This window comes from Pantoea sp. USHLN256 (assembly GCF_037149875.1).
GTDB lineage: Bacteria > Pseudomonadota > Gammaproteobacteria > Enterobacterales > Enterobacteriaceae > Pantoea > Pantoea nemavictus.
In genome coordinates, this window is record NZ_JBBCQO010000016.1 from 1 (window position 1) to 57,671 (window position 57,671).

Annotated in this window: 53 protein-coding genes and 3 pseudogenes (1 of these 56 running past the window's edge); 25 read left to right on the forward strand and 31 right to left on the reverse strand. The window is 49.2% G+C overall.

The window, feature by feature from the left end; genetic code table 11:
- Positions 1-225 precede the first annotated feature (225 nt).
- The 3 genes from WFL93_RS22630 to WFL93_RS22640 form a co-directional block, all read right to left on the reverse strand.
- Positions 226-1,089 (reverse strand): alpha/beta fold hydrolase, encoded by an 864-nt coding sequence (locus WFL93_RS22630; RefSeq protein WP_323169472.1) that lies wholly within the window; start codon positions 1,087-1,089, stop codon positions 226-228.
- Between the two features lie 258 nt (positions 1,090-1,347).
- On the reverse strand, positions 1,348-2,256 hold the full coding sequence (locus WFL93_RS22635) for a pyridoxal-phosphate dependent enzyme (protein ID WP_336779078.1): 909 nt from the start codon (positions 2,254-2,256) through the stop codon (positions 1,348-1,350).
- Positions 2,257-2,539: 283 nt separating this feature from the next.
- Positions 2,540-2,830 carry a hypothetical protein gene (locus WFL93_RS22640; protein ID WP_049852697.1) on the reverse strand — a complete coding sequence of 97 codons (291 nt, stop codon included), beginning with the start codon at positions 2,828-2,830 and terminating at the stop codon, positions 2,540-2,542.
- 231 nt (positions 2,831-3,061) lie between these two features.
- On the opposite strand from WFL93_RS22640, the gene WFL93_RS22645 reads away from it, so the two are divergent.
- From WFL93_RS22645 to WFL93_RS22655, 3 genes are all read left to right on the forward strand, one after another.
- Positions 3,062-3,310: a hypothetical protein gene (locus WFL93_RS22645; protein WP_049852804.1), complete on the forward strand. Its 249-nt coding sequence runs from the start codon at positions 3,062-3,064 to the stop codon at positions 3,308-3,310.
- 256 nt (positions 3,311-3,566) lie between these two features.
- Positions 3,567-5,114, forward strand: a complete 1,548-nt coding sequence (locus WFL93_RS22650) for a methyl-accepting chemotaxis protein (RefSeq protein WP_336779079.1) — start codon at positions 3,567-3,569, stop codon at positions 5,112-5,114.
- 379 nt (positions 5,115-5,493) lie between these two features.
- The gene (locus WFL93_RS22655) at positions 5,494-5,808 is read left to right on the forward strand and encodes a hypothetical protein (RefSeq protein WP_049852695.1); all 315 of its coding nucleotides are present in this window, start codon (positions 5,494-5,496) and stop codon (positions 5,806-5,808) included.
- On the opposite strand, the gene WFL93_RS22660 is transcribed toward WFL93_RS22655, so the two are convergent.
- Positions 5,798-6,037: a hypothetical protein gene (locus WFL93_RS22660; protein ID WP_336769020.1), complete on the reverse strand. Its 240-nt coding sequence runs from the start codon at positions 6,035-6,037 to the stop codon at positions 5,798-5,800. The two genes, WFL93_RS22655 and WFL93_RS22660, sit on opposite strands and share 11 nt — an antisense overlap.
- Before the next feature lie 404 nt (positions 6,038-6,441).
- Here WFL93_RS22660 and WFL93_RS22665 point away from each other — a divergent pair, with 404 nt between their 5' ends.
- The 6 genes and pseudogenes from WFL93_RS22665 (at position 6,442) to WFL93_RS22690 (ending at position 9,313) form a co-directional block, all read left to right on the forward strand.
- Positions 6,442-6,846 (forward strand): hypothetical protein, encoded by a 405-nt coding sequence (locus WFL93_RS22665; protein WP_312464207.1) that lies wholly within the window; start codon positions 6,442-6,444, stop codon positions 6,844-6,846.
- Positions 6,847-7,110: 264 nt separating this feature from the next.
- Positions 7,111-7,294 (forward strand): annotated as a pseudogene (locus WFL93_RS22670) (general stress protein).
- Between the two features lie 463 nt (positions 7,295-7,757).
- On the forward strand, positions 7,758-8,012 hold the full coding sequence (locus WFL93_RS22675; RefSeq protein ID WP_049852692.1) for a hypothetical protein: 255 nt from the start codon (positions 7,758-7,760) through the stop codon (positions 8,010-8,012).
- A 284-nt stretch (positions 8,013-8,296) separates the two neighbouring features.
- A complete protein-coding gene (gene ycgZ / locus WFL93_RS22680; protein WP_336779080.1) occupies positions 8,297-8,539 on the forward strand; it encodes a regulatory protein YcgZ in 243 nt (80 codons plus the stop codon).
- Between the two features lie 102 nt (positions 8,540-8,641).
- Positions 8,642-8,914, forward strand: coding sequence for a hypothetical protein (locus WFL93_RS22685; protein ID WP_312464204.1), 273 nt, complete (start codon positions 8,642-8,644; stop codon positions 8,912-8,914).
- A 132-nt stretch (positions 8,915-9,046) separates the two neighbouring features.
- Positions 9,047-9,313, forward strand: a complete 267-nt coding sequence (locus tag WFL93_RS22690; protein WP_049852689.1) for a biofilm development regulator YmgB/AriR family protein — start codon at positions 9,047-9,049, stop codon at positions 9,311-9,313.
- Between the two features lie 218 nt (positions 9,314-9,531).
- Here WFL93_RS22690 and WFL93_RS22695 read toward each other — a convergent pair whose 3' ends face one another.
- From WFL93_RS22695 to WFL93_RS22705, 3 genes are all read right to left on the reverse strand, one after another.
- On the reverse strand, positions 9,532-9,729 hold the full coding sequence (locus WFL93_RS22695; RefSeq protein WP_049852688.1) for a hypothetical protein: 198 nt from the start codon (positions 9,727-9,729) through the stop codon (positions 9,532-9,534).
- Between the two features lie 81 nt (positions 9,730-9,810).
- Entirely contained in the window at positions 9,811-10,071 is a 261-nt protein-coding gene (locus WFL93_RS22700; protein ID WP_049852687.1) for a hypothetical protein, read from the reverse strand.
- A 231-nt stretch (positions 10,072-10,302) separates the two neighbouring features.
- On the reverse strand, positions 10,303-10,467 hold the full coding sequence (locus WFL93_RS22705) for a hypothetical protein (RefSeq protein ID WP_161804883.1): 165 nt from the start codon (positions 10,465-10,467) through the stop codon (positions 10,303-10,305).
- Positions 10,468-10,782: 315 nt separating this feature from the next.
- Here WFL93_RS22705 and WFL93_RS22710 point away from each other — a divergent pair, with 315 nt between their 5' ends.
- Positions 10,783-11,067, forward strand: coding sequence for a hypothetical protein (locus WFL93_RS22710; protein ID WP_152929144.1), 285 nt, complete (start codon positions 10,783-10,785; stop codon positions 11,065-11,067).
- A 38-nt stretch (positions 11,068-11,105) separates the two neighbouring features.
- Here the strand turns inward: WFL93_RS22710 and WFL93_RS22715 are convergent, their stop codons facing one another.
- A complete protein-coding gene (locus WFL93_RS22715) occupies positions 11,106-12,266 on the reverse strand; it encodes a diguanylate phosphodiesterase (protein ID WP_336779081.1) in 1,161 nt (386 codons plus the stop codon).
- 673 nt (positions 12,267-12,939) lie between these two features.
- Here WFL93_RS22715 and WFL93_RS22720 point away from each other — a divergent pair.
- Positions 12,940-13,217: pseudogene (locus WFL93_RS22720) on the forward strand (methyl-accepting chemotaxis protein); the annotation flags it as partial.
- A 443-nt stretch (positions 13,218-13,660) separates the two neighbouring features.
- On the opposite strand, the gene WFL93_RS22725 reads toward WFL93_RS22720, so the two are convergent.
- The 4 genes and pseudogenes from WFL93_RS22725 to WFL93_RS22740 all read right to left on the reverse strand — a co-directional run.
- Complete coding sequence (locus WFL93_RS22725; RefSeq protein WP_072093446.1) at positions 13,661-13,849, reverse strand: general stress protein; 189 nt, start codon at positions 13,847-13,849, stop codon at positions 13,661-13,663.
- Positions 13,850-14,453: 604 nt separating this feature from the next.
- Entirely contained in the window at positions 14,454-16,112 is a 1,659-nt protein-coding gene (locus WFL93_RS22730; RefSeq protein WP_336779082.1) for a methyl-accepting chemotaxis protein, read from the reverse strand.
- 1,746 nt (positions 16,113-17,858) lie between these two features.
- Positions 17,859-19,040 (reverse strand): methyl-accepting chemotaxis protein, encoded by a 1,182-nt coding sequence (locus WFL93_RS22735; RefSeq protein WP_336779083.1) that lies wholly within the window; start codon positions 19,038-19,040, stop codon positions 17,859-17,861.
- A 475-nt stretch (positions 19,041-19,515) separates the two neighbouring features.
- Positions 19,516-20,718: pseudogene (locus WFL93_RS22740) on the reverse strand (ISNCY family transposase); the annotation flags it as partial.
- Positions 20,719-20,778: 60 nt separating this feature from the next.
- Between WFL93_RS22740 and WFL93_RS22745 the strand changes: the two are divergent.
- Positions 20,779-21,474, forward strand: coding sequence for an FAD binding domain-containing protein (locus WFL93_RS22745; RefSeq protein WP_336779084.1), 696 nt, complete (start codon positions 20,779-20,781; stop codon positions 21,472-21,474).
- Between the two features lie 59 nt (positions 21,475-21,533).
- Here WFL93_RS22745 and WFL93_RS22750 read toward each other — a convergent pair whose 3' ends face one another.
- The 4 genes from WFL93_RS22750 to WFL93_RS22765 form a co-directional block, all read right to left on the reverse strand.
- Positions 21,534-22,142 carry an isochorismatase family protein gene (locus tag WFL93_RS22750; protein ID WP_336779085.1) on the reverse strand — a complete coding sequence of 203 codons (609 nt, stop codon included), beginning with the start codon at positions 22,140-22,142 and terminating at the stop codon, positions 21,534-21,536.
- Between the two features lie 23 nt (positions 22,143-22,165).
- Entirely contained in the window at positions 22,166-22,939 is a 774-nt protein-coding gene (locus WFL93_RS22755) for a pirin family protein (protein ID WP_336779086.1), read from the reverse strand.
- Positions 22,940-23,158: 219 nt separating this feature from the next.
- On the reverse strand, positions 23,159-23,872 hold the full coding sequence (locus WFL93_RS22760; RefSeq protein WP_336779087.1) for an SDR family NAD(P)-dependent oxidoreductase: 714 nt from the start codon (positions 23,870-23,872) through the stop codon (positions 23,159-23,161).
- 655 nt (positions 23,873-24,527) lie between these two features.
- Positions 24,528-25,385: a LysR family transcriptional regulator gene (locus WFL93_RS22765; protein WP_336779088.1), complete on the reverse strand. Its 858-nt coding sequence runs from the start codon at positions 25,383-25,385 to the stop codon at positions 24,528-24,530.
- A gap of 180 nt (positions 25,386-25,565) precedes the next feature.
- Here WFL93_RS22765 and WFL93_RS22770 point away from each other — a divergent pair, with 180 nt between their 5' ends.
- From WFL93_RS22770 to WFL93_RS22785, 4 genes are all read left to right on the forward strand, one after another.
- Positions 25,566-26,147, forward strand: coding sequence for an isochorismatase family protein (locus WFL93_RS22770; protein ID WP_336779089.1), 582 nt, complete (start codon positions 25,566-25,568; stop codon positions 26,145-26,147).
- 93 nt (positions 26,148-26,240) lie between these two features.
- A complete protein-coding gene (locus tag WFL93_RS22775; protein WP_336779090.1) occupies positions 26,241-26,993 on the forward strand; it encodes a pirin family protein in 753 nt (250 codons plus the stop codon).
- Between the two features lie 94 nt (positions 26,994-27,087).
- A complete protein-coding gene (locus WFL93_RS22780; protein ID WP_336779091.1) occupies positions 27,088-27,960 on the forward strand; it encodes an alpha/beta fold hydrolase in 873 nt (290 codons plus the stop codon).
- Between the two features lie 21 nt (positions 27,961-27,981).
- Entirely contained in the window at positions 27,982-28,458 is a 477-nt protein-coding gene (locus WFL93_RS22785; protein WP_336779092.1) for a cupin domain-containing protein, read from the forward strand.
- 87 nt (positions 28,459-28,545) lie between these two features.
- On the opposite strand, the gene WFL93_RS22790 is transcribed toward WFL93_RS22785, so the two are convergent.
- Both WFL93_RS22790 and WFL93_RS22795 read right to left on the reverse strand, forming a co-directional pair.
- Positions 28,546-29,604 (reverse strand): alkene reductase, encoded by a 1,059-nt coding sequence (locus WFL93_RS22790; protein WP_336779093.1) that lies wholly within the window; start codon positions 29,602-29,604, stop codon positions 28,546-28,548.
- Positions 29,605-30,006: 402 nt separating this feature from the next.
- Positions 30,007-30,813 (reverse strand): SDR family NAD(P)-dependent oxidoreductase, encoded by an 807-nt coding sequence (locus WFL93_RS22795; RefSeq protein ID WP_336779094.1) that lies wholly within the window; start codon positions 30,811-30,813, stop codon positions 30,007-30,009.
- 506 nt (positions 30,814-31,319) lie between these two features.
- Here WFL93_RS22795 and WFL93_RS22800 point away from each other — a divergent pair.
- Positions 31,320-31,901, forward strand: a complete 582-nt coding sequence (locus WFL93_RS22800) for a TetR/AcrR family transcriptional regulator (RefSeq protein ID WP_336779095.1) — start codon at positions 31,320-31,322, stop codon at positions 31,899-31,901.
- Between the two features lie 114 nt (positions 31,902-32,015).
- Here WFL93_RS22800 and WFL93_RS22805 read toward each other — a convergent pair whose 3' ends face one another.
- Positions 32,016-32,438, reverse strand: a complete 423-nt coding sequence (locus WFL93_RS22805) for an Lrp/AsnC family transcriptional regulator (protein WP_336779096.1) — start codon at positions 32,436-32,438, stop codon at positions 32,016-32,018.
- A gap of 123 nt (positions 32,439-32,561) precedes the next feature.
- Between WFL93_RS22805 and WFL93_RS22810 the strand changes: the two genes are divergently transcribed.
- From WFL93_RS22810 to WFL93_RS22820, 3 genes are all read left to right on the forward strand, one after another.
- Entirely contained in the window at positions 32,562-33,584 is a 1,023-nt protein-coding gene (locus WFL93_RS22810) for an ornithine cyclodeaminase (protein ID WP_336779097.1), read from the forward strand.
- A gap of 7 nt (positions 33,585-33,591) precedes the next feature.
- Complete coding sequence (gene ctlX / locus WFL93_RS22815; protein ID WP_336779098.1) at positions 33,592-34,518, forward strand: citrulline utilization hydrolase CtlX; 927 nt, start codon at positions 33,592-33,594, stop codon at positions 34,516-34,518.
- Between the two features lie 93 nt (positions 34,519-34,611).
- Positions 34,612-36,042, forward strand: a complete 1,431-nt coding sequence (locus WFL93_RS22820) for an amino acid permease (RefSeq protein WP_442955906.1) — start codon at positions 34,612-34,614, stop codon at positions 36,040-36,042.
- Between the two features lie 1,448 nt (positions 36,043-37,490).
- Here WFL93_RS22820 and WFL93_RS22825 read toward each other — a convergent pair.
- A complete protein-coding gene (locus WFL93_RS22825; protein ID WP_336779100.1) occupies positions 37,491-39,011 on the reverse strand; it encodes a recombinase family protein in 1,521 nt (506 codons plus the stop codon).
- A gap of 749 nt (positions 39,012-39,760) precedes the next feature.
- On the opposite strand from WFL93_RS22825, the gene WFL93_RS22830 reads away from it, so the two are divergent.
- Entirely contained in the window at positions 39,761-40,132 is a 372-nt protein-coding gene (locus tag WFL93_RS22830; RefSeq protein WP_049852802.1) for a helix-turn-helix domain-containing protein, read from the forward strand.
- Positions 40,133-40,403: 271 nt separating this feature from the next.
- Here WFL93_RS22830 and WFL93_RS22835 read toward each other — a convergent pair whose 3' ends face one another.
- Positions 40,404-42,926 (reverse strand): hypothetical protein, encoded by a 2,523-nt coding sequence (locus tag WFL93_RS22835; RefSeq protein WP_336779101.1) that lies wholly within the window; start codon positions 42,924-42,926, stop codon positions 40,404-40,406.
- Positions 42,927-43,640: 714 nt separating this feature from the next.
- On the opposite strand from WFL93_RS22835, the gene WFL93_RS22840 reads away from it, so the two are divergent.
- On the forward strand, positions 43,641-44,672 hold the full coding sequence (locus WFL93_RS22840) for a tyrosine-type recombinase/integrase (RefSeq protein ID WP_049852800.1): 1,032 nt from the start codon (positions 43,641-43,643) through the stop codon (positions 44,670-44,672).
- Between the two features lie 29 nt (positions 44,673-44,701).
- Here the strand turns inward: WFL93_RS22840 and WFL93_RS22845 are convergent, their stop codons facing one another.
- Positions 44,702-45,394 (reverse strand): DUF2913 family protein, encoded by a 693-nt coding sequence (locus WFL93_RS22845; RefSeq protein ID WP_336779102.1) that lies wholly within the window; start codon positions 45,392-45,394, stop codon positions 44,702-44,704.
- Between the two features lie 141 nt (positions 45,395-45,535).
- The gene (locus WFL93_RS22850) at positions 45,536-46,180 is read right to left on the reverse strand and encodes an Abi family protein (RefSeq protein ID WP_049852799.1); all 645 of its coding nucleotides are present in this window, start codon (positions 46,178-46,180) and stop codon (positions 45,536-45,538) included.
- A 429-nt stretch (positions 46,181-46,609) separates the two neighbouring features.
- On the opposite strand from WFL93_RS22850, the gene WFL93_RS22855 reads away from it, so the two are divergent.
- Both WFL93_RS22855 and WFL93_RS22860 read left to right on the forward strand, forming a co-directional pair.
- On the forward strand, positions 46,610-47,179 hold the full coding sequence (locus WFL93_RS22855; protein WP_200902276.1) for a hypothetical protein: 570 nt from the start codon (positions 46,610-46,612) through the stop codon (positions 47,177-47,179).
- Between the two features lie 424 nt (positions 47,180-47,603).
- On the forward strand, positions 47,604-48,011 hold the full coding sequence (locus tag WFL93_RS22860) for a hypothetical protein (protein WP_152929147.1): 408 nt from the start codon (positions 47,604-47,606) through the stop codon (positions 48,009-48,011).
- A 27-nt stretch (positions 48,012-48,038) separates the two neighbouring features.
- Here WFL93_RS22860 and WFL93_RS22865 read toward each other — a convergent pair whose 3' ends face one another.
- From WFL93_RS22865 to WFL93_RS22885, 5 genes are read right to left on the reverse strand one after another with little or no spacing between them, the layout of a single operon-like run.
- Entirely contained in the window at positions 48,039-49,547 is a 1,509-nt protein-coding gene (locus WFL93_RS22865) for a conjugal transfer protein TraG N-terminal domain-containing protein (protein ID WP_049852798.1), read from the reverse strand.
- The gene (locus tag WFL93_RS22870; protein WP_336779103.1) at positions 49,547-49,927 is read right to left on the reverse strand and encodes a hypothetical protein; all 381 of its coding nucleotides are present in this window, start codon (positions 49,925-49,927) and stop codon (positions 49,547-49,549) included. The genes WFL93_RS22865 and WFL93_RS22870 overlap by 1 nt, the downstream gene beginning before the upstream one ends.
- Positions 49,927-51,381 (reverse strand): integrating conjugative element protein, encoded by a 1,455-nt coding sequence (locus WFL93_RS22875; RefSeq protein WP_049852796.1) that lies wholly within the window; start codon positions 51,379-51,381, stop codon positions 49,927-49,929. The genes WFL93_RS22870 and WFL93_RS22875 overlap by 1 nt, the downstream gene beginning before the upstream one ends.
- A gap of 8 nt (positions 51,382-51,389) precedes the next feature.
- Complete coding sequence (locus tag WFL93_RS22880) at positions 51,390-52,367, reverse strand: TIGR03756 family integrating conjugative element protein (RefSeq protein WP_072093452.1); 978 nt, start codon at positions 52,365-52,367, stop codon at positions 51,390-51,392.
- Positions 52,364-52,759, reverse strand: a complete 396-nt coding sequence (locus tag WFL93_RS22885; protein WP_049852795.1) for a TIGR03757 family integrating conjugative element protein — start codon at positions 52,757-52,759, stop codon at positions 52,364-52,366. Before WFL93_RS22885 ends, WFL93_RS22880 begins: the two co-directional genes overlap by 4 nt.
- A 192-nt stretch (positions 52,760-52,951) precedes the next feature.
- Here WFL93_RS22885 and WFL93_RS22890 point away from each other — a divergent pair, with 192 nt between their 5' ends.
- Positions 52,952-53,986: a hypothetical protein gene (locus tag WFL93_RS22890; protein ID WP_336779104.1), complete on the forward strand. Its 1,035-nt coding sequence runs from the start codon at positions 52,952-52,954 to the stop codon at positions 53,984-53,986.
- Positions 53,987-54,038: 52 nt separating this feature from the next.
- Here WFL93_RS22890 and WFL93_RS22895 read toward each other — a convergent pair whose 3' ends face one another.
- The 3 genes in view from WFL93_RS22895 to WFL93_RS22905 are tightly spaced (at most 53 nt apart) and all read right to left on the reverse strand, a layout consistent with a single transcriptional unit that may run on beyond the window.
- On the reverse strand, positions 54,039-54,440 hold the full coding sequence (locus WFL93_RS22895) for a hypothetical protein (RefSeq protein WP_049852793.1): 402 nt from the start codon (positions 54,438-54,440) through the stop codon (positions 54,039-54,041).
- A 53-nt stretch (positions 54,441-54,493) separates the two neighbouring features.
- Positions 54,494-54,889 carry a hypothetical protein gene (locus WFL93_RS22900; RefSeq protein WP_049852792.1) on the reverse strand — a complete coding sequence of 132 codons (396 nt, stop codon included), beginning with the start codon at positions 54,887-54,889 and terminating at the stop codon, positions 54,494-54,496.
- Positions 54,886-57,671, reverse strand: partial view of a conjugative transfer ATPase gene (locus WFL93_RS22905; RefSeq protein ID WP_336779105.1) — the 3' portion only. Its footprint extends 79 nt past the window's final position; 2,786 of the gene's 2,865 nt are visible here — the last part of the coding sequence; the start codon falls outside the window, past its right edge — the gene reads right to left on this strand; it ends in the stop codon at positions 54,886-54,888. Before WFL93_RS22905 ends, WFL93_RS22900 begins: the two co-directional genes overlap by 4 nt.

Sequence of the window (57,671 nt, forward strand, 5' to 3'; positions counted from 1 at the left end):
AAAATGTCTCCTGAGCTTTTGATGGATTCTATGAGTTATCTTTCTTTTTTATAGCCAGAATTCTTCAGGTTCACAATGGGGGTTGTTTTTAAGGTGGAAGACTACCCATGCTATCATTATTTTAACGTCCGCATCTTGCTCAAGCGGACTTCCTCACGTTCAGCTGTCCGCTACGTGCCAGAAGCGGACGTTGCCATTTCACTATAAGTATATATCTGTATGCTGCTAGCAAAGTTGCAACAGAAAACGCTGTAATTCAGCCGTGACTTCTTTTGGATTCTCCTCGGCCATATGGTGACCGCTGGCTATCGCCTTGCCCCGAACATCATGTGCCCAAGTTTTCCAGATACCTAATACATCGCCATATATATCTTCCAGATCATCATATTTCGACCATAAACAAAGCGTTGGGCACATAATCAGGTTTCCTTTCTGGCGATCCTGGAGCTCATGTTCTTTATCGATACTAAGGCCGGCACGATAGTCTTCGAGCATCCCATGTACAGTTTCCGGATCATGAATAGCTTTTCTGAACTCAAAGTACTCTTCATTTCCCATTGTTTCAGGCTGCCCTCCATACCACTTGTCAGGATCAGCGAGTATTGCCCGCTCCGGCTTTTCTGGTTGAGCAAAGAAGAACCAGTGATACCACTGCCGTGCAAACTTCTCATTACACCGGTTGAGGGCTTCTAGTATTGGAATGCAATCAAGTACGGCAAGCCGTGTGATTCGCTCTGGATAGTCAAGAGCGGCTCTGTAAGCTGTGTAACTCCCTCTGTCATGCCCAACAAGCGCAAATTGCTCAAAACCAAGCTGACTCATCAACTCAATACAATCTTTTGCTTTAGCTCTTTTAGAAGAACCAGCATGATCACACTGATCAGCCGGCTTTGACGATTGGCCAAACCCCCGTAAATCAGGACATACGACGGTAAATGATTTAGCCAGTTCGGGAGCGACTTTTGACCAGGTTACATGTGTACGAGGGTGTCCATGCAATAACAGAACAGGTGGTCCATTCCCCCCATAGCGCACATTGAGCTCTGCTTCTGAAAGGCTGACTCGTGTATGTGTAAATCCTTCAAACATATGCTGACTCCCACGGCAGTAGTGTGGGGATAATTATAGGCTGCTGTTTAGTCGGACACTTTGCTATGCAAGGGGCCGAGCATATTCACCCCTCATGGCAAAACTGTTAATGCAACGCAAGAATACATTATGGGAAAAATTTAAAATGAATGTCCGCTTCTCGCTCAAAGCAGACTTAACTTACTTAAAAGGTTAACTAACCGGCAGTTGGCAAAACCTTTTGTGCATAACCGCTGGCACAATCAATTTGCTTTTCTGTCAGCCCGCTATAACTTCCAGCGTGACCGATGCCCCGCCGCAAACAATAACCAGTACATTATCTGCAGCGTTAAACCTGATTTTGCGATCGTACAAAAGTGAGAGTGACACCCCGCACGCTGGCTCCGTGAGCACGCGATGGTCATCAAGAAAGCGCCGGCAGGCTTGCAACGCTTCCTGGTCGGAAACCAGCATGCCTCTGACATCCAGCCGTCTGGCCACATTAAAAACATTTTCGCACACCTGGCTTGCGGCCAGCGTCGTGGCTATGCCGCTGACCTTGTCAAGACGCACCAGCTTACCGGCATTAAGCGAGGCGTGAAGAGAGGCCGTGCCGTGGGTTTCCACGGCGTAAACCGGAATATGGCCAAGCTGATGTTTCTCCAGCCCCTGAGCGATGCCGGACAGCATGCTTCCGCCGCCTACGGAAAGAATCACCGCATCAGGCTTTACCCCTTCGCTGATGACCTCATCCACGATTGTGCTGATGCCCTCCCACAAAAGCAGATGATCAAAGGGATGCACACAGATGATGTCATCTGTCGCCAGTGACAGGGCGTAGTCGTTCGCCTCACTCCATACTTTCCCGTGCACAATAAGCCTGGCGCCTTCCTGCTCAATAAGCTGCTTTGCCCTGGCAGACGTGCTTTCTGGCACCACGACAGTGACCGGCAACCCCAGTTTGCGACCGCAATGTGCCACCGCTATGCCTGTGCCTGCATTGCCGCCGGATGAACTGATGAAGGCTGTTACGCCCTTTTCCGCGTAGTGGCGACAAATATTCTCTGCGCTCCTGAGCTTGAACGATCCCGTCGGCTGGGAAGATTCCATTTTAAGCCAGACATGGCATCCGCAATGCTGACTTAATGGCAGTGAATGTATAAGAGGAGTCCGGATACTTATTCCCATGCGTGTGATCCTTATGATTTCTTTTTCTGATAAACGGGAAGCGTTTCAGTCTGAGAGACAGATTTATCATAAGGGGGACGAGCGTAAAGGGATGGATACAAAGGCTAATGAAAGTGCCGGTTACAGTTCCATCATGACAAAGTAACGGTGCGTCCGCTTTTCGCTCAAAGCAGCCGGTCAGAGAAAGGCACTTTTTCGATACTCTGGTTATTTTGACTGCAGCCGTGAAATGGTCAGTCAGCAGGATTCACCCTCGCTGTCGCTGTTTAAAACTTCATTCAGACTAATCCCGTACCTCAATGTGAATAACAGTTACCGGCTCACCGTGGCTGCCGGTGGTGTAGTGGCGCTCCGCTGTACGGATTAAGGTGCTGCGTTGCTCCAGCAAATCAGCGATTTCACGGAGCTTTTCTGCCAGGCAGGGAGGTGAAAACGGGAGGTAGGTCGGGGGAAGGGCTCTGGCCATTTGTTGTGTTCCGCAATTATCGGGTGTGTACATCATATCTTCGGCTGCCGGCAGCGTTTCATGAGCGCCGTCATAAAGGGTGCCTGATTGCTCCCTTAAAAAGTGCATGCAACCTCCCTCCCTGCCGTCGGGCGGCGCCGTGACTTCACCTTAGCCGGGCCGCTTCGTCCGAAAGGTAGGCTTCGCCTCGTAACTCACCCGTTCCCCGCCGGTCGCGGGACATTCAGTCCGCTCCGGCGGCGCGTGCGGCTTCGTCCCTCGACCCTGCGTACTGCGCACTGGCCCGGCTGGCGTGACGTCACGGCGCTGATGCCGTGCAACCTGCAAACCGGAGTGACCATGAATCAACCTCATACAACTGGCCAGCTGGCCGAACAGCTGCAGCGCTTTGCGCCAGATACGCCCTGCGTGGTGCACCTGTGGGTATCCGATGACTTCGACGACGTGGCGCCGGAGCTGACGCACGGGGAGGTGCTGGCCACGATCGCGCTGGCCGACGCCACGCTCGATGCAGACGTCAGTCTCAGCTGGTATTTCCTGCGACACTGCGCCGACACCATTCTGGCCGCAAGGGAGGAACGCTGCTGAAGGGAGCCGCCCCCGTGCGGCCTTTCCCGTGCTGACGCACGTAATAAGGCTGTCGCTGCGCTCCGCATTATGGCCGTCTCCTCTACTGCGCGCCGGCAACGGCGGGCATAAGCGCCGTGCCCTCACGGTAGCCGGGCGGCCTCGCAAACAAGCAACTGTGCTGAGAGAGGTAGTAACAGTTCGTAACTCATCAAAGCTACTAGTATCTGGCTCCATGCCGATAAAGAAGTTGTTCTCCCGCCCACAAGGAAAAAAAATGAAAATATCGGTTCGTCTTTTCTCAGGCTACGGTTTTTTGGTTGTCTGCTTTTTAATCTGTACCGGCCTGTCTCTGCACGCGCTCAGGGAATCCCGGCAAGGCATGGACGATACGGTAAATTACAAAATGAGGCGCCTTACGCTTGTCCTGAACATGCGTGCTGCAGTTAATAACATGGCAGTTTCAGTCAGAGACATCGTTCTTCTCAGAGACCCTAAGCAGGAGAAAAATGAATGGCAAAAGGTCAGTGATTTACATGAAAAGTATCTTCAGGAACGCGAACAACTGGTTGCCAGCATGATGCATAACGATTCCCCTGAAGGAAAATCAGCGTTAGACCGTATTCTGTCCTCAGACAGTGTCGCTCTGAATACACTGACAGTTGCAGGAAAAATGGGGATGGACAATGGCCAGTCAGAAATAGCCGCTGACTATCTGCTGAATACGGCGCGCCCGGCTCAGAAGGCTCTGTCCGATGCCCTGGATGGGCTTACCGATGTACAGAATAAGCTTAGCCGGGATACGGTAGCAGTTAATAGCGCATCTGTACGTGAGGCTTCCGTTTTACTTCTCTCACTCACGACTCTTTCAGTCCTGTTCTCTCTTCTGACCATTTTTATGATAGTCAGGACGTTGATGCGCCAGTTAGGCGGGGAACCAAAAGATGCTGAGATACTCGCAGCAGCAATTGCTTCTGGCGACTTGACGAGTCAGGTAATTCTGCGAGGTAATGATAAAACAAGCCTGTTGGCTTCACTGGATGGTATGCAGGCAAACCTGCGGAGGCTTATTTCTCAGATAAAGGATTCCGCCAGCTCCGTGGCGCTTGCTGCGGATGAAATTTCGCAGGGTAATACCGAACTCTCTTCCCGCACCGAGCAGCAGGCGGCCGCGCTGCAGGAAACGGCCGCCAGCATGGAGCAGCTTACCGCTACAGTGAAAAGTAATACTGCGGGTGCACAGCAGACAGCGGGTTCAGCCCGTGAAGCAGCGCAAGTTGCCCGTTCAGGCGGTACAGATGTACAGCGCGTGTCAGACACAATGAATGCCATATCTGTTAGCGCTGCGAAGGTGCGAGATATCACATCCGTAATTGAAAGTATCGCCTTCCAGACAAACATTCTGGCCTTAAACGCTGCAGTGGAGGCCGCCCGGGCAGGTGAAGAAGGGCGGGGATTTGCCGTGGTGGCGGGTGAAGTCAGGACGCTTGCACAGCGCAGTGCGAATGCCGCGCATGACATCAAACAACTGATGGCGGAGGCAGTAAGTGTTGTTGACAGCGGCGTGGTCGCAGCCGCAGATGCAGGGCACAGTATAATGAAAATTGTCGGTATGGTGGGCGAGCTGGCTGAGGCCATGGATAACATTTCACTGGCTTCATCCGAACAGATGCAGGGTATATCCCAGGTCAGCATTGCCGTCAGTCAGATGGATGGTGTAACCCAGAATAACGCCGCGCTGGTTGAGGAATCCTCGTCTGCCTCACAGTCACTGTCTGAGCAGGCACACGCGCTGCGCGGAATGGTTGAGGCCTTCAGGGTATAAGGTCAGTGGCAATAGGGTGTGAGGATAATTATAGGCTGCTGTTTAATCGGACACTTTGCTACGCTACATAAGGGAAGGGGCTCAGCAGAATTCAACTCTTATGACAAGACTGGTGATGCAACGCAAAATGAAATTGAATACAAAATCTTAAAATGAATGTCCGCTGTTCGCAAGTAGTGGACATTAGCCTGACGTTAGTAAATAAAAGCTGACTAGCAGTTATGCTCTTAATATGGTGAATCCCTTTATACGACAGGGCCAGGCTACACAGGTATAGCAGAAACAAAGGCGCAATTCAGATGATAGCCCTCCTGAATCACCGGGAGGTACCCGGCGCCGTACTTTTACAGAAGAATGAAGATGCGCTGCGGAGGTGGCCATGCTGTGGATGGAAGAGGGTATGTATCTCAGGGTAGAAGAGCTGCCGGGCGGCCCGCGGCCATTGCCGCTGCTGAGCGGGTTCAGCCTAACGACGGCCTACCGGGCGCTGGGGTGCTTTAACCCGTCGGAAACGTCTGACGCCTATTTCATTCTTTCCAACGACCGCGACGAAGTCTGGTTTATCTGTAACCGCCATCTGCGGACGGTGTATTTACAGCGGGACAGCACGGCATTCCGTTTGCCGCTCTCTTCTTTCGACGGACAATCCTTAACCGGTGCCGCGCCGGCACTCCGCTCCGGATTCAGCGATTAAACAGCATCCGGAGCAGCGCCGTAAGGTGTGCCGCCTCGGCCTCATCGCCGGTACAGTCCAGGCGCGCAATCAGCTTAAGGCAAAGCGCTGTGCGCGTCAGACGCCGTTCCTGACGCAGGATATCGACGGTGATTCGTCCCAGCAGCGCAATCTGGCCGGGGTGGGTGACCTGGCTGAAGTAGCCAGTCAGCCCGGCATCTTTTTCCGGCGGTAGTCCGTCCTGTCGCATGAAATACCCGTGCATAAAGAATGAGGTCGGGCGCAAAGTAACCGATGTACCGGCGCGTGTACAGCAGTAATCCACCGGTGCACCATCCTTTAAACAGCGCCACCAGTTATTGCAGACAATTCAGCGATAAAATTAACGCTCCGGTTATAAGGGGAGGCTCAGTGAACAGAAAAATACCGGCGGACGACAGCATGCCCATTACCCTGCCCGATACCTGCTTCAGTTAGGTACTGAATCCGGAAGACACCAACCGGGCCGACACCCGCGCATTTCTTTCCCGCGACGTGGAGCCGTTTACGCTGCCCGGGTTTGTGACGCCGTTCGGCTACACCCTATGGCAGAACAGAGCAGAGCGACAGTTCAGGCTTATAACGCAGGAGCCAGAGCCGGAGACCGCATATGCAGTGAGGCTGGAAGAAGCCGAAGACTTTACCTCGCCGGAGCGCGCCTGCATACAGGTCATGGTATGGCGCACCCGCCAGCCGCAGCACGAGGTGGCGGTGCACGGCCTGGCGCGCCGGTTTTTCTGCCATTTTCTTCATCGCTGGTCGATCATCATTACCGACAGCGCGCAGACCAACGCGGCAAAAGTGATGTGGGAAGGGATGGTTGCCTGGGCGCTGCGCGACCCGGAGCACTACGTATACGTGTGGGACGGCACAGGCGAATCGGGCTGCCTGCACCCGGTGCGCAGCTGGCTGGCGTTCTGCGGCCACTGGGCCGCCTTCTGCTGGGGCGCCGAGCCAGGAAGCCACCTGAGACGACGGGTTGTCATCAGTACGCACCCCCTTAACGCTGCGCAGAAATAATACGGATGCGGAACGACGCGGCTGCAGAACAACTCTCCACCGGAGGGATGTCACGCGCCGTTCAGCCCACACAACCTGCGTATATCGCCGGAGTAGCAAGCCGGGGGGCTCATAACGCCCGCATTTCAGATTAAGGCGTCCTGCAGCACGTGTCCACCGTCGTATCTACGAAAAAATGTGCGCGGCGGACAGTGAGTATCAGCCAGACCTGCAGGATTTCACTGCCTGATACAAAGGACATTTTTTTATCTGGAGAAAGATATCATGACAACAGTAAGGCGCAGTGGTGCCGGAAACTTCGCGGCCGACCCGGCACGCGCCTCTCCGGACGGGCAACAAAGGCGGTACAGCCAGCGGAGGCAACTTCAAACACCGCCCCGGTCGCGCACGCGTGGCTGGCCGTAAGGGCGGACTTATCAGCCGCCGGGGCCCTAAACCTGAAATTTAATTAAGGCAAACAGATTCGCACCGGCGGTGAAATTTTATCCCGGCGATCTCAATTAGGAAATTAATATTACCTAATTTCCCTGGGGTCGGCGGAGATTAATTATAACGAATTATCGCATGATTTTTTCTAGCCCGCTGCGCATTGCTACAGGCAATATCTCTCTAAGAAGGCCTGCAATATTTTCAAATCGTGTTAAATCCATTCCTGAGATTAAATCCCATATGACTTTAACTTTTAAAGATGAAAACGATTTCAGGGACCACATAAGGTTTATTCAGTGTTTTCTGAGTTTTATCCCTGATAATCTGTCAGTATTATGAATTTAAGGCGTTTTTTTCTTAACGGGACTGAATTTATTTCGCATTAAGGAAGCGCTACGCTGAAAATAACCATTCCGGACCGTACTTCAGCTCATTAAACCGCTACACTGAAATACCGTAATAAGGCTGATGGAGAGTGGAGCATGCCTGATTATTATCACAACGAAAATCAGCTGATTATTGGCGAAGCTGTGATTCATCTGGCGCTAAATAATGCGGATATTACTGTTGACTCGCTTGTAAGGGCGCTGGCTGAGATGGCTGCCATCGAGGAAAATCCTGCGCGCTGCGTGCAGATAAGAGAGGCGAAACACTGGCTCCGCGGGTTCATGCCAGCTTCAGGTAACCGTGACGAGCTCAGATGGGTTACCGGAGCGGGTCAGGGCTCAGTTCACTGAAGGGTTTACGCCCGTTCGGGACAAAAACCGGGCGGACCTCTTTCCAGCGTCTCTCGCAACACGCAGGCCAGCCATAGCTTTCTTAATGCTGTACAACCCTTTTATTATCGCACTCATCATTCGCGCGCTGATACTCACGTAAGCTACTGTTTAGTAACGGCTAGCACTTTTTGCAAAAAAAAGATAACTTGTACAGCATCACAATTGCTGTACAAGTTTGATTTGATTGTATAACTTTATGGACAGACAGAGTCGACTACATTTTAACCATTGAGGGGTTCACCATGCGTCAGAATGTCACGAAATTACCGGATGCCGCGAGCGACATTGCACACTACTTCAGCAAGGCGTCGGCGCCGACCCAACAGGAAACCCTTGGGCAGATTGTCGGCGAAATCCTGCGCTCGGGCAAGAACCTCAACCGTAAGGCCATCTGCACCAAGCTGTTACACCGCCTTGAAGCGGCATCAAGTCAGGAAGAAGAGCGTCATTATCAGACGCTTATCGGTATGTTGTTCGAGCGTTAAGTTTTAATTTCCAGGTGAAACGCCCCGCAGCATGCATACAAGGGCCGTCCGGACTGGGCGACCGGCACTTTGTCCGGAGGACAGGCACCATAAGGCGCGGGTATGCAAAGAAGTAAACCAGAAAGACTCGTTGACGCTGTTTTAGGAGATGCTGTCATAGCTATGCTTGATGGCGACGATGACATCAGCACTGTAAGGCTGATTGGCGTGCTTAAGTCCATGACTCAAACTGAACAGGATGCTGAGCGACGGGAAGCAGTAATGATGGCTATTCAGGAAGTTGAAGCTACTCTTCCACGATTAAGTAACACTCGTGATGCAGCAATACTGGCTTTTAATGATGAGCTCTCACCTGACAGTGGTCGTAAGCACTGAGCCTCAGCTGAGATTTCCGTTTATAGCGGATAGTGGCAGGACGCCCGCAGGACGCGGCTACCGGAGGGTGGCCGTTTTTATTTCAGGCATTTGCCTGGCCACATTAGCCCGCAGGGCCTGACGGATAACATCATGCAAGTTAATGAGAAACTTAACACTTCTGAAGCATACATCATCCAGCACTTCCGCAGCGGCGGCGACGCATTGGCCGCTGAAACCGCCGTGCTGGACGCTGTCATCCGCGATATCGTTATCCACGGTAAAAAGGTGACCAGCAAAGCGATCATCCTTTACCTGATTGCCGAGCTCGAAAGCACCTCAGACATGGACGAGCTTGACGTGCTGCGCAGCGCGCTGGAAATCGTGGTGGGTAAAACGCCCGACGATGAAGCCTTATGAGATTAATTGTGCTGCGCAGCCTGCGCGGCATTCAGCGCAGGCGGAGAGTCGAATCCTCCCTGCGAAGCCCACAAGGGGCAGGTGACTGCGGCGGCGAGGGTTACGGCAATCCAGACTTTCACAGGCACCTCCCGGTTTAAAAGATTTCACTTTTAACAGTGTGGCACGCCACAGTTATTGCGCGAGGGAAACGCGTCATAACGGGATAAATCTGAAGGTCAGTGCATCTGCTGAGCCAGTAGTCTGACCGCGCGTTCGCAATTTTCGCGCAATGCGGCAGCGCCAGCCGACTCGCCCATGCTGTGCAAGGCGCTGGTGATTTCGTGCAGGGTGAGGTACTGGTCCGGCTTAAGAAGGCGCGCCACGACCGTTCCGATAACGGCGTAGATATCTTCGGCGGTGGTGTCATCGTTCATATGACCTCCGTCCGTAAGGTGGATAAGCGTACAGTATAACTGAAAGGCGCCGCAGCAGATACAGCGGCGGCCCGGGTGACTTCAGTGAAGCTTCTGCGATGACAGATTGTCAGCGCTGGCGACCCCGGTCTTCTCATCGGCGCGAATGTGCATTTCCCGCCGGACCTCTTCGATAGCGCGCAGGCCCGCGCGAACGCGGTCTTCATCCGTTTCATGCTCAATCGCCGCGCGCAGGCGGTCTGTCAGGACAGCCCAGCTGATGGCCACGTCCTCATCCAGCAGCGCTGTTACGGCCTCGCCAATCATGATGTCGGCCATTTTTTCTTCAAAGTCATTTTTCATGGGGTTATCCGGCAGCAGGTTTCGGGCGCAGAGCTTACCACAGCACACCTGGCCTGGACATGAACGGGTAATCTGTCCGCATAAAACTTTTTCACCGCAGTGTAAATACGCGCCACGGTAACGCTGCCAGGGAGGGAGGTATCCTGCTCTGACGGTGCCTCACTCCTGCGCGGACATTTTCTTGCTGCGTCCGCGCTGCTTTGCTGCTGGAGGTGCGGGCTCCGCCACCGGTTAAGGCTTCTCCAGGCGATACAGGCAGACGTCGCCGCGCTCCGCCAGGCTCGCCGGCCAGATCATGGCCGCATTCCAGTCCTCAACGTAAAGTTCGCCCAGCGGCTGTACCACGGCCCAGGGCATTCCCAGCGTGCGACGCAGCTGCAGGAGTTCCTGCGCCATCGCCACGGCCTCTGCGTCATGATTTTCCGGATTACCGGCGATTTGAGTAAGCCTGTGTTAGCTAAGCATTGCTGCGTCTCCTGTGCGTTAAACCCTGTTGCAGCGATAGCCTGCCGGCGGATTGCCGGACATCTCCCGCTGGCGCATGCTGGAGGTACCTCCGTCGCTGAAAACAGGGGGATTACGAAACCTTTACGCTTAATGTCTTGTTGGCCACTTGCAGAGTTTGCAACCAGTTCTACACTGGGCGGACCAGTGTAGAGAGTACCGGTTTTAAAACAATAAGAGGTAAAAAAAATGATTTTAGGTGAGTTTATGCTGAAGGTGAACCGCTGGCCTCAGATGCATTTCACAGCAATTGAAAGCGAGCAGCGCGACGCCGGCATCGAGATTTATGCCATCGACTGCACAAACCAGACCAAAAGCCGGTTGCTGATTTACTGCACGCCGGACGCGCAGCACGCGGCGGTCATGACGACGCATTTCCGCACCTGGCTTGAAAAGGCCAACCGCGGCAGAACGCTGCGGCAGGAAAAGGCTGAAGCGCCGGCGGCCGTTATGGCCGCGCAGCACCCGCCTCAGCGTGCCGCAGCCTGTTAATCATCCGGGGCCCACGGGCCCCTTTCTGTTCCCGTGCCTCAGACGGCTTCCCGTGTTTCCGGCCAGGCGACGGCCGCGCCTTCAGCGGTGAACAGCGCGCCCTGAAAATCAGTGACCCCCGCCGCCTCCAGCCACATCCACTCCTCCGGCTGCTCAATGCCCGCCGCGATCACGTTAATTTCCAGCGCCGAACAGCAGCGCAGCACGGCGTGTACTACCGCCTGACGGGGGCCGCTGCGGTGAATATTGCGAACGATCCCGGCGCCGATGCGCACGCGGTCAGGCTGCACGTGCGCCAGCAGCGACAGTCCGGCTGAGCCGTCACCAAAGTTATCGATGGACAGGCTGATGCCGGCCTGCTTCAGCTGGCGCACCGCCTGAGAAAATGCTTCCAGCTGAGAAATGACCTCCGTCTCGCTAACACCCAGTATGATCTGCTGCGGCACCATCCCGGCGCTGTCAATGGCGCTGACGAGCCGGCTGACGGCGTCCGGAACATAAACCAGCGTCATAGGCAGAATGCTGAGGTACAGCATGATGTCGTCAGGGCATGACCTGCCGGCCCTGTGCAGCGCTCCGATGACCGCATCGAGATTATGCTCGTACAGCGCCTCGCCGGAGACCCCCGCCGGCACGTCATCGGGCAGGGCCTCAAGGGCCGTGACCTTACGGCCGAGCGGATCGACCACCGGGCGGAAGGTAACGCCCGCTGCCGCAGCCGGTGACCCATTGTCATCCGGCACGAAGTCCCAGTAGTCGGCGGGCAGGACCTCAAAGTAGTTTTCTTTCTCACGTGCTTCCACGAAGGTTCGCAGGAACTGCAGGCCGCGGTCGTCATAGGTCAGACGATATTTAGACGTGCCGCGGTCAAGCACCGCCTGCAGCACGCTGCCGCTGTCGTGATGGCGCAGGTCGAACAGCTCCATGCCGTGGTTGCCAAAGCGGCGCGACGGTGAATAGTCGCGCATCAGCTCAACCACGTTGTGGTGGCGCCGGTCGGCGCAGATGCGGCCGTAAATGTCCAGTACGCCTTCCTCCGGCCCCTCCAGAATCTGAAAGAAGTGCGTGCCGTTAAAGAGTAGGATCCCCGTGACCTGATGTCGGGCGTTCAGCAGGCTGGCCTTCTCCACCATGCCCGGCAGAACGCTGACGGGTACCTCATTAGCGAGGTGGCTCCGGTAAATTATTGTTGTAAGCATTTCAGGCTCCGTATTGCCACAGATTGTCACGGGCACCATAGCAGCCAGCCGCCATTTCTCAAACCGGACCGGCAACGGACATGATGAGACGCTGAATAAACATTCAGAAAGTCTGAAACGATAGTTTTTAACGCACTCGTAGCCTTGTAATCAAAATAAATTATTGCGGAATAGTGGTTTTTCAGAACATCCTTCGGGGGCTTTATTCAGCGGTGTCAAAAGTGTGGCGTGAGGCTGTCATCAACGTAAAACAGAGGTAATAAATTTGTCTATTCAACAATACGGGAAAAGGCGCGTCATTATTGACGAAGCGGCACTGAGTCTTGCTCCGGGCGAAAGGGAAATAAGCGTGCATTCGCTTATTTCCGAACTCGGACGCATGGCTGAGACTGGCAGCAGCGATAAGCGGCTTACAGAAATATCCGAAGCCAGATGCTGGCTGAAGAGCTTACACGAGCCGGGGCAGGCCTGAACGACGAGAAGAACTGACGCCAAAGGACTTAGTCCAGCTCTGACCGGAACACGACTAAGAAGAGATCCTCACCGGTCGCGCGCAGGCGTGTACAGGCCGGAGACCCTGTCAGGTACGAAACCCTCCGCTTTTCCCGCGCTTAAATCGCATCAGAAATTAATTCCACCCCTATATACTCGGGCATACAGTGGCAGCTTTGACAGGACGCTTGCGCTGCGTAGTGCTAATGCCGCGCATGACATCATGCAACTGATGACGGAGGCAGTAAGTGTTGTTGATAGCGGTGTGGTCGCAGGTGCAGGTGCAGCATACTGAAAATTGTCGGTATGGTGGGCGAAGTGGCCGAGGCCATGGATAATATTTCGCTGGCTTCATCCTAACAGATGCAGGGCATCTCTCAGGTCAGCATTGCCGTCAGCCAGATCGACGGGGGAACGCAGAATAATGCAGCTCTGATGGAATAATCCTCGTCCGCCTAACAGTCACTTTCAGAACAGGCACAGCGCGGAATGGTGGAGACATTCAAGGTTTAAGCCATATTTGTATACTGCGGACGCGTTGAACTCAGGGTCATGGCTGCTTGTTTCTCTGGGGAGCATGTGAGGTATACATGTGCTCGTTCTTCAGTGCTACTGACTACTTCCGCGTAGTATCTGTAAAAAATGGATTACCGTATGGTTAAATCTGTATGCATGAAAAGTTTCAGCGCGTTAGAAATCAAGACATAAACGGATCTGCTGCTTATACAACTGAGAAGGGGATAATAAGGTTGCTGGTTACGTAATCCAATAATCTGGCACACCTAATTTTAACATCAGCAGACAGAGTTGGGATAACTTTGTTGAGAATATAATGACTACTAGCAAGAGAAAGTTACAAAGATTAAAGAAAGCCGCTGCAAGCGGCTTTTAAAAAAATTTATTTATTCTAAATGATCTTGTGACAACGGCTTGCGTTTACTGATGGTTCCTCCTTTACGCCCTGCCTCGACGGCGCGAGCCGGATCATTCCTAAAGTTACCACCACTTACGCGGCCGCCTTTTCGGCCAGCCTCAACTGCTCTTTCATGATTCTCAGCGAAATTACCTGCTCCACCACGATGTGTGACCATGTTAACTCCTGACGAGAGTGAATAAAAATTATTTAAAAACTTTAGTTATGAACACTAATAAACATTAGCAAGGAATAAAAAAAATTCAAATTTAGGTAATTTATGATACTAATTCTGAGTAATTTTCTTTCTAAAAAAAAGTGATGATGTTCGAAAATCTGGTTTTAATTGGCACTGCTTTTTCTCCTGACAAGAACTTTGATATAAATATTCTTTTGTATGAACAGCATTGATTGCAAATTGAGGTATCTATCAGTGGAATCGAGGTTTTTCATACTAAGGGAGGATGCAATGGCGTCAAATTGTTGGCAAGACCATTTAAAAATGGACCTGACTTTTATCAGAGTAGGCCATAAGTAACTAATGGACCTAAAAAATCCATGCTCCTCCTCAACCACGCTAAGTAATGTTAAACCATTGTAATAACAAGTTGAGCTGTGAAATATTTTGGAAATGGAGACTTGTGTTTTATATTTAGATTTTTACATGCCAAATATTTTTCACAGACATTTGATATTCTGAGACTTACAGCCAAGCGTAAAAAGTGAAAGCGCTGATTAAATAGCGCTTTCGTTGGGTAAATCGATGGTTAGAAAGTTAAGAACTAAAAGCTTTCCCAGTTTGCCTTACTCACCTCTGGAGCAATTAACGGAGTATTCTTTTGAAGTTGTAACGTTCTGGCTGTCTGTGCGTTAACTGCTACACCAACCTGAGCTGTGGATTCGTTTAAAATGAACGTAGAAACCAGCCTCGACAAGGTTTCAGCCTGCTCCTGCAAAGACTTAGATGCAGAGGAAGCTTCTTCAACCAAGGAAGCGTTCTGCTGTGTGACTTCGTCCATCTGTCCAATGGCAAGATGAACCTGCTCTATGCCTTTGCTTTGTTCAGAGGTTGCTGCAGCAATTTCATTAACCAGATCGGCAACCTGCTGGATAGCATTACTGACATTTTCTGTATTATTACCCACGTGCGTTGCCTGCTCAAGACCCTGTTCGACTTGAGCAACGGAAACTGAAATAAGCTCGTTTATCTCGCGAGCAGCAGTTGAGGAGCGCTGGGCCAGATTACGAACCTCAGAAGCAACGACTGCAAATCCTCTACCATGCTCACCAGCGCGCGCGGCCTCTACCGCAGCGTTAAGCGCAAGTATGTTGGTCTGGAATGCAATTCCTTCAATCAAACCTGTAATTTCGGAAATTTTTGAGGAACTTCCACGTATTTCTAACATTGTTTCCAGCATCTGACTGACTGCACTCCCGTTTCGCTGGGATAAATCGTTAGCATTATTCGCTAGCTCACTGGCCTGAACTGCACCAACAGCATTCTGACGAACGGTATCACTTAAAGTGGCCATACTTGCTGAGGTTTGCTCTAGCGAAGCTGCCTGCTGCTCAGTACGTGATGACAAGTCTTCGTTCCCTGCAGCTATCTGGGTGGAGCCTGTGCTGACTGATTGTGCCGCATGGTTAACAGACAAAAGTGTTGCCGAGACTTTTATCAACAAGTTGTTAAATGCTGATGCGGTTTGACCGATTTCATCATTTCTAAGTACTGGAGCTACTAGAGTAAGATCAAGGTTATTACTAACATCAGTCATAGTATTGGTCATACTATTCAAACTACGCTTAATGCCAAGGATAATACTGGTAGAAAATATACCGAGACCGATGATGACTAACACTGACACTCCGCTCATCATCCAAACAGTCTGTGTGTAGATTTTCTTGTTGATTTCTCTTAAACCAGCACCAATTTTTATATTCAAATCAATTTGCTTCGTGAACTCTGACTCCATTTTACGTGTTGCGGCGCCCACCCCATTTTCACCTTTTAGTAAAGCCAGAGAAAGCGTATTGTCTTGGCTTTTTGAGGCGTATAAAAAAGCCGGTAAGGCCTCACGAACCGCATCAATGTTATGAAAAGCCTGCTCGGTCATCGCTTTATCTTCATCACTGGAGATATCGTTTTCCATGTAATAATCCGTAAGCGACTTTAACGTATTCAGCAGATCTTTTATCCTTTCCTCAGCCTGGTTCAGGTCTTGACTACCTGAAGCGGTCTGATGGCGGTAGAGTGCAATGCCTAACTGATTAGTGTAACTAATTGATTTATTGAGATCCTTGATGCTGGGAATTGCATTGGCCTGAACATATTCAAAGCGAGACTGGAAGCCTGAGATTACCGAGAGTGAAACGGAAACAATCGCGAGAAGTGATAATGCCAGTAAAAAAAATACCAGCAACAAACGCTGTGTAATAGTCATATGAACCCTGATGTAAATGTTAAATATTGCAACAGAGCTTATCGACGTAGTTTTACCAAGCTTTAACTATTTATAAATAATATATTTTTCAAACAGGCTTGAAAGTTTCTTCAGATGTACTAGCACATCGTGTAAATAATTGATTATAGTTATCACCTTGTAAAGAAAGTAACAACTCGTTATCAACTTTCATAAGCTTCATATTCAATAAGGATGAGATAGATGAAAATTATTAAGAACTTTATCATTGGCATGGATTTCTAGGTCTGCCCGAGGAAGAAGAGCATCAGAGGTTATGGCTAACTTCTGCAGCTTCATTCGCACACTAAACTGAAATTTTACTATCCGCTCATTGCTAGCTTTCAGTTTTAGATTAAGCATTTGAACGTACATGATATTATCATATTTTCATGTATGCCTCTCACCAACCTCTAGTGGGTATGGATCATTGAGTGAAGTGACTTAAAAAATCGTCCCCATAATCAAGGTTTAAAGGTTCAGGTATTATTGCTTTTACTGACCCAAAATCAGTCAGTTTTTACTTTAACTGCATGGAACTTCAGTTGAGATATTTAGATTAAACATGCTGAAATTTTTCTAACATTCGACTGCCAAGGCTGATTATAACTAACAACGCATCCATTGCTGCCAAATCAGTTAAATATTAACAGAATAAAGCAATGCAAATCTCAGGGGAGTAATTTCATCAGGCTATCATTGCAGGTGAGAGATCATTTTTATATTTTTAAAAAAATGAGTGTCATGGGGTTAATGATAGTAAGAGGGTTTCTCCTTATGGAAATATACAGCGGTTCACGTTTGCTTATACGGCCGATTTATGCGAATCAACCCTGCTTAAGAGACAGCGGAATGAAGGTTTATTATTTTTATAGTCAAGAAATAATTGTTTTCCCTGGGGCCGACCTCATTTACTTGCTAGGATATGGCCATGAATGATCTATACCAAGAGATGAAAATATTCCGGTTGCGACAAAATAAATCAAAACTAACGCGAAGACAAGAATTGCAGACAATTCGATTACTTTAAATATATTACACTTTGCCATAGTTAACCTTCCTTCCATATGTGTGATTTAAGCCTCCTCATTAACATAGAGTGTTACCGGTAAAGCTCAAGCGAAAATCACATTGTGAAACACAAAAACAGACTTGCCGATCTTTGCAATTGAGGTTTTCGGATGGGTAGTGCTTTGACTAGTCTACTTGCTGCCGTACCGCTGACAAGTCCTCATAGTCGGCGTAGTAATCGGACCAATCCTCCTGCAGCAATCCAAGGTTCGGGCAGTGTGGCCATGATAGGGGATAGTATCAATCGCATGAATAGACGTTTTCTATGTCCGCCCAGATTATAGGGAGCAGATGCCGCATGACCAGTAATAAATGGGATTCATTACTTGGAATGATTACCAAAAAGCACCCAGATGAAAATGTTTATATAATGCGTTTTCTTGAATTTTGAAGAAAAATTTCTCTGCATTATAAAAGTTAGCTTTCCACTCATAGAGAGCATGTCTGCTATATGACACAGGCCGACAAATATGAAAAGGTAATAATATTCGGTTAAAAATGATAAAGGAGTCCCAGAACACGCTCGCATTTAGGAATGTAAGACGTTCTGGGGGTTAATTTCATATGGCCGCGGTCAAGCTTTGGCCACATTAATCCAGAGACAGGCTTTACTCCGGAATAGATCTTGAGTCAGCCAGGAAAAACGTTGATGCATGCTCAATGCTTGTGAGGATTTTCTGTACTGCTGGCAAAATTCCTTATTCGCATTTGAAGACGAGAAATCTGTCCTGTAATATCTGCCGTTCTTTCCGCCAGCCCCCTGATAGCACTGGCGATAACGGAAAACCCTCGGCCATGTACACCTGCTCTTGCGGCTTCAATACTGGCGTTCAATGAAATGAGCTTAATCTGCGCCGCTATACTTGCGTTTTCAGAAACCAGCTCGGCAATTTCTTTTGCAGTTTCGGCTGTCTGAATATTTCGCCTGCCCTCGCTTTCCTCGTGGAGCAACCGATCCTTACGGCCCTGGATATCAATAAGCGCGCCTACCGCACGCAGAGGCGTACCATCAGATGCACGTTTAGTCTGGCCTCGAGCCTGAAACCACCGGTATTCACCGCTGCGCAATCTAAGACGATATTCAATATCAAAACCGGTTTTACCGCTGAAATCCATTAGGTGGCTGACGAAAGCATCGAGTGCAGCTTGTTTGTCATCCGGATGAAGGCGTGACGCCCAACTATCCATCACATCTGGAAATTCTTCAATAGTTTCAAAGCCAAGCAGCTTTCTGAACTGCGGTGACCACCAGAATACGTTGTCAGGGTTCAGCGGATTTCCGCCAATGATGTCTAGGTCCCAGAGTCCATCATTGAGCATTTCCCGAGATAGGTCAAAGCGCGTGGAAACAATTTCAAAAAGGCGAGACTGAGCGGTTTCTTCTTCAATATTTTCCATAACTGCCACGAGACGTGGCGGCGTAAACTCCTGACAGTATGATGCACTTATGCGAAACCACTGAAAATCATTTTCGTCAGTTTTGAAGAGGCAACGCACCGGTTTATTAACATCGCCGTGGTTGAGCGTATAATTTATTAAACGTCTAAAATCATCTCTGGAATCAGGATGTACCATCTGTGTAAGTGACGTCAGTCCTAGCACCCTTTGAAGAGGTAATGACAAAAGCTGGCGGGCTTCAGATGAAAAAAATACAGGCGCGTCACTTCCAAGAACCGGAGCCTCAACATACCAAAATCCTTTCTGACTGAGGCTCATAACACATTTCAGCAGAATGGTATCACTGTGGTCCACATCTAGCGCTTTATTGACTTGCTCTTCAGCGATATATGGCTGCGTCTGCTCTGCGGCGGACTGTTTACTGAATAAATTTCGAAACATTGTCTCTCCTGGTCAACAAGGATTGGCACAAAGTATGCCCTCAACACTTATCGGCGGAAATGTCTGAAAATTCAGTTAAGACTCAACAGGTTTTAGCTATGGCTGTAACAGCAATATTCGGTTAAGTGCGTATTCTGTAAAGCGGCACTTAAAGTGCAGTCATTGGTATTTTCAGTATTACAAGGGCTCTTTAGACAAGACGCGCCGTGCTTAAGATAAGTTCGAGAAGGCGGGCAGCTTAACGCTGCAGCAAAGTGTGGTCGTGAACGCGCTGAATGATGCCGAGCCGGTATAGATCTTTATCTGTCATAGTCACCAACATAAAGTCTGCATCCTGAGCTGAGCCTGTGGAGATTTAAGGCTAGTTCAGAGACGACATCGGTGAGTTGTTACGTACGACATCAGCGTTTTGGAGTAACAATCTGTGTTGAGGCTGGTTTTAAATATCCGGGTTTTAGCTAAATTGAAATGTCCGTCAGGTCTTGCCAAATATCTCCTGGCTGCGGGTCTGTAAGTCAGCAAGGGCTTCGAGCAAATTATTTTCATCTAAAGAGCGCTGTGACTTCTTCGCCGGGTCTTTTTTCTGTCCTCTGCGACTGGGGGCGCTGCCTGACGGGACCGAGAGTGAACGCGTGCTGTCGCGCTTTTCCTGAACCAGTTTAGCCACAGCCAGCGCGTGTCCCAGCCGCTTATTCTCAACGATGGCGCCCTGGTCGACTTCCGCCAGGCGGTCATAAGCAGAGCAGGGAAGTGCAGTACCATTTGCCCGCAGCTCAATTTTTCCATCCGGATAATGATAAATCTCGATATATTTCCCCATTACCTGACGACTTTTATCATTGTCTTCAAGCATATAAAGCGTTTTATCATACTGGACTGTAAGCGATTTTAAGACGCGCCTTGGCTCGCGCCAGGTGAATATCAGATCCAGATTATCGTCTGCATCAAGTGCCCGATGAACGTTGAAATCATGTCGCGGTTCTTTCGCTAAACGCCGGTTGTAGTCCGCCATGAACTCAGCGGTAAAGGCGTTGGCTGCTTCCGGCGTGCTGATTTTGCGCAGCCGCAGCTCCTTGACCAGCCTGTCCTGAAGCGTCAGATGTGCACGTTCAACACGGCCCTTGGCAGAACTGGTATTGGCACAGATGCCGCTGATGTTCAGCTCGTTCATCGCGCGCCCGAACTGCGTCTGGCCGTCACCGCCAGCCGCATTTTTGTTGGTAATGCGAAAAATGCTGGCTTTGTCGCTGTAGAATGCCAGCGGCATACCGTGCAGCTCCAGATAGCCGCGCGTGGCGTCAAAATAGGTGAACGTGGACTCAGATTTTACGAAGTGGAGCTGCATCAGGCGGCTGGTCGCGTCATCAACGTAGACCAGCAGCGTGCAGGCAGGACCACGTTCCTCAAACCAGCGGTGGTCGCAGCCGTCGATCTGTATCAGCTCGCCAACGCAGGCGCGACGATACCGCGGCTGCTGGATCCTCGGCGCACGAATTTTCCGGGGGATCCAGACTCCGGCTCGTACCATCAGCTGACGCATGGTCTCTTTAGCCAGCACAACGTCATGGAGTTCGGCCAGCTTCTCGCAGGCGAGCGTCGGACCAAAGTCAGCATAATTATCGCTGATGATGCCCAGAGCAAGTTCAGCAAGGCCAGGAACAAGCTGGCGATTACCACGTTTTAGTCGTTACAATCAAAGGGCGTACAATCATAATTATGTTAAATATCAATATGTTGTATGTTTTTATACGCCGGGTATCTGGTCTGGCGCGGACTGGTTGAAGAACAGACTCTTGAACATCCTGTTGTATGGCCAACAAATGGTGGCCTGTGGATTGATTTTGTTGAGGGGTATCGCCTGGTTGCTGCAACGCTCCCCGGTCGCGATGGTTCGTTAGAGATTGGGCAGCGGCAGATTACTTTTGCCTGGTTCGACACGCATCAGGATGAAGTGCTTCGTCGTAAGGGATGTTTAACGACTGAAGGTCACATTGTAGGAACGCTCACGCGTGGATCGATTGATGAACTGGTCAGAGAAGAGCTGGCTACCCTGGCAAACAGAATCTGGCCGAGTGTCTGGGTTGAGGCGGTCGTGACCGGAATACGCTCGGCCAGCATATTAAGCGGGGCGCCGATTGCTGAGTTCAGCCCCTTACGTCTGGCACATGGTGCGATGGCAATCGTGGGTGATGCCGAACACGTGATCTCTCCCATGACAGGGCGCGGTTATTTGACTGGAGTGGACGACGCACGAGTGTTGTCGCACGAACTGGCAAAACTAAAATCAGACGAACCGATTGCGACCGCGCTGGCACGCTACGAAAAAATCCGCCTGCCATACGTACGGGCTCTGGTCAAACACTCCTGTACAATTAGTGCTGAATACCGACGCTATGCTGAGTCTGGTGGTGTTGGTTTTTCTGAAGAGATATAAAAAAGACCGCTGGCAGCAATGCCAGCGGTCTTCAACTCAGTATCGCGTTACTGCGGATCTCAGGAGGAGATACCTGCACCCAGAGCCGGGAAAACATCGCTGAACAGCAGGCCGATAAGTTGCTGGCCGTTCGGTGTTGACCAATCCTGTGCAATTTCAGCCATCAGGGTATTCGTTGCCGTCATCACCACTCCAGCGTCGTGCATGCGCTGGCGTGAAAACTCTTCAGACAAATCGCTTGGTGAACCGGAAGCGTCCATCACAGCCTGCACGTTAAAACCTTCCAGCGCAGCGTCGATTGCCGGGAAAATCAGGCAAACGTCAGTGGTCACGCCGGCCATAATCAGGTTTTTACGACCTGTAGCCAGTACGGCTTCATGGAACGCAGGGTAAGCCCAGGCATTAACTACGCCAGGACGTTTGATACGCGCCGCGTGCTCATCCGGCAGGATTGCAGCGATTTCAGGCAAAATTGGACCCTGAGCGTTTTCTTCCTGGCTGGACGTGATAACGGTTGGCAGGTTCAGAATTTTCGCCATTTTCGCGAGTGCAATCGACTGCTTAGCCGCAAGCTGAGAATCAATGTTTTTAATCAACTGCATGGTGCCGACCTGGTGATCAATCAGCAGTAATGCGGTGTTTTCAGCGGTGAATCTTTCTTGAGCCATGAATGAATCCTCTTAAGTGTGGATCAATTTAAATGTAGTGGATGTGCTGCAAAAAGCACCACATTGCTACTGCCCTCAGGGGCCCTCAGCACAATGTTGCGCGGAGAATCATGCGCCGGATAAACCGGCAGTTTCAGGTCATCAATACTGTAACTATGGTCATCGATTTCAGTAATGCCCGAAATGGGCATCGCAAACAGAATATGGTCTGCAGGGATGGGTACAGTTATCTCTGCATTTGCCTGGATTGAGATATCAAGTAGCGTTACCTGAGTCGGCGGATTCATCGGTGAATGCTTGCCACCAAAGCTGCCCAACGGGATACGAATCGTCACTCCCGCTTGCTTTATGACGGGAACATCCTGGGGTTCGAGCATTAATGGAAATGGATCGATGTCCCGTTTTTCCGGGCTCAGCGCGACAAAGATTTGTAATCCGTGAACCGTTTTCCCCTGCACCGCTGGCACTTCTTCATGAACAATACCTTTTCCTGCCGTTGTCCAGTGAAGCCCCCCCGGTTGAATCAGATTCTGCGTACCGATGGAGTCACGATTAAACATCCCTGTCTCAGAATCGGATAAAATATAAGACACTGCAGACATGCCGCTGTGCTTATGGGGGGGGAAAGTGGGAGCCCCCATCCAGTAATGATCGACGCCAATGTACGGAGAAAATAACGCCTGCTTTCCGCCTGCCCGTAATCCGTAGCTGCGGAAACGACTGTCGTGATTTGCATAGTTAACTCTGGCAATCACAGGGGGTGTCAATGTATTGACGCGAGGGGACAGTGTTTTCACTTTCAGCTCCCTAAATAATAACGTGGGATAATCATCTCTCGTTATGTGCCATCAATAAAGATGCCAAAATGGATTACTTTGTTCCACTGGTGGAGCAATCAGGGAAACTACCGTTGCCCCTTGAATCATTGCTTGATGCAAACGACGAAAAAAAACCGCTCTTTGTAGTAGAGCGGCCTACATCAGGGCCACTGGCCAATAACTGCCTAAAATGACTTGCTACCACTTCTCACGCCATGGCCTGACTTCAGTCTCGAAACTCCAGCCTTTTCTGGGCTGTGTTGTTAAAAAATAGGCAGCCTCAGCCACTGCGTCCGGTTCAACGAACTCATCTTCAGGCCTGTCAGGCATGCTTTCACGGGTTTTTGGCAGATCCACAATCCCATCAATTACCACGATGGAAACGTGTATGCCTTCCGGCCAAAGTTTGCGTGCCATAGATTCAGCCAGACTATGCTGTGCGGCCTTCGCCGGCGCAAAGGCCGCAGTGTTTCCGCCACCACGTCGCGAGGCCGTCGCACCTATAAAGACAATATTACCCTTTTGACTCGCCTTCATTGATGGAATGATTTGCTGCGCACAAAGCAGTGCGCCATAGGCATTAACGCGCCATGACGATTCAAACTGCTCCGGGGTGATGCTTTCAACATCGGAAAACACGCCAGAACCCGCGTTAAAAAGCAGCACATCAACATTTCCCAGCTCGTTGTGGATGGCGGTAAACGCTGCGGCTACGGATGATGGATCACCGACATCACAGGCATAGGCTCGGGCATTAATGATTTCATTTGCCAGTTTCTGGGTTTTTTCAAGGCTGCGCGCCAGTAAGGCAACGACATAACCGGCATCTGAAAAGCGTTTTGCCAGAGCCTGGCCATTACCCTCACCTGCGCCGGCGACAACAGCTACCGGGCGGACATTTTTGTCACTCATGGTCCATTCCTCTATTCATATTTACACATTATTTTATAGTACAAGTTTAGAAAAATTTTTTATTATCTGCGTAAATACATTCTGGAATTATGTTTTCCATAAATGGGATAATTAAAACACACTCTTTGAGATATAATCCTCGTGCCAATTAACCTAAAACTCTTAATGGAATTATTAATTTATATTTACGAATTATTTCATGTTTTCACGCCATGAAAATTTACATCAGGAAGTTTCAATTAGCACTATATCAGCCGGGTTCTTAATCTTGATAGTCAGAGCTGTTTACTTATGTGGTAGTGTTTTAAATGCTATTTACCTTATGCCTTTTTGTTCGTGTTTTATTCGCCTTGTATTTCCCCAGGGGATTCTCCACACAACAGCAATGCCTGAGGGCTTAAGTTCGGCATTAAAATTTATAAACCTGAGGGTCTTTAAGACTATGGTAGTTGCCTCATATATTATAAAGGCGACAGTTCTTATTTTGCGTTACAATCTGGAAATAAGACGAGCATTAGGTCCAATTTTGGTATTGGTAATCATTATCATCTCAATGTCTTTCTATATTCATAATCCTCTCTTGCCAATGTGATATTCATACTAAAAATTCTTGCCACTAGGCTGCGAAAATTCGCAGCCTCATTATCTTATTCCATCACTTAAGATGTTCACGAATAAATTCGATAAATACCTGGACCTTTGCTGGCAATAATCTGGTCTCAGTCAGAGCATAGATGGTGACCGCTTCTGCTTCATAAGGTAACAGTACTCGCGTCAGCACCCCGTTTTTAACATCCTCTGCAACAATAAGTTCAGGTAAAACTGCTACCCCCATCCCCATGGTTGCCAGTCGTCGCATCATTCCAATACTGTTCATCTGAAAGCGCCCAGAAGTCCGGATGCTCTCTTTAAGGTCACCCTGATACAGATGCCATGTTGCTGTCTTTTCCGGTCGCATAATCAGGCATTCATGCTCGGAGAGATCTTGCGGCGTCCCGGGCTCCCCTTTCGTCGCGATATATTGGGGTGAGGCATAAACGTATCGCGGCAACGCCCCCAGTTTCCTTGCAATCAGACCTGAGTCAGGCAGTGTCCCCATGCGGATGGCGAGGTCAAACGGTTCCGACACAAGGTCCACATTTCTGGGCGTGAGGTCGAAATCGAAACTGATACCTGGATATCGCTCAGAGAACTGGCAGATAATGGGGGTCAGAACCACGATGGCAAAATCAGCGGGAAGCGAAATTCTCAGCTGTCCTTCTGGATTTGCCAGCATTGTACCCAGTTGTTCATGCGCCAGCCGGGCTTCATCCACAATACGCCTGCAACGCTCATAGTAAATCTGACCTGCTTCAGTGAGCTCGATTTTACGCGTTGTTCGATGCAGTAACCTTAAACCTATTGTTTTCTCAAGCTCTCCAATTTTGCGCGAAAGCGTAGAGTTGGGCATGCCTAACGATTCCGCAGCACCGCGAAAGCTCTTCGCTTTCACGACCTCAACGAAATAAGACATGTGGTTCAGGAGCTCCATAAAGATTATTCCATCAGTGGAATGTTCAATTCTGATTTTAGCTATTTATTCCATAATTTGTCAGCTTATAATTTTTTCATTCGCACCGAATTAACAAAATCCTTGCGATGTGGTTACACAATACACCTGCATATAATGATTATTAATCAATAGGACATAGAAATGAGCTTTGAAAAATTTACCGCAGAAAATTCCGCCATGCTGTTAATCGATCACCAGGTTGGCACCATGGGATGGGCTAAATCCATGCCATTTGCAGAACTCAAACGCAATTCACTGATGCTGGCTAAATCCGCCGCTATTCTAAATATGCCAGTGGTGCTGACTTCAAGCATGGAAGAGTACGCTCAGGGACCTCTGCTTGAGGAACTGGCAATTATTCTGCCTGTGGCTTTCCAGACCCGAATCAAACGTATGGGCGTGGTTAACGCTATGGATGACGAGGCATTTGCAGCAGCGGTAAAAGCCACTGGCCGCAAGAAACTGATCATTGCAGGCGTCACCAATGATGTCTGCACGGTTTACCCTGCCCTTACTTTAGCTGCTCAGGGTTATGACATTCAGGTTGTTGCGGATGCTGGTGCTTCCCCAACCAAACTGGCCGACGATATTGCACTGCGCCGCATGGATAAAAACGGCATTACGCTGACCAGTACTAATCAGTTAATTGCTGAGCTGGCGGGAAGCTGGGCAACGCCAGAGGGCGAAAAACTGGTCCAGGTCATTATGGAAGCCTTCCAGTAAGTCCGGACCCAAAGTCACTTCAAATCTGGCGTAAGCGACTCAGCCTGATTGACCATTCCCACCAGGCTTGTCGCTACGCAATAAGGAACAACGATGAGTACCATGCAAAAGATTTTACGCAGCAATAAACACCGTCACGGTTCAGGTGGATTTGGTATTGAAATCCTCTGGCCCGGTATGGTTCAGCGCTCTGAAGACAGTGGTATTGGCGGAATTGGTCGCATTGATCATGCCAACGTCAGCCCGGGTACTGTTATTCCGATGCACCCACATAAAGATGATGAAATCCTGACCTACATGCGTAAGGGAAAAATGCTGCACCTTGATACGGTGGGCAATGAGGAAGAAATCTCGAATACACGCCTTATGCTGATGAATGCTGGCCATAGCTTCCAGCATGAGGAGCGCATTTTGGGTGCGAAAGGCGAATTGATGCAGTGCCTGCAGATATTTGTTCGACCGTCTGAAAGCGATCTTGAACCACAGGTGCAGTTCCACAATTTTGGTACACCTTACAGCCAGAGTTCATGGCGACTGATCGCCGGCCCTAAAGAGGCACCATTAACTTTCCGCTCCCAGACATGGCTGCATGATATTCGTCTGAGCAAAGATGAAGAGGCTTCATTACCCAACGTACCCGTTCTGGGCGTGTCCAGAATCCTCTACGTTTTTGAGGGGCGTGCAAAAATCGGTAATGTCGAACTCGAAAGCGGTGAAAGCGTAATCATTAACGATAATGTGGCACACACCCTGAAAGCAGAACAGGATACCGATTTGGTCTTGTTCACCACTGAACCAAAGGCTGACTTTTTCCGTGAAGGCATGTTCAGCGGAAATATTCGTTAAACGTTGATTAAAGCTCATGACGAGTAAACACATCGGGTTAAGTACGCTTCTTGAAGCCAGTTATCTAATTGATAAATTTTTAGAGTGAAATGACATGACGACTCAAAATACAGTTGCAGCGCCAGACATTAAAATTGCTCATCACACCGCCAGCGTTAACGGTGTGCGTCTCCACTATGTCATGGCGGGCTCTGGCGAGCCGCTGGTGTTGCTTCATGGCTGGCCCCAGACCTGGCGTGAATGGAACACCATGATCCCTGAGCTCGCTAAACATTCCACGGTCATTGCTCCGGATATGCGTGGTTTTGGCGATTCAGATAAGCCTGGAAGTGGCTATGATAAACGCACAGTGGCTGAAGACATTTATCAACTAGTAACCCATCTCGGCTTCGACGAAATCAATCTTGTCGGCCACGATATCGGCATGATGGTTGCTTACGAATATGCTTCAGCGCATCCAGGCAAAGTACGAAAGTTAGCCATGCTTGAGGCTGGTTTGCCCGGTCTTGGTCTTGAAATGCTGATGGATGGTGCTAAGTTCCCGCAGTTTTATCACTTTTCGTTCTTTATCGCTCCGGGGCTGGCTGAGTCGTTGGTTGCAGGGCGTGAAAAAATGTTTATTACGCATTTCATTCGCCATCTCTCGTACGATACTTATGCTCTGACCGACGAAGATCTTAATGAATATGCAGAACGTTTGAGCCAGCCAGGCGCACTGCGCGCTAGCTTTGAGCATTATCGCGCCTTCCCGATAGATGCGGTTAACAACCAGGAAAATGCAAAAACTAAACTCACGATGCCGGTGCTGGCAGTGGGTGGCGAATTTTGTATGAATGACCAGGTCGGCGTGATCATGAACGCCCTAGCGGACGATGTGCAAACTGTCGTTATCAAACGCAGCGGTCACTGGCTGACAGAAGAACAGCCGGAAGAGTTAACTGAATCATTGTTAGCGTTTTTTAAATAAATATTAGCAGGAGAACTTAACATGAGCGCACGTGTTTTATTACCGGGCGATGGCCAGATGACCGGCGTGGCCGGGGATATCTACACCATTAAGGCCAGCAGCCGTGATACCAATGGTGCCTACACCATCATGGAAGCCGTCATTCCGGCGCAGAAAGGGCCACCACCACACACTCACTCGCGCGAAGAGGAGTCTTTCTTTGTGCTTGACGGTGAACTGGAATTTTTTGCAGATGGAGAACGAACTGTTGCGGGAGTGGGTGCTTCGGTAACCGTTCCGAAAGGGTCACTCCATTACTTTAAAAATCTGGGCGACACACCGGCGAGAATGTTAATTTTTGCGGTACCTGCAGGTCTGGATGACTACTTTATTGAGGTCAGTCAGCCAGAAGGGACTTTCTCCGAAGCAAACCCTCCAGTTATGGACGAAGACCAAATCCGTAAGATGATTGATCTTGCGCCTAAATACGGTATTGAGATCAAGACGCCAGAACATTAATGGCTACTTGCAAAGGTAGAAGTCAAAGTGAGTTATGGCATAAAAAAACCCTGATTATCAGGGTTTTTTATTGTCCGCGCTAAATAGTCAAGCGAGGCGCGGGTAATCCGTGTAACCCACCTCGGTTCCACCGAAGTAACTGGTGTGATCGGCTGCGTTCATTTCAGCATCAGCCCGCAGGCGCTCTACGAAGTCTGGGTTTGCCAGAACCATCTGGCCATAAGACTCAAGATCTGCCAGACCTGATGCAATGTCATTCCCAATTTTAGAACGATCCTGACCCGGGCGATTAACAATCAGCGTTTGCGTCCACAGGCCGCGAATGTCAGCCAGCAACTGTTCATTGCCAAGATGCATAACATGCACATAGGCAATTCCCAGCTTATTCAGTTCTGCGACCAGATAACGATACAATGCAGGCCCTTGCTCACCCTCATCAATCCCCCACATGAGGGTACCCGGCGAAAGGCGAATACCCGTTCTCTCAGCGCCAATCTCGTCTGATACGGCTTTAACAACTTCAATGGCAAAACGGGCACGGTTTTCAATTGACCCGCCGTACTGATCGGTGCGGGTATTTGCACTTGGTGCCAGGAACTGCTGGATTAGGTACGCATTCGCACCGTGGATCTCAACGCCGTCTGCGCCAGCTTTGATAGCTGCACGAGCAGCGAGACGGAAGTCATTTACCGTATTAAGCACTTCTTCAGTCGTAAGCGCACGTGGTACAGGAATGTCCTGCATGCCAGTGGGAGTGAAGATTGGCGTTTCGGGTGAAATGGCAGAGGGCGCGACAGCCTGTCGGTGGTGAGGGGTATTATCCGGATGAGACATGCGACCCGCATGCATTAACTGGATAAAGATGTGGCCACCTTTATTATGAACGGCAGTGGTCACTTGCTTCCAGCCTGCAACATGCGCATCAGTATAAATGCCAGGCGTCATCAGATAACCCTGACCATCATCAGAAGGTTGCGTACCTTCAGCAATAATTAACCCGATGCTGGCGCGCTGTTCATAGTACTCAGCAATCAGTTTGCCGGGCGTACCATCGTAGTCAGCACGACTGCGCGTCATCGGGGCCATCACCAGATGATTTGAAAGCGTGTAAGGCCCCATTTTAGCAGGGGTGAAAATTTTGCTCATTGACTCTTTCCTGTAATTAATGGCTTAACAGCCAGCGGGTGGATATTAATTGCTATTGGGAAGCATCATTCGATTGAATATGCATCAGATTAAAACTGCAGTAATAATCCTTGAAATTTTCAGTTGAATATACGGAATAAAATGGAAATCATCATTCCAAAAATGGAACAATGCGTATGGGAAATTAATAATAAAGCAGAGGGTTTACGTAGTAATGCTTGCAGATTCAATCGGGTCTGATTACTGGTAAAATCTCTATTTAGGGAAATGAGCTATTTTTCATTTCTATAGTTGACTTATTTAGCCGAGGAATGGAGTGTCATATTTAGTGAAACATTCTATTGCTATTTGACAAAGGGAGGTAATGAGTGAAATCACCTCCTTTTGTGTAAGTTTAATAATTTATCGTGCCAAATCACCACCATCGACCGGAATGATAGTCCCTGTAACGAAAGCACCTAAATCTGATGCTGCAAATAAAACCACGCGGGCGATATCGTCCGGAAGGCCAAGCCGGCCTAATGGCAGACCCTGCGCATATTGGACAAGCGCTTCAGTAACTGCGTCTCCCTCAGCGCGTTTTGAATTAACTCCCGGCGTTTCAGTCAGAGTTGGCGCAACGCCAACGGTTCTGATCCCTTTAGGTCCCAATTCTACAGCCAGGCTTTTCGTTAATCCCGCTACAGCGTGTTTTGATGCGACGTAATGCGCTGGATTAGCGCCGTTACTCGAGTTAAACGCCGCTGTGGATACGATATTGATAATTACGCCCTTATTAGGTTCCATCCGTAAAGCGGCTTCTCTGGCACCAAAGAAGGTTCCTCGCACGTTGATGTCCAGAACCCTCGCCCACTCTTCGTCACCAATTTCGAGAACTTTGCGAGAAGGATAGATACCTGCATTATTCACCCAGATATCAAGCCTGCCGGTTTCGTCTATCGCTTTTTGCGCTAGCGCCGTAACCGATGCGTGGTCGTTGACGTCAAGGCTCGCTCCGAGATGTTTACCGCCCAATGATGTCAGTTCTTCAGCCGTCTTCTGCGCTTGTTCTGTATTCAGATCACCGATGACTACATTGGCCCCGGCTTCAGCCAAACGTAGCGCAATAGCGCGACCAATTCCAATTGCGCCGCCGGTCACCACTGCGGTACGTCCGCTTAAAGAAATTAATTCGTTAAGTGAATTTTTTGACACGTCTATGTACGTCATATTCTCTCCTATTAACGCTAAATTAGTCAGACAGGTAGCCGCTGTGGTGAGTGAACAAGAATTCAGAAACGTCGAATCACGCATCGTTCAGAATAAAAAAATTTAGTTCAAAGCCATCATTCACAACGAATTGACCCTATTTTTAATCTCAATCGCTTTAACAGTACTATTCAATCAATAATTTAAGACCACTCGGTCCAATACTAACTAAAATCTCCCCACTGTATTAAGACTAACAACAATTAGAAAACTGCTGGTAGCTTAGGTTTGGAGGTTAATTCTATGTAGCTAAAATAAATCCTAATCATTTTGGTCCAATCGGTCCATAACTTTTAGTTGTTCCTCTTTAGCAAAAGTTGCTTTCCTTGTTCACTTATCTACTCAGGGTTGACATACACGAACCTAAAAAATCTTTTTAAACAGATAATTAATACGCATTATCGTGCGATTTATGGACCCTTTGTTCCACTACACTTACACTATCTGCTGATGATAAGGAGAACCTGATGGCACGTCCTCGTGAATTTGATGAACAGGAAGTATCACTAAAAGCCATGCACGTCTTTTGGGACAAAGGCTACGAAGCAACTTCATTGAAGGATCTGCTTGAAGCAACGGGACTTAGTAAGAGCAGTTTGTATGACACCTTTGGCAGCAAACGCGGCCTGTTTCTTGTTTCTTTTGAACTATTCCGACAAGAACGTATGCGTTCCTTAAAAGCCCATCTGGAAAGCAAGGCGAATGCCTTTGATTCAATTGAATCCTTTTTCCGGCTTGTTTTGGCTCATGCGCATCATGAAGAACCTATTGGTTGCATGAGTTGTAATGAAGCTATTGAACTGGGACCCCATGATGAAGAAGTGCAAAAACTGATAGCGAAAGACTTTCAGGGGATCGAAGATGCGCTTGTCGCGGCTATTGAAAGAGGCAAAATGGATGGTTCGATCCCCCTCTCCAAAGATTCACGTATGCATGGCAGAGCGCTCACAGTTACCTATCAGGGACTTCAGGTGATGGCGCGATCACGCTCAGTTAAAGAAAGGCTCAATGATGCCCTGACCGTTGTGCTTGAAGCACTGAAAAAATAACGCGAGTAATGCATTCCGCTATCAAAGCAGCGTGCATTTTCTGCAGACTTTATACAAGCTGCATATCGGTCAACTGACGGAGCGGATGAGTCAGTCTGAATCAAAGCACTTCAGCTAGGCTTTATGCGTCGACAGTAAAATGCTGGTCTCAGTATTATAAATACCTTCTACGCGACGGATCCGCCCGAGTATCCGGTCAAAATTCTCCAGAGTGTCAGCGCGCAGCTCAACCAGCAAATCCCATTTCCCATTTGTACTGTGCAGGGTATATACGGCCGGATCGCTGCGCAATTGCTTAACAATAGACAGTGCCTTCGTCCCCTCTACCGCGACATTCATCCACGCTCGAATGCGGTTGTGCTCTACACCCGGCTTCACTTTTATCGTGTACCCGGTAATTGTGCCGTCCTGTTCCAGCGCTTCCATACGCTTTTGCACTGTAGCTCGCGAAACTTTCATCTGGCTGGCTAGTTCTGTCACGGACATACGTGCATTTTCGCGAAGCAGCGCAATCAAATGTTGATCTGTCAGGTTCATAGCAAAGTGATTTTATTTGTTATCAATTTGCTCATTATTGGCACATTTTGTCCAAATCAACAACTTACTCGAGTCAATTTGCTTTTACATAATGATGTTTTATGACAACAGTGAGAATTTTACATGACCCGTTTCGTTGATATCGAAGACATGCGCCAGCTGGTAAGTTTATCCGGAGTAGCAAAATTTATTAGCCGGCTGGTTGACTATATTGAAGACGACTTCCGTCGTTGGGCAAAATTTGACAAAACTCCGCGCATTGCAAGCCACTCAGAAATTGGGGTGATTGAGTTGATGCCAACGGCAGATTCAGAGCTTTACGGCTTTAAATATGTCAACGGGCATCCACAAAACGCATTACATAACCAGCTTACTGTGATGGCATTCGGCGCACTTGCAAAGACGTCAACAGGCTATCCGATCCTTCTCAGTGAGTTCACACTCGCTACGGCATTGCGCACTGCAGCCACCTCGGTACTCGCCGCCAGATATTTGATGCGTAATGATGCCCGACATATGGCGGTTATCGGCAATGGCGCGCAAAGTGAATTTCAAATCATCGGTTTCCATGAAGTGCTGGGTTTAACCGATTTCTGGCTATATGACGTTGACAATGCTGCAACCGAAAAGCTGATGGGCAACCTCAATGCCTATCCCGGCATTCGTCTTCATTACTGCCGATCGATTGAGGAGGCGTTAGCACAAGCAGATGTAATTACCACTATTACGGCTGACAAAACCAACGCTACGATCATCTCCTCCGGGCAGGTGAGACCAGGTGTTCACCTCAATGCGGTGGGAGGGGACTGTCCGGGTAAAACTGAACTGGACGCGAAGATTCTTCATCATGCAGAGGTGTATGTCGAGTTCACGCCTCAGTCCCGTATTGAAGGTGAAATTCAGCAGATGCCTGCAGACTTCGCAGTGACGGAATTATGGCAGGTGATCAATGGTTTCCGACCCGGCCGTAGTAGCAGTGAAGCCGTTACGGTTTTTGACTCCGTCGGTTTCGCTATAGAGGACTTTTCGGCCCTTCGTCTGATCAATGATATTGCCACTCAACATAACATTGGTCGCGATATTGCGCTGGTACCTTCACCGAAAAATCCTCGGGATCTTTACAGCCTGCTGGTTCGCCCGGAGTAAGTACGCGATGCAAACAGCTCAAACAGTCATGATGGTGCGCCCCGCCGCCTTTCATGCCAATCCTGAAACACTGGCAAGTAATGCTTTTCAAAAACCCATAGCGGCCGTCAGTGATGTCGCCGAACAAGCTCGTGCTGCTTTTGATGGCTATGTGTCAGCCCTGCGTCACGCCGGAGTTGAAGTACGGGTGATTGATGATAGCGCTGAGAGTAAAACGCCAGACTCACTCTTTCCTAACAACTGGATAGCCATGCTGGAAGACGGCTCTATTTATACCTTTCCCATGGAAGCGCAAAACCGTCGCCGTGAACGCCGCATGGATATCATTGCCGACCTCACGAAGGACTACGAGGTCATCCGACGTATCGATTTATCGGTATTTGAAGCACGCGATCTGTATCTGGAAGGCACCGGGTCTCTGATTCTGGACCACGACAGCCGTATCGCCTATGCCTGCCGTTCATCACGCAGTTCTGAAGAAGCAGGACGCGAATTTGAACGTCTTTCCGGATATAGCATTCACTGGTTTAACGCACGTGATCGGCATCTACATCCGATTTATCACACCAACGTGATGATGAGTGTAGGATCACGATTTGCCATCATCTGCCTTGAGTCGCTGGCATCGAAACCCGAACGGCTGCGGCTCATCAAACAGCTCGAGCGGACGGGTAAAGCAATCATTGATGTGACTCTTTCTCAAATGGAGGCTTTTACCTGCAACGTGCTGGAAGTCCGAAATCAAAGCGGTCATCCCGTCTATGCCATGTCGACTCGTGCATGGGCCGCGTTTACGCCAGCACAGCAGGCTCTCATATCTGGCTACGCCACGTTGGCACTTGCCCCTATTGATATCATCGAAGATCTCGGTGGTGGTGGCGCACGCTGTATGGTGGCTGAGATCTTTCTGGCAAAGAAGATGGCCTTTTCCTGAAACAATGAACAATTAGCCCGGCACCTGAGCCGGGCATTTGCTGTTTTGGAATGATGATTCAGCGTATTTCAAAACATATCAAAACCGGAGTGAATTATGCAGAATAATAAAACCCCGGCCTGCCTGACTCAGGCCCCTGCCGAAAGCCGCGCACTCTCCAAGCAGCTGGATAATCGGCATATACAGTTGATCGCCATAGGGGGTGCAATTGGCACCGGCCTTTTCATGGGATCCGGTAAAACCATCAACCTATCCGGCTCATCAATCATTCTCACCTATACCATTATTGGCTTTTTTTTGTTCTTTGTGATGCGGGCCCTTGGGGAATTGCTGCTCTCCAATTCTCATTACAACTCCTTTGCCGATTTTGCAGGTGAATATCTGGGTCCTTGGGCTGGTTTTTTTATTGGCTGGACCTACTGGCTTAGCTGGGTGTTGGCCTGTATCGGCGATGTTGTGGTCATTGGCGGCTATATGCAGTTTTGGTTTCCAGGGCTGTCGCTGTGGATTCCGGCTTTTGCCGCACTCACGCTGATGCTTTTAATGAATATGCTGTCGGTGAGGCTATTCGGCGAGATGGAGTTCTGGTTCTCCATAATCAAGGTGATGGCGATTGTCGCGCTGCTCATCGCTGGATTTACGATGGTGCTGTACGGGTATACATCTCCACAGGGGACTAAAGCGTCTTTTCAGCATCTTACCGAGAGAGGAACGATACTACCGCATGGTATGTCGGGTTTTATCGCGGGATTCCAGATTGCGCTTTTCTCATTTGTCGGTATTGAGCTGATTGGTGTTGCTGCGGCAGAAACCAAGGATCCGGAGACCAACCTGCCCCGTGCTATCAACGCTATCCCGATCCGCGTTCTTTTGTTTTACGTGTTATCGCTGGTATGCATTATTTCTGTCTCTTCATGGCATCACATTTCGCCAGACAGCAGCCCCTTTGTCGGGCTTTTTTCTCTTGCTGGTTTGCCGGCGGCGGCGGCCGTGGTCAATTTTGTAGTATTAACCTCTGCCCTATCCTCAGCGAACAGTGGCGTTTTCTCTACCAGTCGCATGTTATTTGGTTTGGCTAAAGAGAATGCGGCACCGCGCGCACTCGGTAAGCTTTCGTCACTTAATATACCGCTGCGGGGCCTGATGCTATCGGGACTGTGCATGTTCTGCGGGGCTGCTTTGCTATTTATTGTTCCCAGCGTGATGGCGGTGTTCACTCTTCTCTCGACGCTGTCAGCCATTCTCCTGATTTTTATATGGAGCATGATCCTGTTATCCTGGCTGGCTTATCGTAAGCAGCGTCCGGATTTCCAGCGCCACAGCCGATATCGTCTGCCGGGCGGCGCAATCATGGCGTGGTCCTGTTTGATATTTTTCATGCTGATGCTTATCGCTATGACGTTGAAGCCAGATACCCGCGCGGGGCTGATGATTGCGCCATTATGGTTTCTCTGGCTGTTGATAGTGTGGCGTACTCAACGCGCGGGCATTGCCCGTAAAGTCTTAAAAATACAAACGGATTAGCAGCTGTGGCAAGGCGGAGTAACCAGAACCGCCTTGTATCAGTACCAATTAGTAAAATTTACCGGCAAATACTGAGGGTAGGGATGAGTGTTGTGATAGAAGCTATGCAGGGATGACCACGAGACCCAGCGGCTTGTGGAGAAACAGTTGAATAAGGATGTCCGCAGATTAAGTAGGGATCATGAATGGTGGAAGGCTAGTCCACATTGATAAGGCTAAGTATCCAACAGGTTGTATTTTTACTCAATGTTAACTTTTGTCTTTCAGGAAGCCAGAAATATTCAATCATCTATTTGTGCTTTGATCTTAGCTTTATCAATAATTGAAAGCACTTCGATAACTCTACCGTTTTCACTTCATAGAAGATCTTTTCAGTAAAAGAGATATGCCACTATGTCTGCTTCATGCTCATAGCTGTCTTCCTGCTCGTCAGTAGCGTCACAGGGATAAATGGCTAATATTTTCAGGGTTAACAGGGGGCTTGTTTTCTGACATACCCGATTATTTCCTTAACTTATTACTGGTAGAATTCTATTCAATCCATTGAGTTGAAGGGCATTACACGTTCATAAAACTTCGGCTGCCGTGCATTGAAATGATTCGAATATTCAGGAGCCAGAAAGAATATCCATATATCTATAGACAATAGATGAAATCAATGGTGATAGGACGTGCAGTATCTTGCTTAATTACGTCAGGGAAAAGGGCTGGAAAAACAGCATGCGGAAGCAGCTGAAGCAGTTTGAAAAAAAGGTAGTGGATGGTATAAAAAAAATTTATGCCGGGGCTATTTGTCCGGTAAAAGTAAATACAACTAATGGTATCGCTTAGCTCGATTTTACCCGGTCAGGTATGAACAAAACCTGAATGACGAAGATCCCTTTCTCGCTCCTAGCGTACTATAGCCACATCAGATTTTGCCAAGCCAAACCCATTTTGGAATTCTCAAGCGACTTATGGGCATACCTAAATGCCATAGGGTAAATAGCGCCTGAAAACGCCTAATGTCATCACCTATATGTCATGGATATAATTGTCATGACCTAAATGTCATGTGTTAGTTCATCCTTAGAGCGTTCTTATGCTGATTTGATGTCGAAGATGTTAACAGCATGACGGTATAACATTTTGCAGGTGTCATCCGACGATTAAGCTATGAACAGATCAAATAACGCGCTTAGCGTAGGATAATTTCCGTTTTCCAAGCGGCCCCCTGGAAGAAAAGAATAGTCGCTGGCGAGCGCGTAGTATAACCGAGCCTGATTTAATACAACTATTTTTTATCTTACATATCAACTGGGTACAAAAATACGCAAAATACTTATTATGTTAAATGAAGTATCTAAACGCGCACTCAAATCACTATCAGCTCACCACCTTCACCAATAATCTGTAACCCGCGATAATCCTAGCGACGGACTGTTGAACTAACATTATTTTACCGGATGTCACAGGATAATTTCTTTTTCGTCTGACCAGGCCATGGCATCCACAATACCAGACCACGCTACCGGCCTCGCCAGCGGATAATTAATTATGTTCATACCATTAATGAGGTATACATCACAGGTTTTTGCAGACGCGTCCACTTTAATAATGCGCACCGTTTTCCGGGCAAGCCGCTGCCATTCTCTGCGATCTCCGATATTTATCCAGTTTTCAGGGATTGCTGCTCTGATATTTTTCTCACCGTCTGACAATGTCATCTCTCTTTCAAGCTGGCTGATTTCAGCCGACAGCGCTTTTGCCCGCATGCTCAGCTCGGCCACATCCTGTGCGTGTTCAATGGCCGTAATGATGTTCTGTAGCCTGCCGGACAGCTCATCTCTTCGTGATGCCATAACCGACAGCCGGTCCGCCTCAGACTGTTGGGTAAACATACCGGATGCTCCTTTTAACAGGCCTGATATGAGAAAATGATCGGTTAGATCCCGGCGGAGATAGGCCGACTGACAACGGTTTTCCCGGCGCATGGCGCAGACATAGTGGCCGTAACCTTTCGCCGAGATGCCGGACAGAATAATGGAGTGGCCGCACTGTTTACAGCGCATCAGGCTTCTGAATATGTTTATAAGGTAAGGATTGAAATTACTGTCTTTCCTGCTTTCAGGCTCAAAATTTATCAGCTGGGCGCGCTCAAAATCTTCTTTCTCAATTATTACAGGGTAATAGCCGGGAATTTCGTTAACGCCGGAGACGATGAGGTGCCGGGAAGACTGCAAGACCCCGATCACGGATTTCTTCTTAATCAGGCGCTCGACAGAAGCAGAATGCCACTGGGAGGCTTTGCCTTTGAGGTTCTCAATGCCTCTTTCATTAAGCTCGCGACTGATTCTTCCGTAAGACAGCCCATCCAGGCGTAAGCGAAAAATCTGCCGTATAACCTCTGCCCGGTCTTCCAGTACGTCAAAACCGTCGCGCGCGTCATTAACCCTGAGCCAGTAAGGGCATTTGGTCGTCATCACGCGGCCGCTCTGCGCCGCTTCCCTGCGTTTCTCAGCCCACGCCGCGCGCATACGCTTTGACTTAATCTCGCTTTCTTCATTCGCACGTTGAGCGATCAGGATAGCCCTGATGATGGCGAAGGGATCGTCTAGCGAATCACGAGTATAATGCGTGCTGTCGCTGAGGGTCACGACATCGATCCCAGCCTTGAGAATTGCGTGTAGCCGACCGGTTGCATCGCCGATTTTTTCGCGCGACAACCTGTCCAGACTTTCGATAAGCAGCACGCTGCCGCTTTCTATGAGGTTACGCTGCACTGCCTCCATGAACGCGGAAAAGGCGCCCCGGGCAGCATGCTCACCGCGCCAGGCACTGAGGCCGAGGTCCTCAAACGTCACCGGATCGAGGTAGTAGTCAGTGTGTTGTTTCAGCCATTCATCAATTAGTCTTTTCTGCCTGCGGACGGAGTCGCCCTGAAGCTGTGTCAGTGAGGAAAAACGCAGATAGGCAATCGCCCTTTTCATAACGATCTCCACAGCGAGCATTAATATGTGAGGGCATCTGCATGCAAGATTGCCGTTCTGTTGTGTTGAGATACGCATAAGGTCATCAGAAGCAATATAGCAAAACTTTAGGCCGGAAATGCTTGGTGAGTTCAATTTCTGGATTTTTTCAGTCCTATAGCGGCCTTAGTTACCCATTAGACTTAGGTCATAGCTGAGCTACGAGTAGATTTCAAAACGTCAATCGGCTCCCGGCAGGTAAGAGCATACTTAACAGAAATATCCTGAATTTTGCTTAAGGAGAGTATCAGCCTCATGAAGTTGTTGCTGGTGCCTTATGTTCGGCGGACAGCATTATCAGCGATAAAGTGGCAAAGGAAATCGGAAAATAATTGTACTATTTTCTTATTTGAGACATTTTAATAGTTGATGAGGTATTGTTTCGTCTGTTTACCTGCGTCGAAATACTTAAGTAACTTTTTCCGCATGCCATACTGGCCATCCTAAAGACCGATAATTCACTGTTAGCGGCAGAGGTACATTAGCGGACTTATTGAGATGATGAGCCCGGCCAGCTAGTGCGAAGATGGATTGGAGTGGTTGATATCTTAGACTGCATAGTAATACCACCTTGGATGAGGTTTTTGAGGCATTATAGTCGATAAGGCTGAATAATTCCGTGAAACTGATAACTTATTGCTGAGCCAGCGCGTTTTGTGGATAAATATACATATCTTGAATTCGCCTGATGAATTAATTGGAATTTATACATGAAAATTGAATTTATTACTGATAGTTCCGGTAAACGTAAAGCGGCAATCGTACCCATTGAATTATTCGAAAAACTCATCAGCGACAACTGGCTTCCTGAACTATGGGATTCAGTCCCTCACCCGGCAGGTCTTAATGAGGAATCGAAGGTTCCTGGCATAGTAATGAACATCTCAATTGAAAAAGGCGTCACACTTCGAGCTGCGTGGCGTCTTTACCGCAATCTAACTCAGTTACAGGTTGCTGAGGCGATGGGTATTACACAGGCTACTGTTTCGGCGATCGAAAGAGGGTCAAAACCTCACTTTTCTACTATTGTAAAGCTGGCCGCGTTGTACGGTTGTGTGCCAGCGCAGTTAACAGATGAATGAGGTAATATGGTACCCGCGCCATCTGCAGGCGTTAAAAGCGAGCTGAAATAACGACTTTGCTACAATGGCTAAGTACACATAATATTAATTATGGAATAAGATCAATAGCTTATAAGGAGTGCTAAATTATAATTATGCAAAGCACTTACAACATCTTATTTTATTCTTAACTTTTACTGTTTTCTTTAGAGACCAAGAGGCTATTAATTATTATAATAGATTAAAATTATTTAAAGGTTTAAGCCACACGATATTGTGGCTTAAATGAGGGCTATCTATATGGTTGACGCTTACTTGAGGACTTAAAGTTCTGTCTTTTTGCACTTCTCATCACACGTTGCTTTTCACTATCAAAATTATCAAGTGCCTTATGAGAAAACATTTCGTCTTGAGGCATGCCTAAAGAATAAATATCTCTTTCACGTAATTCCTCTAAGTGAATGTATTGGATGAACTTTTCAACCCTCTCTAAACGAACTTCAACTCTTTTAATTCTGTCCCTGCTAGTGAAATAATGATACTCTTTTCTAGCTGCTTCAGTTAAATAATTACTCGTTTCCTCATCGAATATTCCACAGTCTGTGCATATAAGATCAAGGTATGTAAAGTAATATGCTAGTTCCTTGAGCATATACATACCATAGTTTGTTATTTTTATCCTATCAACAGATTCAGAGAAAGTATCTAACCTATTATTTGACTCTACAAAACCATGACGTAGAAGGACATCCAAGTTTTTAATAAAGTCATCTTGCATACTGAAAGTTTCAGTGAAGTAAGCTACTAACTCAGCCACTGAAAAATAGGATGGAGAAGTAGGATCTTCTCCTTTTGCTAATTTTCTCAGGATGCGCAATCCCGTAAAATGTGAGCTATTTCTTGATGATCTTAATTGAAAAATGTTTGGAATATCGCTTAAAGATTCATCGTAAAAATAACGGTCCGGAGTCATTACAGGTTTTATAACTTGATGAATCATGAAATTCCATGATTTGTTAGCAATCATTTCATCAACATTTGTGTAGCCGGATAATGAAAAACTTCTAAATAAATCGAGTGAGAGTCTAATATCACCATGTGCACATGCAGTTAAAAAGTTATTGAGTGGGGAGCGATCATTTGAGAATTCCCTACTTAATATTTTGAGATACATGGCGCTGTCTTGAATAAATTGATTATCATTATCACTAAAATACGCGTCATCTTCATCTAAGTCCTGAGTGACATGTATATTGCTTTCAAGTAAATGTACAGTATAATCTAACCTTCGTTTGAAAACCTCGGAGGGCTTAGGGGAGCTTATATGAAATCCTGAATTTTGATAAGCATCTAATACCCCATGAATTTTTGAATCATAGAATCTTTCTTCTCGCATGGAGATAAGAACTATGCATTTAAGTTTCTCGGAAATCTCTTGGGCACATGAAAAGCAAAAATCTTGTATCTCTGTTGAGTATTGATCAGTATTATCAATTACGATAATAGTGCCTCTTTCTAACTTTGAAAGATGCTCCACTAATCTTGAAGCGCAATATGTTGAATCATTTTTCCAATCCGAGATAAAAGAATTTAATTTTATATTGTAATTTTCAGACGTTTCGCTAAGCCCAGCAAGATTCTGTTTTTTAGCAGTGATAAATTTATCATGAAATAAACTATTTATTAATATTTCTCTGTCTGAGTTCAGTAAGTCATCTTTATCAAGTTTCTTAATTATTTCATTCCAAATATATGTCCTAATGAGAGACGTGTCTTCTGGTATTTTCAGTAAGTCGATAATGGCTATCGCAGCATGGTCTTTTAGCCATCGAGGAGCATTATGATGAAGCAGCCTTTTGATGAAGGTAGATTTCCCTGCACCCTTCCCTCCAAACAGAACCAGAACCTCACCTTTACGATTTTTTTTAATATTTTTTGTGAGGCGCCCTCCTAAACGACCACCTTTACCCGTATCATCAAGTTGCTGAACACCATAACTTTCAAAATAAGGAGACAGAGAATCTTGGATCAACACCCTCATGCCATCTGAAGTGCCTTGGTATTCACGTTGAGATACATAACATCTTTCCATAAAATCAGTGTCATCATCCTTAATTACACCGAAATATCTATTTATAATTGGTCGTAGTTTAATGGCCAACCTGTTAACATTTATTGTGTGAGAATATGATGATATTTTTTCTTTTGGAAAGAAGATACTTCTATCCTTGGGAAGGGCACTGCTTAAAAAGGATGGAAGTGAGGCGCGCTCATTAATTGCTACGAATGATAAATTATTGATTGCTTTTGTATATTCCTTCGAAAAGAAATCAAGGTTTCTCACTACAAATGCTTTAAGGGTCTCCCATCTTTTTCCCTTTTCAAAAGTTTTGAAAAATATCCATTCTAATCCATTGGTAATACATGCATATTCACAGCCTGTATCAAAACAATATCTTCTTACCTGATTCATAGCAGAGCGAATGTTCTCATTGCTTAACAATTTCGCTATGCTGATATAACATGATGTCTCTTCATCAGAATGCGCTAGCGGCAATTCAAAAAAAACGCCAGTTTTCTTTGCTTCTATAAATAATAGATCTTCGTCATTTGTTTTCTTCAAAACATAATCAGCAAACCCCGGTGCAATATATTCTTCGACAGAAACTCTATTTCTTGGCCACGAAAGATAATCATGTAATATAAAATCAATGATTTTATGTCGTGTTTCAGCCTCATTTTCATCTCTCATTAGGCTATGTTTTTTTATATCTTTCAGCGATTCAAGGATGTCATCTAATTTAGTATTTTTCAATTCACTACACTCCCAGTTGAGAATTGTCTTTTTAACTCAATGCATTAGCAAGGTTTAAGAATAATCTTATGTTGGTGTATTATCAAGTTTTTAGTAGCATTGTTACACTTCGTGTTTTTTAATAAATTTATGAAATATAGATTCATTTCTCATGAAAATAATTAAAATTCAATTGCATAGTCTAGTAAGCCATTTAGTCACCTAAATTTCACCTTGATAATTTAAGAATTTATAAGGTGAAAAAAATCCCTAAGCCAATTCATTTAAGTTGTAACAACCAGCAGTTTATAGCCCTGTATAATTATGTTTATAACGCATCATCCTGTCATGGTCTAATGCTTCATCCAAAAATATTGATTGTTAATCACAAATCTTCCTAACTTCATATAATGGGAGTTATACGAACCCTCACGGCTCGATACCTGTCCTCCGAATCGAACACTCGCTCATACCTCTAACCTTGTATAATTATCTTTATATAAGTCCAGACAAACTCGGCAATCCCCTGTATCATGCGGATCCGGGCCGGATCGTGAGCTTTGCAGTCATTTATACAATACGGCTAGAACCGAACGCTGCGCTGTTGATTGAGGCCGGTCGTAAGCGGTTAAAACTCCGGCATCGCTACGTAAAATCTGGCGGGCATCTGCCCTGCTTTTTCTTCAGAATTCACGTAGCGCTGCCGTCAGCAAAACGGGTAAATACTGAGCAGACATGAACGACATCTCCGGTTTTACCGGCGTGGCCCTTAGCGGCAGCGCCGGTGACGATCTCACCGCGAAGCTGGCCGCCTTTGTCCGGCACAGGGAGGCCTTCTCGCCTAACACGTGGCGCCAGCTGCTCAGCGTGATGCGGATCTGCTGGCGCTGGTCGCAGGAAAACCGGCGAACGTTTCTGCCGATGTCGCCGGAGGACATGCAGGACTACCTGTTTCACCTGCAGGGCATCGGCCGCTCAACATCTACCATCTCGGTACACGCTGCGCTTATCTCGATGTTACACCGTAACGCCGGGCTGGTACCCCCGACTGTTTCACCTGACGTTATTCGTGCAAAAAAGAAAATCAATCGTACGGCCATCGTCTCCGGCGAGCGCACCGGGCAGGCGGTGCCCTTTTGCCGGCCGGATCTGAATCGTCTCGATGCGGCTTGGAAGCATTCGCCCCGGCTTCAGCACCTGCGGGACCTCGCCTTCATGCACGTGGCATACGGTACGTTGCTGCGTATGAGTGAATTATCCCGCCTGCGGGTGCGGGACATTTCACGGGCGGCCGACGGTCGCATCATCCTCGATGTGGGCTGGACAAAGACCATCCTGCAGTCGGGTGGGATTGTTAAGGCGCTCAGCACGCGCTCTTCTGAACGGCTGATGGAATGGATTAACGCAGCCGGTCTAGCTGGCGAACCCGACGCGGTACTGTTCTGCCCAGTCCACCGGTCAAACAAAGTAACCACCTTCTCAACCGTGCCCATGAGTGCCCCGTGTCTGGAGGATGTCTGGCGCCGTGCAAGACATCAGGCGGGTGCTAGGACTCCACTGAAAACAAACAAGGGACGCTATTCCAGCTGGAGTGGTCACAGCGCTCGCGTCGGTGCTGCGCAGGATATGGCCAGGAATGGGATTTCGATTGCGCAGATCATGCAGGAAGGAACTTGGACGCAGACCCAGACGGTTATGCGATATATCCGTATGGTAGAAGCTCACCGGGGCGCAATGGTCGGACTCATGGAAAGTGATGACGATTAGCTTAATTTCTGCGGTAGGCAGCCTAAGCGTTATCCTTGACACCCTGAATGAAGGCCTTCGACTGGGCAGTTTATAGCCTCCCCCGCAATTGGGTTTTCATTATTCTGATTTGACACCAGGTAATGTAGCAAAGGCGTTGTTTTGTCAGGTTCCCGCTTCCACCCTGCGCGCGTTAAAAGCGTATCTAATGCCATCAGATCAGAGGTAACACGTGCTGATAGCTTCTGTATCTGGCATCCGCTTTCATCGAAACCAGTGTCGAGATTGAGGCGTTTGAGATAGAGTCTAGGCTCTCTGGGGCTTATCCGGACAGCGTGCCGCCCTTCCCATACATTTTCGCTGAGCACGGCATAATTAATGCCGGTCATCTTAATAGCATGCATGACATGCTGCAGACGAAAGAGGTCATTCTGTTCCAGCAGATCGCCCTTACTGGCTCGCCAGAGATACTCCATCTTTCCGGGAAGATCGGCCCGCATTCCTTTTTCACGCCCTTCTTTCTGTAGCCAGCGTATGTCATCGGCCAGTTCACGTTTGAACAGGCGTTTCTTTTCAGCTGTAGCCAGCCATCGGCAAAGAAAGAGATTCTCCTGAGCGGGAGAATTAACCGTTCCCGCTTTTCGTGCCATATTGAGTGCTATGAGACCGCACCATGCAAGATGTTCAGCGTTAGGATTTGAAGTATCCATATGATATTTAGATTTGAGTTTAATCGTGTGCAACCTGTTCAGGGATGGTTGCCCGGGCTATAACCGCTTCGGTTATAAACTGACTGACTATATTTTGTTTCATTTCTGCACATTATCGCTCCCGTATTTAAACAGATACCCTTAGGCGACAATGCAATTTTAATACATGACAACTCAGGTTTTCTGGCTGTTTGCCCAGACCGCGTTCATGCGATCGAGTCCAGCAAGCCATTGTGCCAGCTCGGGAGCAATCCAGCTTATGACCTTAACCCCTGCTGCATGATGTTCCGGTAATGGTGGCCTGAGCCAAAGCAGGGGCTCATGGTGAAAAATGCGGTTACGCAAATCGCGTATCTGATTGAGAGCAGCAGATATGTTGTGGCGCTGTCGCAATGCCTTCGGGCAACGGGTAAACACCAGGCGAAGATCCTTCCATAACACATCCTGAAACTGAGTGTTGAAAAGAGAACTCCAGAACCCGAATGTCAGTTCTGCTATGACTTTATCTGCCGTACGAGCCTCATGGCGACGATCCAGTTTGTTTATTGCGTTAGCAATTTCTTTATTTTGCCAGCGGAATAGCGGGTCTTCTTTCCACTCTGCCCACCAGTCTGTGCGCTTATAGCGCGCGGTCAGGCGGGAATGAACACCATTTCTCAGTGCGATTTCCAGAGTATTAAGAAGAGGCATCATGGCTTCGGCCAGCCGGAGATTAAACGCATAGTCCTGCGCAGCCCTCGCCTCGTCTCCACCGCGCGCAGCCAGGTAACGTCCCAGGCGGGCAGCAGAAAAATGCTTCTCCAGTTCGTTCCACTCCATAGGCGCCCTTTTACATTTTTATTAGGTATTGTTATAATCACTACGCAGCCCTGGGCTCGCGTCCTCTCCCGGCCACCATACCGGTGATGACACCAGGTTCGTTCTGGTCCTGTTCAGCAGGACCACCCCTTTCAGACAAAACCGCCTTTGGCGGTTTTGTCGTTTTAAAGGCGTTGCAACCGGCGGTAAGCCATAGCAATCCGCCCATTTATCTGGCTGTAACCGGATTATTCTACCTTATAATTCATAGCAGTACAGGTTTCAGGATTAACACTTTTTATTACTGCCAGCAGAGTACAGGGCTGCTGCTGGACTCCTTCTGACTTCCTCATTCCGTTTTTAGTTGCCTTCCGATAAAGCTTATCTGTGTGCGTCCGATAAAGGTTATCGCACATGGCTTAAGCCGAATTGACTTTGAACGGAGACCAAATGAGAAGGATCGAGCGTGACTTCATCTGCTTATTTAACTGCCTGTGGTATCAGGACTTTCCTGTAACTGAAAGCGACCCCGCCATTAATCGGGCAAACTGGACAATACATATAGGCCTGGTGGTCAGGCAATGTGCAAAGCTGCTTGGGGGACGCGCCTTTTTTGAGCAAGGAAATCGCACCGATGCGGTTATCCGATACCCTGATGAGCTGCAGCCGGTGTTAACAAATATTGAGTGGGAATGGACGCCTGCGCACAAGCCCCGGGTGAACGAGCTTGAAAAGCTTAAAGAGAAAAGCAGCGAGCCATTTTTTTCCACGTTCGTTTCCTACAGTCGCAAAGAACATCTTGTCGACGTGCTTCATAAAGCGAGCACTATCTGGAATGGGGCTGAAAAGCCGCTGATCTTCTTCATTATCATTTATCGGATGGAAGGCAGAAACCGGGTTTTTGAAGATCTGCAAACTCACTTTTTTGCCCGCAACAGTGCCAAAAAGATTCGCTCACAGCCGGCATTACCGTGGCTGGTAAAGCGTACGAAATATAACAATATGGTTGATACCGAATGACGTCCATTCACATCGGTAACCTGTGGTGGTGCTTTCAGTGCGAGCACCTTTCAGCAGGGAACAAAACAGCTTCCTGTCTGACAGCTGTTTATGCAGCGGCCTTTCAGGCGCACTGAAGTCAGACGGTCGCAGACGAAAAAAAGAACCCGCGGCAACACTCACAGCGAAGAAGAAACAGTAGTTACAGCATCCATCCATCAGCCTCTACTGATCCGGCCCTTCGGGCCGGGCGGCGGCGGCTGGTCAGCGGGGGCAACCGGGGTGCAGGTACTGAGAGAGGCGCGGGGTTTCAGGTTCGGCTCGGTGTAGATGTTAATAGATCTATTTATGTGTGTTGTAACTACAGGCTACTGCTTTAACTCAATGTGCAATTCTGATTAACTTTCGGTATTGTCAGCTTAAGGCAAATTCAATTGAGGTACGTATGAGTTCAGCCGCATATACTCGCGGAACAAAAGCTGCATCTGTCTGGAAGCGCCTATCTCGTGTCTACTATGATTCAGATAACCGCTTTGCTACCTGGGCAGACAGGAAAAATATACCGGCATCGATAGGAAAATCTGCCGTGCCCTTTTCCGTTCTTATACTCCTGACTTTGGCCATAGTTGCGGGATTTGCAATCGGCACCGTAATCATCATTGTTGCTGCTTTCGTTTATATGGTTCGCCACATTCAGTTAAGTGCATTAGATGCTTTGGATACTACGTCATCTAACAGTTCCTGTGCTGCAGGTGGGCAATTCAGAAGCGGGAATGACGGAGATGGTTTTTACAGCGGTCCTGACGATATTACGGTAACTGCTTCGAGGTTAGACAGAGAAGACGACGATTAGCCGATGCTAAACTAACCGTCGGTTTAATTAGATTTTCACTGCTCCTTTTGCCTTCTCTACCGCTTCTCCCCCACTCTTTTGAACCTGAGAGGTTCCACTTTTAAATGCACCGTCTAAAGTGCTGCCTATTCTGATACCCGCCCATGACAGAGCCCCCATCCACACTGCAGGTAGTACAAGAAACATCGTGGCCATAACAAAGTTCATGATCAAGTCATCCGAACTGTTCTGAAAACCTGCCATGTTAAAGCTGCTGTGCGTGTCAGAACTGTATAACGCTGTTAGCAGCCAGCTGTCGAGCCATCGAGCCAGCTCCCACCAGAACGTCAGGAAGTTAAGGGCAAAAAGCACAAACGTAAGCGTAATGACGGTCTTAATTTCATAGGCTGAGAACGCCAGAATAAGCGGCAGAATCACCACCACCGCCATAAGCAATACAGCCTGCACCATTGGCAGCGCCTGGCGCATGGCATCGAATGCCGGGAACGCAGCCAGACTGCCTAACGCGGTGCCGCTGATCGCAGCCACACGGGAAACGGAGTTATCAAGCGTAAAATCGGCGTTGCCTCCGTAGCCGGCATAGACGTGTCCTCCCTGCGATACGGTCAGACTCTCAGGGCTGACCAGGCGGCGGATAATAGCCTCCTTATAGTCTGCCGAGTTTCCCACAATCATCGTCATGGCTGCCGACAGACGGGTCCACAATCCCGGGTCAGCCTGATCGACGACGCGGGCCTGCAGTCCGGTATCGGCTTTATTCCACCACTCGCTGCAGGTTGGGTAGCCACCCCGGCCGGTATCCGGCCTTCCGCTATCGCGGCCTTCGTTCCAGGCAAATTCCGCCCGGGGCGTTTTCGATTGCAGGCTGCCGTAATAATTACTGAGGAAGGTTTTGCTGCCTATCCACTCAATATCACGCAGCGTCGCTTTGTCTTTCGTCTGCCCCTGATCCTGACGTTTCCACATATACAGCGCGAGTGAATAGCAGTCGTTGGTAAAGTCCTGCAGCTCCTCCGCGAGAGATTTGTTGTTAATCCGCGTGTGCTGAACCTCAAAGCGGAGCTGACGCATGTCCGGACGGCACGGGATTGTGGCAATAGACGCCTGCGTAATGCCCTTTGCCAGCTTGTGAATCAGATACCACCATACCGGCGCGGCAGCCGTCTGATCGTTAATGCTCGATATGACCGGTGAATATCCCGTGTCATCAGGCGCTTTTGGCGTCCACGTACCGCAGCTCTGCGCACGCGACGTGTCATATTTTATCGTGCTCATATCGACGTTCATCAGCGGCATACAGCAGGCAATCATCACCAGAAAAGAGCTGTAAATCGCATTTTCCATGCGGGGTATGGACAGTGCACCTTTATTACCCTCATCTTCACCTTCTTCACGTACTTTCAGCCAGATGCCGATAAGCCGGAAAGCGACAGGCGCGGCAAACAGGCCGGTTGTGATGAGAATATTCCAGAGTCCGTTGTTAACCACCCAGCCGAGAAGGGTAAGGAAATATTCCAGGTAGCTGTTAGTCAGCATCAGGACGCTCCCGTGCCGCCGAGCAGCACCAGTTCACAGACCACGGCAAAAATAAGGCTGACAGCCGCAATGCGGATCAGCGGTTGGCGGTGTTGCGGACCGAAGCCCGGCGCACGGAATACTTTCACAAATCCCCACGCCAGCGCACCATAAACCGCCAGGCGCCATACCAGCCAGCCATAGCGGGCATGCACCATCCAGTCATGAAATGCAGCGGCCTGAGCAGGATCTTTGATAGCCTGGTCCGCGACAATGAGCCCGGCCATCAGGAATGCCAGCAGAGCGCCGGCAGTAGACAGCACGCGAAACAGCGCGGGGTGCCGGCGGAAAAATGAGGCGCGTTGCGCCCCGTTTTCGGTTTTCACAGGATGCGCTCTCATCAGTTGTTTTCCGTCTCAGGAACAGCCAGACGGTTAATGCGGTTGTCGGTGCTGTCATCGCTCTGTGTCTGCGGGTTACTGTTAACGCGCCCGTTTTCCCGAACGATAATGGTGAGTACAGAATTGCGTGACAGCTCGCGCTTGAGCTCCATTTCGTTGCGTAATGCGGTGATCTCGCGATCGATGGCCGCCACGCGACGATCTCCTTCCTCAATGGCCGCATTCTGCGCGGCAGCGTTAGGCTCAGACATGCCGGTAACAATCATGCGGCGCATAATCAGCGCGGTTTCAACCGTATCCGCCATCGCCAGCTCGCCGGCGAGGCGGGCGGTCAGGGCGGCGTTGTCAGGATCCCTCTGCAGTGCTCTGATGACACCTGCAGTGATGGGTAAACTGCCGGTTTTGAGTTTTGCCAGGTTCGTCGCGTTGGGCTGCTCGGTGCCGTTAACAAGTTTTACCAGCTGTTCAGTATTCTCTTTGGTAGTCTCTTCCAGGATCGGCGCAAAGCCGGTGCCGGCCTGAGTAGCCCCCGGCTGCTGTTCGTCATCGCCGCTGGTACACTGAGATGCGTCGCTGCAGGTGCGCAGGGAGCTGTCTCCCACAACCTGCACCACGGCTTTGGCCGCTTCTTCAGCGCTGGCATATTTTCCGCAGGCCCCCCCGTTGCAGCTGTTGCTGCTGACCGTGTCAGAGCTCAGTACCGGCAGGCTGTTCATCATATTGAACCCTGCGGCCGTTAAATCATGCGTTGGCCGGATGGCCTGCTGCCCCTGACCGCCCCGTTTCTGTCCGCCAATCCAGTTCTGGCCTGAGTTGCCCTGCAGCTTGTCCGCTGAGTTATTCACGCGGACAGCATCAGCGTCTCCACTGTTAACAAGTGAGCGGTATTCATCCATGACCGCGCCCTGCGTCCATTTGTTGTTGCCGGCAAAATCCATCATGCGCTTCGACATGTTCTGGCAGTTGAGCTGGGCTTTATCAAAAGAGACGTTTGCCTGCAGCACGCCGTTTGTGAGCATGTCGTACAGGCCGGGATTGGCACGCTGGATAATCATCGCCGGCAGGCTGGCGACGGCACCGGTGGCGTTCTGCACCACGTCGCCCATGAGGTTTTTGAAGCCGTTTGTTACGCCGTTGAGCTGATTACCGACCGTCGTTTTCAGGTCAAAGTTGCCGCACATCAGGTCGCTGCTCCAGCCTGCGCTCATACCGATTTTACGCATGTTGCTGCGCGTTGCCGGCTGTGAAATCACTGAGCCGCCACCGAGCGTATAGTAGAGCTTGTCAGAAACCGCGCCGCTGACGTCCTTGCCGTAGCCTATGGCGCTGTTGTTCACAGAGGGCAGTGAAATACCGAATGCGCCGGACTGATCATCGTCTGCCGCCTGTGCGGATGCCGCTGCGGACGCGATGCACAGCGCAAGCGCGGCCGATTTAAATTGAACTGGTGACATTGTGCCTCTCAGAAGTCAGTTGAATAGAGGAAAGTCTGGCCGCGTCGCTTGCAGCAGCTGTAGGGCTGCCAGAGCGCATATGCTTCGTTACCGTCCTGAGCAATGGGATACGCGCCGTCAGGAAAGATGGCGCAGGAAGCGGAAAGCGTGGGCGACAGGCGCTGCCATTTATGATTCGCCGTGCCCGTGTTTTCTTTCACCTCTCCTGGCGGCCAGTAGCCGGCCTTGTGCGTGCCCTTCAGTACCTGATAAACGTGAGGCTGCCCGGAGCGGGTGATAATGTCGGCGACCCGCTGCGCGACCACGGCGGAGGCTTTGTCATCGTCTGTCTGGCTGACGAAGCCGGAGCGGGGATAAATGTTGCCCCACATGTTGGCGCTGACCTGGCTGCCCAGTTCGCGCTGGCCGGGAACCAGCGCCTCGGGATACAGCGATTCAGGCAGTCCCGATCGCCAGACAAGTGAATCCAGCGTGCTCAGAAAGTAGGGATTGAATGGCGTGGCGGCGGTATCGCACGAGTAACCGGCAATGCTGCCGCCAATGACGGAGGTGGCAGGGTGGCCTATCGCATCGGCGTACTTGAATTTGATGTTCGACTTGCGCTGCCCGGGCGTCTTGATATCGGCAGCGTTACCGCCGCCGGCTGGCGCACCGCTGGTCAGCGCGTTATCGATCGTACCGGACGCGCCGATCATAAACGCCATTTCTGTCCAGGGATTACCGCCCGGGTCGGTGTAGGTGGACACCACCACTTCAGGAATGAAGTGCGTCACCTTGACGGAGGTTTTCACCGAACAGCCAAAGGGCGTACACATCAGCCAGTAACAGATGCCGCTGACGCGCCAGCTGATGCAGTCCTGGGTAATGGCGCTGGCAATGATGCCGGCAGTATTAATAGCGGAAACCGTGGCGGGAGTCGCGGCTGCTACCAGCACGGTGGCAACACCGGCGGCGTTGAAGTGTGTTCCGGGGGAGAAGCGCATCATTTACCCCCCTGACTACGAAGCGTGGCAGCCCTGGAAACGTCGGCCGTGCCATAAACCACATCCCGATCATCGAAAACGACGGCGGGGAACTTATGTATCCCGATCTCCCAGGCATGTACAACCTGTCGGTATGCCTGAGCAATCTGCTCCTGCTGTCCGGGCCATTGCGGCGACTGAATGATTTCGCGGGCCTGCTGAGCGGCCAGCTGCGGATCGGCTGCCAGCTGGCCGAAAATGGAGTCCTGCAGGCGGTCGGGGCCATCAAGCCAGACAACCGAGCTGTCATCAGTCAGATTCTGAGGGGGGTGTTCAGCATCGGTATACACAACGGTGCCCGCCATCAGCTGAAACGGTATAAACAGGAAAAGTGAGTGGAATAGCCTGAGTCGCATAGCGGATCTCCGTTACGGTAACAGGCCGTCAGAGTGGCAGCGCGTGGTCTGGCTTTCAGCAGTAAACTCTTTTTCGAAAGTAAAAAATTTAGCCCTTTCAAGTAAAAAGCTATTAGGAAAAGACTAAAAAGAGTAATTTATTAATATGTAATTACTCAATATACAAATTGTCATCACGTTAAGGGAGGTCGCATGGAAATGGATTTTTTTAATCCGGTAATTGACCCAAAAGAATATCACCCTAACTTTGAGAGGCTTCTGCCAGAGAAGTATATAAATGCAAGGAAATTATTCAATGAATGGGCTTCTGGTTTCAGTGACAGAGATGGTAAATTGGTTAAAGAGTTTCAAAGCACTTTTAACTCAACATTTTGGGAGGTTTATCTTTATTCAGCATTTAAAGAAATGGATTTTAAAGTTGACCTTTCCAACGGCTCTCCTGATTTTTTAATAAATAAAAGTTGTGCTGATATTATTGTTGAGGCGACGATTTGCAATTCAACGCTCGGAAAAGTTCCAGAGTGGGACCGAATGGATGATTACCAACGTTCAATTCCAAAAAGGTTCTGGGAGCTAAACAAGGAGGCAATGATAAGGATTAATAATTCAATCATATCAAAAGTTAAAAAGTATGAAAAAAGTTACAGCAAATTGTCACATGTTAAAGGAAAACCATTTATAATTGCTCTAGCCCCTTTTGAACAGAGGTTTTTCAACCTTCAAAATGATCGCCCTATCAGGGCCGTGTTATATGATGAATATGTTAACGAAGACATAGCATTAGACCATCCGGAGCTATACCCTGATGGCCCACCAGTTGAAAACCTTGGTTTTGTAGAGAAGGGAAATGGGGCTGAAATACCCCTTGGAATATTCAATGACAATCAATATGAATGTTTAAGTGCTGTAATATTTAATAATGCAGCCACTTTCAGTAAGTTGCAGGCTTTAGCAAACAAAAAAGGGGGAAAAATAATGATCAGTTCGACATGGTCAACCCCACCCGATGGGAAAGTAAAGCATATAGAAAAATGGCCCTCAGATTATGAAGAAAAAATAACTGATGGGCTTATGGTTTTTCACAACCCATTTGCAAAAAATAAAATCGAACCAGAGTTGTTTCGAGCTGAACGAGTTTGCCAAGTGTATCCTGGAGATGAGGATTGGACACTGATATTTGAAAACTATGAAGATAGACTTTTAACGAGAACAGCATACACCTTTTAATTTAGCACTGAGTTGCGGAGGGTAATAAGCGGGAATGCCCCGCTCAGTTAAATTAGGCACTACCAGCGCTACTGTGCTTAAGATACTGCTGGAAAAAAACACCTTTAAGCTCGTCTTCTGTTGGAATTTCGCCTTGAACAGATAGCCGCGCTGGCAAAAGCGACATATTTGATTTTTCGCTGATAGGCTTGAGAACGGGGCTGGTACGGATTAAACCCATGACAGCGTCCTGAAATTCTTTGTCGTGGTGAGTATGGCTCGTTAAAACCGCGATCCCGGCTTTAACATCACGAAGTTCACCTTTTTTCTTCGCCATACAGACCAGGTAAAGATTTGCATCCGGTAAACTCCAGAAAGACTCAGCCATTCCAGGTGGATTCAGCGTTTCAAAACTGGTGATGCTTTCCCCGCCGGCGTTAACTTTAAATGCAGCAAGCGATATAGAAAGTGCCATTTGATCTCCTTTTTAAAACCGGCTTAAAGAGCCGGGAACAGATAGTATTTTGCTTAATCTTTGAATAACTCGTTAATCCACAGAGTCAGAAAAATCATGTCGGCGGCATCTGGCACGTTTACATGCCAGCGCGGTGAATCAAATTCGTGATCCAGCGGGAGTCCGGCGCGACCTTCCTGCGTCAGCAAAATGTCCGCGCGCTTGCCCCTGCTGTCCTCAAGATGAACCGACACGCAGCTGCTCTTACCGATACGATGCGGGTTACAGGTGATCGTTACCGGCGGTTGCAGCCTTGACCTCAGCGCGTTCTCCATGGCGGTCAGTCGCTCTGCCGTTGTTGCCGTCATCGCGGGCTCCCCCTGCGGATGCAGGCTGAACATAGCAGGGGTTGGCGTTTCGTCCGGCGCAGGGCGCTGGGTCAGAGGTTGCGCATACTTGAGCTTAATCATGCGGTCAGCATCTCTCTCTTATCATTGTGTTCGGGCATCCCGGCCGCATCTTCCGTCATCAATCCACGCAGACGATCCAGTTTTTTCGCTACGAGAATAGCAGCATCCAGCTCAGAACAGTTATGTTTACGCATCAGCGCTTTACGTTCGGCTTTCTCTTCTTTCTCCGTCATCCCGAGCGCGAGGTAAAGGCTGGGCGGAACAGCGCGGAACAGCGCTTCAATTTTCTTCGAGAGTACCACGCCTTCGGTATAGCACCGTGAGAGCTTACTGGCGGAAAGCAGCACGGCTTTTTGCTCTTCTGAAAGCGTCCGGAAGCGGGCAATATCCTCCACCTCTTTTTTCGGCATCGTCAGGCAGATCCACCACTCTGCCATATTCAGCATCTTGCCGGCTGCGTTCGGGTAATCCTCAAGGTTCTGTGTGGCAAGCCACAGCCATGCGCCAAGCTTACGCCACATCTTGACCACTTTGGTCATATAGGGGGCGAGAAGTGGGTTAACCGTCACAACGTGCGCCTCATCCACGGTAAAAACAATGTCGCGCTCAAGGTACTGGTCACGTTCGGCAATGTTGTTGATGGTGTTGGTCAGCGACACCATCGTCAGCGCCATCTGCGCCTCGTACCCTTCACGGGCGAGGTGCGCCAGGTCAATCAGCGTAACGTCAGCCTCCGGCCAGAGTGAACCCTCCTGGTTAAAGAGTTCGGCCTCAAAGCTTCCCTGCTGCGTAAACATGCCCAGGGATTCGGCCATTTCAGCCGCTTTTGCCCGGCGGGTTTCGTTACGTACCTGCCCGCTGCCGCTTTCAGTCTCCAGTGAAATGGCGTTAAGCGCATTCTGCAGATCGCCCGGCAGCATCTGGCGGCCTTCCTCCAGGGTTTTACGCGCGGCCATAATCAGCGCTTCTCGGATCATGGCGCGGTCGGCACGCTTCAGCGCGGCGTCTTCTTTCGGGTCGCCGCCGGTGATCATCATTCGGGCAGAAATTTCCATCTCGCCCAGAATGTCGCGCTTACCGTTCTCTTCATCATCATCCGGATCGTCTTCAATATCCGGCAGGTCACTCTCATCAATTGCCGGAGCGGGCGCGTCGCCGTCAAACAGCTTATGCGCATCAGCGAAGGGGGGCAGCGATACGCCGCTGCCGGGTTTGACGCTGACCTTGTTAACCGTAAGGCCCAGGCTTTCAAAGTAGTCAGCGGTCAGCCCGAAACTGTTACCGGCTTCCGCAATGAACAGGCGCGGGCGGTGCACGGCCATCAGCTGACAGAGCATCGAGCAGAGCGTGGCGGATTTACCTGCGCCGGTCGGTCCGAACAGCAGCATGTGCGCGTTCTGAGAGCGGTCATCCTTGTTCAGGGGATCAAAATCAAGCACGTCGCCGCCACGGTTAAAAAAGCTGAATCCGGCGTTGCCGGTCCCGGTTTCGCGGCCGGTGACGGGCAGCAGCCCGGCAAGGTGCTGAACCCACGTCAGGCGGGTATACCAGTTTTTTTTGTCGTGCTGCGGGTTAAAGCACATAGGCAGCGCTCGCAGCCAGGTGTTAAGCGGGCCGGTTTCATCTTCAGCGCGCACCGGCTGCAGCCCTTCGTTCAGGAGTACGGTGCTGAGCTCGACGCGCTTACGGTTCATTTCGGGCATGTCTTTTGCCCGGAGCACAAAGGTGATGGCGGCGCGATAAAGTTTGTGGCGGTTTCCCAGCAGCTCCTTGACCGCCGCGACGTCCTGACGGACGCGACCCGACTCGGTATTCTCGCCGATGGCGTTTTTCGCCAGGCGGTTAAACTTCTCTTCCAGCGTGTCCTGCGGCTCTGCGACAACCGTCATGCACAGCATGGTGCCTTCGGGGAACGTGTCCATCAGCGCGTTAATTTTCTTTTCACCCCGGCTCTTTTCGCCGGTGAGCGTGCCGGGCTCAGGGGGTTTACGCAGGCGCTCCACGGAAATGGCTGAATGGGCAACGTTATCCAGCCACCACACGCCGTTTTCAACGTCAGAACGTGGCGGCGTGAACAGCAGGGTTTCGGCGAAATCATTCTCTACGGGTATCATGCCTGCAGGCGTGTCCCGGCTGTCTTCATAGGCCGCTGCGCGGTAAAACGCTTCTTTATTCATGCCCTCGGGCGCAGGATTGAACATCCGCAGCAGCCAGGCGTGAACCTGCAGGCCATTCTGGCGCGTGCAGTAGATGTTGACGCTGGAAAAGGCGCTGCAGAGGCGCTCACACGCCTGATTCAGCATGCCGATGGGTGACATCAAATCAACGCTGTTTTTTGTCGCCCAGCGGTAGATAACCATGCGCGTGCGTCGCTGCTGCCCGCGCCATGGCTGGCCGGTGATCAGCTTGTCTTCAAACAGACCTTCAGGACGCGCAATCCCGCGCATATGCTGTTCGGTTTCCTTAAGCCACGCCTCGGTAAACTCGCTGCCCTGCGCGTGCGGCCTGACGTAGCCGCGCAGGCGGTCAAGGTAGGCATCGACGTTATTTTCATCCTGACAGTAGAACTGAACGATCCACGGATTGCTCGCCAGGTCGTCAAAGCTGTCCTGCAGCGCATCTTCCACTACGTCGCGGATCTGCTCCAGTCGCTCGTCAGGTCGGCCTTCGGTCGCCGCCGGCGTCACTTCGTAGACGGCACCCACTGAGATACCATCATCAAGCAGCAGGCACTGCTCCTCATCCAGAAACTCTGCCCACGGCAGATAATCAACGATGGACGGATTATGCGAGTAAACGCGTTTTTCATCGGCCTGTGACATTTTACCGGGACGGACAATGG

What these genes read in the sequence shown, in the direction of transcription:
- WFL93_RS22630 (WP_323169472.1), bottom strand. Translation starts at nt 1,089, where the DNA reads ATGTTTGAAGGATTTACACATACACGAGTCAGCCTTTCAGAAGCAGAG.
- WFL93_RS22635 (WP_336779078.1), bottom strand. Translation starts at nt 2,256, where the DNA reads ATGGGAATAAGTATCCGGACTCCTCTTATACATTCACTGCCATTAAGT.
- WFL93_RS22640 (WP_049852697.1), bottom strand. Translation starts at nt 2,830, where the DNA reads ATGCACTTTTTAAGGGAGCAATCAGGCACCCTTTATGACGGCGCTCAT.
- WFL93_RS22645 (WP_049852804.1), top strand. Translation starts at nt 3,062, where the DNA reads ATGAATCAACCTCATACAACTGGCCAGCTGGCCGAACAGCTGCAGCGC.
- WFL93_RS22650 (WP_336779079.1), top strand. Translation starts at nt 3,567, where the DNA reads ATGAAAATATCGGTTCGTCTTTTCTCAGGCTACGGTTTTTTGGTTGTC.
- WFL93_RS22655 (WP_049852695.1), top strand. Translation starts at nt 5,494, where the DNA reads ATGCTGTGGATGGAAGAGGGTATGTATCTCAGGGTAGAAGAGCTGCCG.
- WFL93_RS22660 (WP_336769020.1), bottom strand. Translation starts at nt 6,037, where the DNA reads ATGCGACAGGACGGACTACCGCCGGAAAAAGATGCCGGGCTGACTGGC.
- WFL93_RS22675 (WP_049852692.1), top strand. Translation starts at nt 7,758, where the DNA reads ATGCCTGATTATTATCACAACGAAAATCAGCTGATTATTGGCGAAGCT.
- ycgZ (WP_336779080.1), top strand. Translation starts at nt 8,297, where the DNA reads ATGCGTCAGAATGTCACGAAATTACCGGATGCCGCGAGCGACATTGCA.
- WFL93_RS22685 (WP_312464204.1), top strand. Translation starts at nt 8,642, where the DNA reads ATGCAAAGAAGTAAACCAGAAAGACTCGTTGACGCTGTTTTAGGAGAT.
- WFL93_RS22690 (WP_049852689.1), top strand. Translation starts at nt 9,047, where the DNA reads ATGCAAGTTAATGAGAAACTTAACACTTCTGAAGCATACATCATCCAG.
- WFL93_RS22695 (WP_049852688.1), bottom strand. Translation starts at nt 9,729, where the DNA reads ATGAACGATGACACCACCGCCGAAGATATCTACGCCGTTATCGGAACG.
- WFL93_RS22700 (WP_049852687.1), bottom strand. Translation starts at nt 10,071, where the DNA reads ATGAAAAATGACTTTGAAGAAAAAATGGCCGACATCATGATTGGCGAG.
- WFL93_RS22705 (WP_161804883.1), bottom strand. Translation starts at nt 10,467, where the DNA reads ATGGCGCAGGAACTCCTGCAGCTGCGTCGCACGCTGGGAATGCCCTGG.
- WFL93_RS22710 (WP_152929144.1), top strand. Translation starts at nt 10,783, where the DNA reads ATGCTGAAGGTGAACCGCTGGCCTCAGATGCATTTCACAGCAATTGAA.
- WFL93_RS22715 (WP_336779081.1), bottom strand. Translation starts at nt 12,266, where the DNA reads ATGCTTACAACAATAATTTACCGGAGCCACCTCGCTAATGAGGTACCC.
- WFL93_RS22725 (WP_072093446.1), bottom strand. Translation starts at nt 13,849, where the DNA reads ATGGTCACACATCGTGGTGGAGCAGGTAATTTCGCTGAGAATCATGAA.
- WFL93_RS22730 (WP_336779082.1), bottom strand. Translation starts at nt 16,112, where the DNA reads ATGACTATTACACAGCGTTTGTTGCTGGTATTTTTTTTACTGGCATTA.
- WFL93_RS22735 (WP_336779083.1), bottom strand. Translation starts at nt 19,040, where the DNA reads ATGTTTCGAAATTTATTCAGTAAACAGTCCGCCGCAGAGCAGACGCAG.
- WFL93_RS22745 (WP_336779084.1), top strand. Translation starts at nt 20,779, where the DNA reads ATGTTTTTATACGCCGGGTATCTGGTCTGGCGCGGACTGGTTGAAGAA.
- WFL93_RS22750 (WP_336779085.1), bottom strand. Translation starts at nt 22,142, where the DNA reads ATGGCTCAAGAAAGATTCACCGCTGAAAACACCGCATTACTGCTGATT.
- WFL93_RS22760 (WP_336779087.1), bottom strand. Translation starts at nt 23,872, where the DNA reads ATGAGTGACAAAAATGTCCGCCCGGTAGCTGTTGTCGCCGGCGCAGGT.
- WFL93_RS22765 (WP_336779088.1), bottom strand. Translation starts at nt 25,385, where the DNA reads ATGTCTTATTTCGTTGAGGTCGTGAAAGCGAAGAGCTTTCGCGGTGCT.
- WFL93_RS22770 (WP_336779089.1), top strand. Translation starts at nt 25,566, where the DNA reads ATGAGCTTTGAAAAATTTACCGCAGAAAATTCCGCCATGCTGTTAATC.
- WFL93_RS22775 (WP_336779090.1), top strand. Translation starts at nt 26,241, where the DNA reads ATGAGTACCATGCAAAAGATTTTACGCAGCAATAAACACCGTCACGGT.
- WFL93_RS22780 (WP_336779091.1), top strand. Translation starts at nt 27,088, where the DNA reads ATGACGACTCAAAATACAGTTGCAGCGCCAGACATTAAAATTGCTCAT.
- WFL93_RS22785 (WP_336779092.1), top strand. Translation starts at nt 27,982, where the DNA reads ATGAGCGCACGTGTTTTATTACCGGGCGATGGCCAGATGACCGGCGTG.
- WFL93_RS22790 (WP_336779093.1), bottom strand. Translation starts at nt 29,604, where the DNA reads ATGAGCAAAATTTTCACCCCTGCTAAAATGGGGCCTTACACGCTTTCA.
- WFL93_RS22795 (WP_336779094.1), bottom strand. Translation starts at nt 30,813, where the DNA reads ATGACGTACATAGACGTGTCAAAAAATTCACTTAACGAATTAATTTCT.
- WFL93_RS22800 (WP_336779095.1), top strand. Translation starts at nt 31,320, where the DNA reads ATGGCACGTCCTCGTGAATTTGATGAACAGGAAGTATCACTAAAAGCC.
- WFL93_RS22805 (WP_336779096.1), bottom strand. Translation starts at nt 32,438, where the DNA reads ATGAACCTGACAGATCAACATTTGATTGCGCTGCTTCGCGAAAATGCA.
- WFL93_RS22810 (WP_336779097.1), top strand. Translation starts at nt 32,562, where the DNA reads ATGACCCGTTTCGTTGATATCGAAGACATGCGCCAGCTGGTAAGTTTA.
- ctlX (WP_336779098.1), top strand. Translation starts at nt 33,592, where the DNA reads ATGCAAACAGCTCAAACAGTCATGATGGTGCGCCCCGCCGCCTTTCAT.
- WFL93_RS22825 (WP_336779100.1), bottom strand. Translation starts at nt 39,011, where the DNA reads ATGAAAAGGGCGATTGCCTATCTGCGTTTTTCCTCACTGACACAGCTT.
- WFL93_RS22830 (WP_049852802.1), top strand. Translation starts at nt 39,761, where the DNA reads ATGAAAATTGAATTTATTACTGATAGTTCCGGTAAACGTAAAGCGGCA.
- WFL93_RS22840 (WP_049852800.1), top strand. Translation starts at nt 43,641, where the DNA reads ATGAACGACATCTCCGGTTTTACCGGCGTGGCCCTTAGCGGCAGCGCC.
- WFL93_RS22850 (WP_049852799.1), bottom strand. Translation starts at nt 46,180, where the DNA reads ATGGAGTGGAACGAACTGGAGAAGCATTTTTCTGCTGCCCGCCTGGGA.
- WFL93_RS22855 (WP_200902276.1), top strand. Translation starts at nt 46,610, where the DNA reads ATGAGAAGGATCGAGCGTGACTTCATCTGCTTATTTAACTGCCTGTGG.
- WFL93_RS22860 (WP_152929147.1), top strand. Translation starts at nt 47,604, where the DNA reads ATGAGTTCAGCCGCATATACTCGCGGAACAAAAGCTGCATCTGTCTGG.
- WFL93_RS22865 (WP_049852798.1), bottom strand. Translation starts at nt 49,547, where the DNA reads ATGCTGACTAACAGCTACCTGGAATATTTCCTTACCCTTCTCGGCTGG.
- WFL93_RS22870 (WP_336779103.1), bottom strand. Translation starts at nt 49,927, where the DNA reads ATGAGAGCGCATCCTGTGAAAACCGAAAACGGGGCGCAACGCGCCTCA.
- WFL93_RS22875 (WP_049852796.1), bottom strand. Translation starts at nt 51,381, where the DNA reads ATGTCACCAGTTCAATTTAAATCGGCCGCGCTTGCGCTGTGCATCGCG.
- WFL93_RS22880 (WP_072093452.1), bottom strand. Translation starts at nt 52,367, where the DNA reads ATGATGCGCTTCTCCCCCGGAACACACTTCAACGCCGCCGGTGTTGCC.
- WFL93_RS22885 (WP_049852795.1), bottom strand. Translation starts at nt 52,759, where the DNA reads ATGCGACTCAGGCTATTCCACTCACTTTTCCTGTTTATACCGTTTCAG.
- WFL93_RS22890 (WP_336779104.1), top strand. Translation starts at nt 52,952, where the DNA reads ATGGAAATGGATTTTTTTAATCCGGTAATTGACCCAAAAGAATATCAC.
- WFL93_RS22895 (WP_049852793.1), bottom strand. Translation starts at nt 54,440, where the DNA reads ATGGCACTTTCTATATCGCTTGCTGCATTTAAAGTTAACGCCGGCGGG.
- WFL93_RS22900 (WP_049852792.1), bottom strand. Translation starts at nt 54,889, where the DNA reads ATGATTAAGCTCAAGTATGCGCAACCTCTGACCCAGCGCCCTGCGCCG.